Origin of the sequence: Oceanicaulis sp. MMSF_3324 (assembly GCF_030733545.1) — a bacterium.
Lineage (GTDB): Bacteria > Pseudomonadota > Alphaproteobacteria > Caulobacterales > Maricaulaceae > Oceanicaulis.
On record NZ_JASHIU010000004.1, the window covers coordinates 1 to 53,860 of the forward strand.

At 62.9% G+C, this 53,860-nt stretch carries 61 protein-coding genes (1 of these 61 cut by a window edge); 22 read left to right on the forward strand and 39 right to left on the reverse strand.

Annotated features, from left to right (window positions below; translation table 11 throughout):
• Positions 1-504: 504 nt before the first annotated feature.
• The 3 genes from RBA95_RS05650 to panD all read left to right on the forward strand — a co-directional run bounded on the left by RBA95_RS05650 (position 505) and on the right by panD (position 4,294).
• A complete protein-coding gene (locus RBA95_RS05650; protein ID WP_306015851.1) occupies positions 505-2,232 on the forward strand; it encodes an ATP-dependent endonuclease in 1,728 nt (575 codons plus the stop codon).
• Positions 2,225-3,640 (forward strand): UvrD-helicase domain-containing protein, encoded by a 1,416-nt coding sequence (locus tag RBA95_RS05655; RefSeq protein WP_306015852.1) that lies wholly within the window; start codon positions 2,225-2,227, stop codon positions 3,638-3,640. The genes RBA95_RS05650 and RBA95_RS05655 overlap by 8 nt, the downstream gene beginning before the upstream one ends.
• Positions 3,641-3,907: 267 nt before the next feature.
• Positions 3,908-4,294: an aspartate 1-decarboxylase gene (panD, locus tag RBA95_RS05660; RefSeq protein ID WP_306015853.1), complete on the forward strand. Its 387-nt coding sequence runs from the start codon at positions 3,908-3,910 to the stop codon at positions 4,292-4,294.
• Between the two features lie 233 nt (positions 4,295-4,527).
• Here the strand turns inward: panD and RBA95_RS05665 are convergent, their stop codons facing one another.
• On the reverse strand, positions 4,528-5,196 hold the full coding sequence (locus tag RBA95_RS05665) for a protein phosphatase CheZ (RefSeq protein ID WP_306015854.1): 669 nt from the start codon (positions 5,194-5,196) through the stop codon (positions 4,528-4,530).
• 94 nt (positions 5,197-5,290) lie between these two features.
• Positions 5,291-5,677, reverse strand: a complete 387-nt coding sequence (locus RBA95_RS05670) for a response regulator (RefSeq protein ID WP_306015855.1) — start codon at positions 5,675-5,677, stop codon at positions 5,291-5,293.
• Between the two features lie 137 nt (positions 5,678-5,814).
• On the opposite strand from RBA95_RS05670, the gene RBA95_RS05675 reads away from it, so the two are divergent.
• Together RBA95_RS05675 and RBA95_RS05680 are read left to right on the forward strand one after the other, a co-directional pair.
• Entirely contained in the window at positions 5,815-6,255 is a 441-nt protein-coding gene (locus RBA95_RS05675; protein WP_306015856.1) for a MaoC family dehydratase, read from the forward strand.
• Positions 6,256-6,258: 3 nt separating this feature from the next.
• Entirely contained in the window at positions 6,259-7,191 is a 933-nt protein-coding gene (locus tag RBA95_RS05680; RefSeq protein ID WP_306015857.1) for a bifunctional riboflavin kinase/FAD synthetase, read from the forward strand.
• Positions 7,192-7,345: 154 nt separating this feature from the next.
• Here the strand turns inward: RBA95_RS05680 and rsmD are convergent, their stop codons facing one another.
• Positions 7,346-7,909, reverse strand: coding sequence for a 16S rRNA (guanine(966)-N(2))-methyltransferase RsmD (gene rsmD, locus RBA95_RS05685; RefSeq protein WP_306015858.1), 564 nt, complete (start codon positions 7,907-7,909; stop codon positions 7,346-7,348).
• Complete coding sequence (locus RBA95_RS05690; protein ID WP_306015860.1) at positions 7,884-8,945, reverse strand: pseudouridine synthase; 1,062 nt, start codon at positions 8,943-8,945, stop codon at positions 7,884-7,886. The genes rsmD and RBA95_RS05690 overlap by 26 nt, the downstream gene beginning before the upstream one ends.
• 86 nt (positions 8,946-9,031) lie before the next feature.
• On the opposite strand from RBA95_RS05690, the gene tadA reads away from it, so the two are divergent.
• Positions 9,032-9,499, forward strand: coding sequence for a tRNA adenosine(34) deaminase TadA (gene tadA, locus RBA95_RS05695; protein WP_371933594.1), 468 nt, complete (start codon positions 9,032-9,034; stop codon positions 9,497-9,499).
• On the opposite strand, the gene RBA95_RS05700 is transcribed toward tadA, so the two are convergent.
• From RBA95_RS05700 to RBA95_RS05715, 4 genes are all read right to left on the reverse strand, one after another.
• Positions 9,474-9,668, reverse strand: a complete 195-nt coding sequence (locus tag RBA95_RS05700; protein ID WP_306015862.1) for a hypothetical protein — start codon at positions 9,666-9,668, stop codon at positions 9,474-9,476. The genes tadA and RBA95_RS05700 overlap by 26 nt on opposite strands.
• 61 nt (positions 9,669-9,729) lie before the next feature.
• Complete coding sequence (locus RBA95_RS05705) at positions 9,730-10,407, reverse strand: hypothetical protein (protein ID WP_306015864.1); 678 nt, start codon at positions 10,405-10,407, stop codon at positions 9,730-9,732.
• Positions 10,408-10,459: 52 nt separating this feature from the next.
• Positions 10,460-11,041 carry a GNAT family N-acetyltransferase gene (locus RBA95_RS05710; RefSeq protein ID WP_306015866.1) on the reverse strand — a complete coding sequence of 194 codons (582 nt, stop codon included), beginning with the start codon at positions 11,039-11,041 and terminating at the stop codon, positions 10,460-10,462.
• Positions 11,031-11,513: a GNAT family N-acetyltransferase gene (locus tag RBA95_RS05715; RefSeq protein WP_306015867.1), complete on the reverse strand. Its 483-nt coding sequence runs from the start codon at positions 11,511-11,513 to the stop codon at positions 11,031-11,033. Before RBA95_RS05715 ends, RBA95_RS05710 begins: the two co-directional genes overlap by 11 nt.
• 177 nt (positions 11,514-11,690) lie before the next feature.
• On the opposite strand from RBA95_RS05715, the gene RBA95_RS05720 reads away from it, so the two are divergent.
• The 4 genes from RBA95_RS05720 to RBA95_RS05735 all read left to right on the forward strand — a co-directional run bounded on the left by RBA95_RS05720 (position 11,691) and on the right by RBA95_RS05735 (position 14,490).
• A complete protein-coding gene (locus RBA95_RS05720) occupies positions 11,691-12,905 on the forward strand; it encodes an acyl-CoA dehydrogenase family protein (protein WP_306015869.1) in 1,215 nt (404 codons plus the stop codon).
• 151 nt (positions 12,906-13,056) lie between these two features.
• A complete protein-coding gene (locus RBA95_RS05725) occupies positions 13,057-13,425 on the forward strand; it encodes a hypothetical protein (RefSeq protein ID WP_306015870.1) in 369 nt (122 codons plus the stop codon).
• The gene (locus RBA95_RS05730) at positions 13,413-14,000 is read left to right on the forward strand and encodes a TetR/AcrR family transcriptional regulator (protein ID WP_306015871.1); all 588 of its coding nucleotides are present in this window, start codon (positions 13,413-13,415) and stop codon (positions 13,998-14,000) included. Before RBA95_RS05725 ends, RBA95_RS05730 begins: the two co-directional genes overlap by 13 nt.
• Before the next feature lie 67 nt (positions 14,001-14,067).
• Positions 14,068-14,490 carry a hypothetical protein gene (locus RBA95_RS05735; RefSeq protein ID WP_306015872.1) on the forward strand — a complete coding sequence of 141 codons (423 nt, stop codon included), beginning with the start codon at positions 14,068-14,070 and terminating at the stop codon, positions 14,488-14,490.
• Positions 14,491-14,492: 2 nt separating this feature from the next.
• On the opposite strand, the gene RBA95_RS05740 is transcribed toward RBA95_RS05735, so the two are convergent.
• Positions 14,493-15,065, reverse strand: a complete 573-nt coding sequence (locus RBA95_RS05740; protein ID WP_306015873.1) for a TetR/AcrR family transcriptional regulator — start codon at positions 15,063-15,065, stop codon at positions 14,493-14,495.
• Positions 15,066-15,166: 101 nt separating this feature from the next.
• On the opposite strand from RBA95_RS05740, the gene RBA95_RS05745 reads away from it, so the two are divergent.
• Positions 15,167-15,667 carry a DoxX family protein gene (locus tag RBA95_RS05745; protein WP_306015874.1) on the forward strand — a complete coding sequence of 167 codons (501 nt, stop codon included), beginning with the start codon at positions 15,167-15,169 and terminating at the stop codon, positions 15,665-15,667.
• 129 nt (positions 15,668-15,796) lie between these two features.
• Here the strand turns inward: RBA95_RS05745 and RBA95_RS05750 are convergent, their stop codons facing one another.
• The 6 genes from RBA95_RS05750 to mutL all read right to left on the reverse strand — a co-directional run bounded on the left by RBA95_RS05750 (position 15,797) and on the right by mutL (position 22,082).
• Complete coding sequence (locus tag RBA95_RS05750; RefSeq protein ID WP_306015875.1) at positions 15,797-16,855, reverse strand: phosphotransferase; 1,059 nt, start codon at positions 16,853-16,855, stop codon at positions 15,797-15,799.
• On the reverse strand, positions 16,842-17,258 hold the full coding sequence (locus tag RBA95_RS05755) for a hypothetical protein (RefSeq protein WP_306015877.1): 417 nt from the start codon (positions 17,256-17,258) through the stop codon (positions 16,842-16,844). The genes RBA95_RS05750 and RBA95_RS05755 overlap by 14 nt, the downstream gene beginning before the upstream one ends.
• Complete coding sequence (locus tag RBA95_RS05760; protein WP_306015878.1) at positions 17,258-18,553, reverse strand: amidohydrolase family protein; 1,296 nt, start codon at positions 18,551-18,553, stop codon at positions 17,258-17,260. Before RBA95_RS05760 ends, RBA95_RS05755 begins: the two co-directional genes overlap by 1 nt.
• A gap of 153 nt (positions 18,554-18,706) precedes the next feature.
• Positions 18,707-19,243, reverse strand: coding sequence for a DUF3035 domain-containing protein (locus tag RBA95_RS05765; RefSeq protein ID WP_306015880.1), 537 nt, complete (start codon positions 19,241-19,243; stop codon positions 18,707-18,709).
• Between the two features lie 90 nt (positions 19,244-19,333).
• Positions 19,334-19,843 carry a signal peptidase II gene (gene lspA, locus RBA95_RS05770; RefSeq protein WP_306015881.1) on the reverse strand — a complete coding sequence of 170 codons (510 nt, stop codon included), beginning with the start codon at positions 19,841-19,843 and terminating at the stop codon, positions 19,334-19,336.
• Between the two features lie 322 nt (positions 19,844-20,165).
• The gene (gene mutL, locus RBA95_RS05775) at positions 20,166-22,082 is read right to left on the reverse strand and encodes a DNA mismatch repair endonuclease MutL (RefSeq protein ID WP_306015882.1); all 1,917 of its coding nucleotides are present in this window, start codon (positions 22,080-22,082) and stop codon (positions 20,166-20,168) included.
• Positions 22,083-22,174: 92 nt separating this feature from the next.
• Between mutL and RBA95_RS05780 the strand changes: the two genes are divergently transcribed.
• Together RBA95_RS05780 and RBA95_RS05785 are read left to right on the forward strand one after the other, a co-directional pair.
• Positions 22,175-22,435 (forward strand): DUF2093 domain-containing protein, encoded by a 261-nt coding sequence (locus RBA95_RS05780; RefSeq protein WP_306015884.1) that lies wholly within the window; start codon positions 22,175-22,177, stop codon positions 22,433-22,435.
• A gap of 10 nt (positions 22,436-22,445) precedes the next feature.
• Entirely contained in the window at positions 22,446-23,312 is an 867-nt protein-coding gene (locus tag RBA95_RS05785) for a M23 family metallopeptidase (protein ID WP_306015885.1), read from the forward strand.
• A 257-nt stretch (positions 23,313-23,569) separates the two neighbouring features.
• On the opposite strand, the gene RBA95_RS05790 is transcribed toward RBA95_RS05785, so the two are convergent.
• Genes RBA95_RS05790 through RBA95_RS05805 form a run of 4 tightly spaced genes read right to left on the reverse strand, consistent with a single transcriptional unit; the run spans position 23,570 to position 27,530 of the window.
• A complete protein-coding gene (locus RBA95_RS05790; protein WP_306015887.1) occupies positions 23,570-24,499 on the reverse strand; it encodes a lysophospholipid acyltransferase family protein in 930 nt (309 codons plus the stop codon).
• A gap of 9 nt (positions 24,500-24,508) precedes the next feature.
• Positions 24,509-25,522 (reverse strand): tetraacyldisaccharide 4'-kinase, encoded by a 1,014-nt coding sequence (gene lpxK / locus RBA95_RS05795; RefSeq protein ID WP_371933595.1) that lies wholly within the window; start codon positions 25,520-25,522, stop codon positions 24,509-24,511.
• Positions 25,519-26,793 carry a 3-deoxy-D-manno-octulosonic acid transferase gene (locus tag RBA95_RS05800; protein WP_306015890.1) on the reverse strand — a complete coding sequence of 425 codons (1,275 nt, stop codon included), beginning with the start codon at positions 26,791-26,793 and terminating at the stop codon, positions 25,519-25,521. The genes lpxK and RBA95_RS05800 overlap by 4 nt, the downstream gene beginning before the upstream one ends.
• Complete coding sequence (locus RBA95_RS05805; RefSeq protein WP_306015892.1) at positions 26,790-27,530, reverse strand: lysophospholipid acyltransferase family protein; 741 nt, start codon at positions 27,528-27,530, stop codon at positions 26,790-26,792. Before RBA95_RS05805 ends, RBA95_RS05800 begins: the two co-directional genes overlap by 4 nt.
• Positions 27,531-27,640: 110 nt before the next feature.
• Here RBA95_RS05805 and RBA95_RS05810 point away from each other — a divergent pair, with 110 nt between their 5' ends.
• Together RBA95_RS05810 and RBA95_RS05815 are read left to right on the forward strand one after the other, a co-directional pair.
• On the forward strand, positions 27,641-28,303 hold the full coding sequence (locus RBA95_RS05810) for a hypothetical protein (protein WP_306015893.1): 663 nt from the start codon (positions 27,641-27,643) through the stop codon (positions 28,301-28,303).
• 52 nt (positions 28,304-28,355) lie between these two features.
• Positions 28,356-29,135 (forward strand): FkbM family methyltransferase, encoded by a 780-nt coding sequence (locus RBA95_RS05815; protein ID WP_306015894.1) that lies wholly within the window; start codon positions 28,356-28,358, stop codon positions 29,133-29,135.
• Here the strand turns inward: RBA95_RS05815 and RBA95_RS05820 are convergent.
• The 9 genes from RBA95_RS05820 to RBA95_RS05860 form a co-directional block, all read right to left on the reverse strand.
• Entirely contained in the window at positions 29,132-29,833 is a 702-nt protein-coding gene (locus RBA95_RS05820; protein ID WP_306015895.1) for a hypothetical protein, read from the reverse strand. The genes RBA95_RS05815 and RBA95_RS05820 overlap by 4 nt on opposite strands.
• Positions 29,834-30,207: 374 nt before the next feature.
• Complete coding sequence (locus RBA95_RS05825; RefSeq protein WP_306015896.1) at positions 30,208-31,863, reverse strand: ABC transporter ATP-binding protein; 1,656 nt, start codon at positions 31,861-31,863, stop codon at positions 30,208-30,210.
• 140 nt (positions 31,864-32,003) lie between these two features.
• A complete protein-coding gene (locus RBA95_RS05830; RefSeq protein ID WP_306015897.1) occupies positions 32,004-32,246 on the reverse strand; it encodes a DUF4170 domain-containing protein in 243 nt (80 codons plus the stop codon).
• 22 nt (positions 32,247-32,268) lie between these two features.
• On the reverse strand, positions 32,269-33,042 hold the full coding sequence (locus RBA95_RS05835) for a 3'(2'),5'-bisphosphate nucleotidase CysQ (protein WP_306015898.1): 774 nt from the start codon (positions 33,040-33,042) through the stop codon (positions 32,269-32,271).
• Positions 33,043-34,422, reverse strand: coding sequence for a TldD/PmbA family protein (locus RBA95_RS05840; protein WP_306015899.1), 1,380 nt, complete (start codon positions 34,420-34,422; stop codon positions 33,043-33,045).
• 57 nt (positions 34,423-34,479) lie between these two features.
• Positions 34,480-34,875: an MAPEG family protein gene (locus RBA95_RS05845; protein WP_306015900.1), complete on the reverse strand. Its 396-nt coding sequence runs from the start codon at positions 34,873-34,875 to the stop codon at positions 34,480-34,482.
• A gap of 26 nt (positions 34,876-34,901) precedes the next feature.
• Positions 34,902-35,567, reverse strand: a complete 666-nt coding sequence (locus tag RBA95_RS05850) for a DsbA family oxidoreductase (protein ID WP_306015901.1) — start codon at positions 35,565-35,567, stop codon at positions 34,902-34,904.
• A gap of 37 nt (positions 35,568-35,604) precedes the next feature.
• Positions 35,605-36,573, reverse strand: coding sequence for a diguanylate cyclase (locus RBA95_RS05855; RefSeq protein WP_306015902.1), 969 nt, complete (start codon positions 36,571-36,573; stop codon positions 35,605-35,607).
• Positions 36,574-37,055: 482 nt separating this feature from the next.
• Positions 37,056-38,558, reverse strand: coding sequence for a UbiD family decarboxylase (locus tag RBA95_RS05860; RefSeq protein ID WP_306015903.1), 1,503 nt, complete (start codon positions 38,556-38,558; stop codon positions 37,056-37,058).
• A gap of 219 nt (positions 38,559-38,777) precedes the next feature.
• Here RBA95_RS05860 and RBA95_RS05865 point away from each other — a divergent pair, with 219 nt between their 5' ends.
• Positions 38,778-39,920: a PepSY domain-containing protein gene (locus RBA95_RS05865; RefSeq protein WP_306015904.1), complete on the forward strand. Its 1,143-nt coding sequence runs from the start codon at positions 38,778-38,780 to the stop codon at positions 39,918-39,920.
• Positions 39,921-39,972: 52 nt separating this feature from the next.
• Positions 39,973-40,227 carry a hypothetical protein gene (locus tag RBA95_RS05870; RefSeq protein WP_306015905.1) on the forward strand — a complete coding sequence of 85 codons (255 nt, stop codon included), beginning with the start codon at positions 39,973-39,975 and terminating at the stop codon, positions 40,225-40,227.
• Here RBA95_RS05870 and RBA95_RS05875 read toward each other — a convergent pair.
• The 4 genes from RBA95_RS05875 to RBA95_RS05890 all read right to left on the reverse strand — a co-directional run bounded on the left by RBA95_RS05875 (position 40,220) and on the right by RBA95_RS05890 (position 44,065).
• On the reverse strand, positions 40,220-41,569 hold the full coding sequence (locus RBA95_RS05875) for a serine hydrolase (protein ID WP_306015906.1): 1,350 nt from the start codon (positions 41,567-41,569) through the stop codon (positions 40,220-40,222). The genes RBA95_RS05870 and RBA95_RS05875 overlap by 8 nt on opposite strands.
• Before the next feature lie 201 nt (positions 41,570-41,770).
• Positions 41,771-42,070 carry a GNAT family N-acetyltransferase gene (locus RBA95_RS05880; protein WP_306015907.1) on the reverse strand — a complete coding sequence of 100 codons (300 nt, stop codon included), beginning with the start codon at positions 42,068-42,070 and terminating at the stop codon, positions 41,771-41,773.
• Between the two features lie 133 nt (positions 42,071-42,203).
• Positions 42,204-42,980 (reverse strand): enoyl-CoA hydratase, encoded by a 777-nt coding sequence (locus RBA95_RS05885; RefSeq protein WP_306015908.1) that lies wholly within the window; start codon positions 42,978-42,980, stop codon positions 42,204-42,206.
• A gap of 23 nt (positions 42,981-43,003) precedes the next feature.
• Positions 43,004-44,065 carry a strictosidine synthase family protein gene (locus RBA95_RS05890; RefSeq protein ID WP_306015909.1) on the reverse strand — a complete coding sequence of 354 codons (1,062 nt, stop codon included), beginning with the start codon at positions 44,063-44,065 and terminating at the stop codon, positions 43,004-43,006.
• A 165-nt stretch (positions 44,066-44,230) separates the two neighbouring features.
• On the opposite strand from RBA95_RS05890, the gene RBA95_RS05895 reads away from it, so the two are divergent.
• Positions 44,231-45,178: a type IV pili methyl-accepting chemotaxis transducer N-terminal domain-containing protein gene (locus RBA95_RS05895; RefSeq protein ID WP_306015910.1), complete on the forward strand. Its 948-nt coding sequence runs from the start codon at positions 44,231-44,233 to the stop codon at positions 45,176-45,178.
• Here RBA95_RS05895 and RBA95_RS05900 read toward each other — a convergent pair.
• Positions 45,175-45,618 carry a MarR family winged helix-turn-helix transcriptional regulator gene (locus RBA95_RS05900; protein ID WP_306015911.1) on the reverse strand — a complete coding sequence of 148 codons (444 nt, stop codon included), beginning with the start codon at positions 45,616-45,618 and terminating at the stop codon, positions 45,175-45,177. The two genes, RBA95_RS05895 and RBA95_RS05900, sit on opposite strands and share 4 nt — an antisense overlap.
• Positions 45,619-45,766: 148 nt before the next feature.
• Between RBA95_RS05900 and RBA95_RS05905 the strand changes: the two genes are divergently transcribed.
• Positions 45,767-46,552: a glucose 1-dehydrogenase gene (locus RBA95_RS05905; RefSeq protein WP_306015912.1), complete on the forward strand. Its 786-nt coding sequence runs from the start codon at positions 45,767-45,769 to the stop codon at positions 46,550-46,552.
• Here the strand turns inward: RBA95_RS05905 and RBA95_RS05910 are convergent.
• From RBA95_RS05910 to ubiA, 3 genes are all read right to left on the reverse strand, one after another.
• A complete protein-coding gene (locus tag RBA95_RS05910; protein ID WP_306015913.1) occupies positions 46,549-47,229 on the reverse strand; it encodes a methyltransferase in 681 nt (226 codons plus the stop codon). The genes RBA95_RS05905 and RBA95_RS05910 overlap by 4 nt on opposite strands.
• A gap of 12 nt (positions 47,230-47,241) precedes the next feature.
• Positions 47,242-47,781, reverse strand: a complete 540-nt coding sequence (msrB, locus tag RBA95_RS05915; RefSeq protein WP_306015914.1) for a peptide-methionine (R)-S-oxide reductase MsrB — start codon at positions 47,779-47,781, stop codon at positions 47,242-47,244.
• Positions 47,782-47,868: 87 nt separating this feature from the next.
• Entirely contained in the window at positions 47,869-48,795 is a 927-nt protein-coding gene (ubiA, locus tag RBA95_RS05920; protein ID WP_306015915.1) for a 4-hydroxybenzoate octaprenyltransferase, read from the reverse strand.
• An 86-nt stretch (positions 48,796-48,881) separates the two neighbouring features.
• Here ubiA and RBA95_RS05925 point away from each other — a divergent pair, with 86 nt between their 5' ends.
• The gene (locus RBA95_RS05925) at positions 48,882-49,370 is read left to right on the forward strand and encodes a hypothetical protein (protein WP_306015916.1); all 489 of its coding nucleotides are present in this window, start codon (positions 48,882-48,884) and stop codon (positions 49,368-49,370) included.
• A 5-nt stretch (positions 49,371-49,375) separates the two neighbouring features.
• On the opposite strand, the gene RBA95_RS05930 is transcribed toward RBA95_RS05925, so the two are convergent.
• Positions 49,376-50,740, reverse strand: a complete 1,365-nt coding sequence (locus RBA95_RS05930) for an NAD-dependent succinate-semialdehyde dehydrogenase (RefSeq protein WP_306015917.1) — start codon at positions 50,738-50,740, stop codon at positions 49,376-49,378.
• Positions 50,741-50,843: 103 nt separating this feature from the next.
• Between RBA95_RS05930 and RBA95_RS05935 the strand changes: the two genes are divergently transcribed.
• Together RBA95_RS05935 and RBA95_RS05940 are read left to right on the forward strand one after the other, a co-directional pair.
• Positions 50,844-51,608 (forward strand): 16S rRNA (uracil(1498)-N(3))-methyltransferase, encoded by a 765-nt coding sequence (locus tag RBA95_RS05935; protein WP_306015918.1) that lies wholly within the window; start codon positions 50,844-50,846, stop codon positions 51,606-51,608.
• Between the two features lie 119 nt (positions 51,609-51,727).
• Positions 51,728-53,101 (forward strand): glutamate--cysteine ligase, encoded by a 1,374-nt coding sequence (locus RBA95_RS05940; RefSeq protein WP_306015919.1) that lies wholly within the window; start codon positions 51,728-51,730, stop codon positions 53,099-53,101.
• On the opposite strand, the gene RBA95_RS05945 is transcribed toward RBA95_RS05940, so the two are convergent.
• Both RBA95_RS05945 and RBA95_RS05950 read right to left on the reverse strand, forming a co-directional pair.
• Positions 53,098-53,496, reverse strand: a complete 399-nt coding sequence (locus RBA95_RS05945; protein ID WP_306015920.1) for a hypothetical protein — start codon at positions 53,494-53,496, stop codon at positions 53,098-53,100. The genes RBA95_RS05940 and RBA95_RS05945 overlap by 4 nt on opposite strands.
• A 203-nt stretch (positions 53,497-53,699) precedes the next feature.
• A protein-coding gene (locus tag RBA95_RS05950; RefSeq protein WP_306015921.1) for an endonuclease domain-containing protein crosses the window boundary here: on the reverse strand, positions 53,700-53,860 show its final stretch. Its footprint extends 217 nt past the window's final position; the window shows 161 of its 378 coding nt (coding positions 218-378); its start codon lies beyond the right edge, outside the window — the gene reads right to left on this strand; it ends in the stop codon at positions 53,700-53,702.

Consider the following 53,860-nt stretch of genomic DNA (forward strand, 5'->3'; position numbering starts at 1 on the left):
CCCCCCCGCCTCGCCCACGCCTTAAAACCCTGAGAAAGAACCGCGCGGAGTCTAGGCGCGGTTGCGGGGAGGGGGATTAGGGGCGGGTTGAGGCGCTCGCCGCTTCCAGTTTGTGCCTCTTTCCCCGCGAAGGCGGGGACCCAGAGATCATCCAGCGCCGCGCACCCGGCTCTGGACCCCGGACGGAGTTTACCCTCAACTCGATTGGGGGCCGGGGAAGAGAAGAATACCTCGGTCCTCGGACTTGCCTGCCCCGGACTCGATCAGGGGATCCGGGGACCCATGCCCAGCCGAGCCGCCGCATGGGCCTCCGGGTCTAGCCCGAAGGCCGAGAGGCTGGGTGCACTCTTACCAACGTTATACCCGGCATCCCGGCATTGAGCAGGGATGATGTTTGAGGTCTCACGGTTCCTGCGGCAGATCCCGTGGTATAAAAAATCTCTAGGTTGTAGTGATGCTGTCGTCGTAGCTTAATTGCTAAAACCCCAAATGTAAAAGCGTGCGATGGAAATGGCGAAAATTCGATATTTAAAAATCCAAAATTTTCGATCAATTCAGAGATTTGAGTGGTGGCCAAACCCAGGGATCAATTGCCTAATTGGACCGGGCGATAGCGGCAAATCCACGGTAATAGATGCTATCGATCTATGTCTTGGTCCTCGTCGCACAAAAGAATTTTCAGATAGCGATTTTTTCAAACTGAATACTCAGGATCCCATTGTAATTGAAATAACAATTAGTGAATTAGAAGACACTCTAAAAAACTTTGACAAGTATGATCATTTTCTTCGTGGCGTGAGTCCTGAAGATAAAATAATAGAAGATGAAGTTGGATCAGGGCTGGAATCTGCGCTTACAGTTGTATTGAGGGTGGATTCCGACTTGGATCCTCAGTGGTCCCTCTATTCTGATCGCGCCTCTGCTGCTGGAGTTGAGAAGTCTTTGGCTTGGGGTGATCGGATCTTGCTAGCAGGCACTAGAATTGATGCCGCTAATCAATTTCATCTGTCTTGGAGGAAGGGCTCGGTTTTGGAGCGTCTATCAGACAAAAAGCCGGACACTGCAGCCAAAATAGCTGACGCCAAGCGGGCCGCTCGAGAAGCATTTAGCGATATAGCCGATGACCAATTAGACGAAACATTAGAACAAGTTGAGATTATAGCTGAAACACTAGGTGTGGATCTTGAAGTTGAGTTGCAGGCTCTCCTGAACGCACAGTCAATCTCTCTCAGTGGTGGAACGATTGCAGTGCATGATGCAGATGGCATTCCATTAGCGCGTTTAGGCCTTGGCTCCACTCGATTGCTGGTCGCAGGCTTGCTCAATGCGGCACAAAATGGCTCTGATTTGGTTCTAGTTGATGAGTTGGAGCACGGACTTGAGCCTCACCGAATTATACGTTTTCTAGGTGCTCTGGGCGCAAAGGACGGAAATAGTCCTAAGCAAGCGTTTTTTACATCGCATTCACCTGTCGTGTTGCGCGAATTGAATGCTGACCAACTATTCGTTTTAAGGAGAAGCGAAGATAGGCACCGAGCTTTATGCGCATCGATAGACGATCACTCGCAAGGCTCCGTTCGCTCTCAGCCTGAAGCCTTCCTCGCCAAACGGGTTTTGATTTGTGAGGGTGCTTCGGAAGTGGGCATGATCCGTGGCATCGAGCTTTATCGATCAGAACAAGGCGAAAAGTCACTCTTCGGTGCAGGGCTCAATCTTATTAATGCAGGCGGTTGTTCGCGATTGTACGAGCGGTCTCCTACTCTTCAATCGCTTGGCTATGCGTGCGCTAGTTTTCGCGATGATGATGTTGAGCCGGACTTAGTCCAGGAAACAATGTTCGAGGCAAATGGTGGCGCTGTTTTCAAGTGGCAGGCTGGACAAAAAATAGAGGCTGCGATCGTTCATGGGCTTCCAGCTTCTCAGCTTCTCCAATTTATAGATTGCGCAGTCGAGCTCCATGGCGAGGACCTTATCGACCAACATCTGAACGGAGCGTCAGGCGGCGATCTGTCTGTCGCTTTTTTCCGCTCTGCTATAGACGGTTCAGCAATTACCTTTGACCAGCGCGACCAGCTAATAAATGCTTGTAGCGGAAAGAAAAACCCTTGGTTTAAAAACGTTGGGGCAATGCAAGAACTGACAAAGAGGGTTATCGCTCCCCACTTTGATGAGTGTGAGGTTGCCTTCAGAAGTGTGATCAACAATATCCAAATTTGGGCGCTCGATGGCTGACGTTGCCACGATACTTTCCGCAACAAGGGGCTCAATTACTGCTCCGGCTGGGTGTGGAAAAACTCACCTATTAGTCGAGACGGTTGCTGCATATGACGGCCTATTACCTGTATTGATTTTGACCCATACTAATGCTGGTGTGGCTGCACTTAGAAATCGATTTGCAAAATTGGGCGTGGCTCCATCGAAATTCCGACTCTCAACATTGGATGGCTGGGGGCTTCGTATGCTTCACGCCTTTCCAATGCGCTCAGGAATAGACTCAAGACATCTTCTTTTGAAGTCTCCCAAGTATGATTATCCAGCAATGCGTGAGGGGGTATTGAATATTCTCCGAGGGCAGCACTTGAATGATTTGCTTAATTCAAACTATTCAATGCTAATAGTAGATGAATACCAAGATTGTTCGCCCGCGCAGCATGAAACGGTCGTTCTTCTTGCTGAACAATTAAAAACCGTTGTCCTAGGGGATCCACTTCAAGCAATTTTCGATTTCACGCCCGAAGGTGTGGTCGATTGGGAGCATGATGTATCCGAGGCATTTCCAGAGATCGGGACGTTAGATCGGCCTTGGAGGTGGGTCTTGGCAGGCAATGAGGAACTAGGTGCTTGGCTGCTTGAAGTCAGACGAGAGTTGCTCAAAGGTAATAAGATTGATCTGAGAAACTCTCCTGATTGCGTCGAGTGGGTACAGCTATGTGGTGACTCTGAAGATAGAGAGAGACGACTCAGAGCTGCCAATACTCGCCCACAAACCAAAGGAGGCGGGAGTCTGATCATGGCAAAGTGGCCGCAAGACCAATCTCGGTTTGCTAGGGAAATTCCTGGTGCAACAAAAGTCGAAAATACTGACTTAAGTGATCTCGCCAATTTCGCTGAAAGCTTCAACCCGGCGGCCAAAGGTGCCGCAGGATCTCTTTTGGAATTAGCAACAACAATGATGACTGGTGTCGATCGAAGCGCGCTTGCGGCACGCATAAAATCAATAAGTGACAAGACCAATAGGAATCCGCCATCGGACCTTGAGCTTGCTATTATCGATTTTCTCAAAAGCCCTTCATACGGAAAAGGCGCGGGCATTCTTTCAGAATGCTCGCGACAAGGCGGAACACGTGTTTTTAGGCAGGAAATGCTAAGAGCTGCTATTGAAGTTCTAAACCGCGCTGAAATGTCAGGCGGGAAGGCCTTAAATGAATTATTCGTAGAGCTGCGTGATAAGGCACGAATACGTGGTCGAGCTATTCCTACCAAGGCCGTAGGAAGCACACTGTTATTCAAGGGGCTTGAGGCTGAGGTATCGATTATCTTGGAACCGGAGGCTATGGAGCATGAGCGCGACCTTTACGTCGCACTCACCCGAGGGTCAAAAAAGCTTGTCGTTTGTTCCAAAACACCATTACTTCCTTAATAGGGAAAAATTCTCAGCCCCCCCCCAGTTTGAGATTACATGCGCCCTGCCACACCCCTGAGCAGACCCTCAATACACTTCCTTCGCCCCCTCAAGGCTGGGCTTGAGCCAGTCTTGCAGTTCGGGGGATAGCAAGGGACAAACACCCCCTACCCAAACGTCCCCTTAAGCCCCATATGACAAATATGTCAGTGCGAGATGGGTGTTTTTTCTCTCGCGATAGAGTATACCGCACTGCAACAGACCCATTTTCATGTCGAGGGCGGAATGCAACTCACCATGATGAAGACCAAGCTTCACCGCGCCGCGGTGACGCAGGCGGACCTTCACTATGAAGGCTCCATCTCCATCGACCAGGACCTGCTGGATGCAGCCGGCATCCTGATCAATGAGCAGGTGGATGTCCTGAACATCAACAATGGCGAACGGTTCACCACCTACGCCATCTCGGCGCCGCGCGGCTCGAAAATGTTCGGCATCAACGGCGCCGCAGCACGCCTGGCCCAGCCCGGCGATCGCATCATCGTGGTGGCCTATGCGGGCATGGCGGCGGAAGAAGCGCGCCAGTTCACCCCGACGGTGGTCCTTCTGGACGAGAACAATGACGTGGTGAGCGTCGAGGAAGGCTCCGGCCGCAAGCTGGATGCAGCTTAGACGCTAACGCGCCTAAGCTTTTTGCTGGGCGCTTTTTCGAACCGTAAAACCGGTCCCCACTTTTACTGAAAAAGCGCCTGTGGGTTTTTCTGGTCGCGGTCTCGAACCGCAAAACCGGTTCCCACTTTTGCTGAGAACGCTCCGGCGTCAGATCAAACGTAAAACGCCCCGCCGGGATCCGGCGGGGCGTTTTGCATGCGCTCAGGGCGAACGCATGTATTCCTGAAAGTGGATTAGTCGAACAGGGCGTCGATGGCGTCCTGGTCCATCGCCAGCAGGTCGTCCACATTGGTCTGGTCCGTCTCCGGGCCGCCAATGGCGGGACCGTTGAGGTGGAGCTTGGCCTTGCGTTCTTCCTCGGCTTTCTCGTTGGCCGTGGCTTCGGCATCGTTCACGCCCATGGTCTGGGCGAAGCGGGCCACGCGCTCCTCGATATGCTTGAGGGAGCTGACCACCTTGGAGACGCGCTGACCGGTGAGGTCCTGGAAGGAGCACGCTTCGATGATCTTGGTCATCGCGTCGCTGACTTCCATTTTATAGGCGTCCAGATCGTCGGTTTCGCTGATCATGAGCGTTTCAGCCTCGCTCATGATGGTTTCTGTCGCCCGTTCGGTGTCCGCGATCAGCGCTTCCAGTTCGGCGCCCGCGCCCGGAAGCCGGGATTCGCGGATGTCGTTGGGGCGCAGATGCGCGATTTCATCACGGGTTTTCGCGATGTACTCGGCGATGGAGTTGAATTCCTGGTGGATCGACTTGTCCAGCGACCCGAAGAACATCTGCATCGTATCGGTGAGCTGCTGCGCCATGCGCAACACCTCGATCAGCTGCACGTTTTCGAGATCGGAAACTTTCACCGACTCCAGAGACTGGCGTACCCGTGCGGCGACTTCTGCTGCAGGCATGTCGGTTGTCCTTTCAATCCAGCCCTTTCGGGAGTTTCATCGGTCCGTCCCTAATGACGTGTTAGTCATAGGGGCGGGCGCGGCGTCCCGAGCCTTAGAAATCGCCGATAACGGCGGTCATTTTCGCTTTCAGCGTGCCGGCGTTGAACGGCTTCACGATGTAATTGTTCACACCGGCCTTTTTCGCCGCGATCACGTTCTCGGTCTTGGACTCGGCCGTGACCATGATGAAGGGGGTCGCCTTGGTCGATTCGTCTGCGCGGACTTTCTGCAACAGCTCGTAACCGGTCATCGGCTCCATGTTCCAGTCAGAGATGACCAGCCCATATTTCTTCTTCTTCATCTTCTCGAACGCTTCGGTCCCGTCCGAAGCCTCGTCCACATTCTCGAACCCGATCTGCTTGAGCAGGTTCTTGATAATGCGAACCATGGTTTTGTAATCGTCCACCACCAGGATCGGCATCGTCATTTCGACCGCCATGACCCTTCCTCCATCCAATTAACGACCCAAAAGACCCCTAAAAGCTCCACTTTAAGGGCCCCGTACGAACGAGACTGTAGACAAGCGCGGTCAAAATTCGGTTAAACACGCGCCGCAAGAGGAAAGGCGATTACACCATGAGTGAATTTGAAGGCTTCGCCATCAACGAACTGGAAGTGGGCCAGAGCGCCGAGATCACCCGGCTGGTGGACGACAATACCGTGCGCCAGTTCGCGGAAGTCTCCGGCGACTTCAACCCGCTGCATATGGACGAAGCCTATGCGGCGCGCTCGCCCTTCCGGGGCCGGATCGCCCATGGCGCGCTGGTGGCGAGCTTCATTTCCTGCGTTCTGGGCAATCATCTGCCCGGGCCGGGGGCGGTGTTCGCGGGCATGACTATGCGCTTTGAACGCCCTGTCCGGATCGGCGACACGGTCATTGCGCGCGCCACTGTCACAGACGTTGACGTGAAGGCGCGCCGGGTGAAACTCGCCTGCGTGTGTGAGGTGGAGGGTCAGACCTGCATGGAAGCGGACGCGGAAGTCATCGTGCGCAAGCGCCGCAAGAGCACGGCGTAAGGCGTGGCGGTTTATCACGGCTATTCCGACCTGCCCGAGCTGTCGCGCGGCTGTGTGGCGGCTCTGGGCAATTTTGACGGCGTGCATCGCGGCCACCGGGCCGTGATCGAGACCGCCTGCGCCTTCGCCCGGACGCTGGACGCGCCGTGCGCCGGAGCCGTGTTCAGCCCGCATCCGCGCCAGGTGTTCGCGCCCGATGCGCCGCCCTTCCTGTTGATGAGCGACACTCAGCGTGTGCGCGCCCTGAAGGCGGCGGGCGCACAAGCGGTGTTTCACATCCCGTTCTCCAAGGCCATGGCGGCGATGACGCCGGAGGTCTTTGTCCGCGACGTGCTGGCGAACGGGCTGGGGCTGAAGGGCGTGGTGACGGGCGCGGATTTCTGTTTCGGCAAGGACCGGGCGGGGGATGCGGCCGCGCTCAAGACGCTGGGCGAGACCCATGGCGTGGCGGTGAAGATCGCCGAGGCGGTCAATCTCGATGACGCGTCGGGCAAGATCTCCTCGACCAATGTCCGCAATGCGCTGCGCGAGGGTGATGCGAAGACCGCAGCAGCGCTGCTCGACCGTCCCTTCGCCATTGAGGGCGAGGTGTCCAAGGGCGATCAGCGCGGGCGCCTCCTCGGCTTTCCGACGGCGAATATCGCGCTTGGCGATTATCTGCGGCCGAAGTTCGGCGTCTACGCCGTGCGCGCGCACCTGCCCTTTGGGCAGATCGTGCCCGGCGTCGCCAATCTGGGCTCGCGGCCCACGGTGGAGGGGACCGAAGCGCGGCTGGAAGCGCACCTGTTTGACTTTAGCGGTGATCTTTACGGCCAGGTGCTGGAAGTCGAGCTGATCGACTTCATCCGTCCCGAGCAGAAGTTTGACGGCCTCGACGCGCTGAAAGCGCAGATCGCCGCCGACAGCGCCACGGCGCGGGAGATGCTGGGGGTTTAGGGAAAGAGCCAAGCCCATCCCTCTCCCCTCTCGGAGGGGAGAGGTTAGGTGAGGGGTGAGCGGCGCTTCGTCCTGCGTAGGCTTGGTAGGCTGAAACGCACCCCCTCACCCTGCCTCTCCCCCTTGTTCAAGGGGGAGAGGGGAAGCGCAGCTGTTACTCAGCCCGCTTGAAAAACCGCACCACCGTGTCGCCCGCTTCCAGCGTGTCCAGAAGCTCCCAGCCTGTCGCACTCACCTCCACGCCCTTGCGCTCTTCCAGCACGGCGATTGCGTCATCCTTCACCCAGGCGCCCTCCACAAGGCGGGCGAGGGCGGTGTCGCCCAGACCCTGCGCATAGGGCGGGTCGAGGAACACCAGATCAAAGGGCGTGCCCATATTGGCGGGCTTGGGGCCCAGATCGGTGGCGCTGCGACGGTGCAGCTTGGTGCAGCCGAACAGTTGAAGCGCGTCTACATTGGTGCGGATGGCGCCGCGGGCGGCGGGGTCGGTCTCCACAAACAGCGCAAAGCTGGCCCCACGACTGATCGCTTCCAGGCCGAGCGCGCCCGAGCCGGCGAACAGATCCATCACGCGCAGGCCGTCGAGCTCGATGCCCCAGGGGGCGTGGGTGAGCTTGTTGAAGACGCTTTCGCGCACGCGGTCGGTGGTGGGCCGGGTCTTGTCGCCCTTGGGGGCGGTGATGGCGCGGCCCTTATGAGCGCCGGCGACGATCCGCATCTTTTCTGCCTTCAGCCTTCTTGCCGCCTGACGGCTTGCCGTCAGCGCGCTTGTTGGATTTGGGTTTCTCGTTGGCCTTGGGTTTGGCCTTCGCCCAGCCCTTGCCCGATTTCGATTTGCCGCCGGCGGGCATGATGGAGTCTGCGTCCGGGCCGGACTTGGCCTTGCCGCCGGATTTCTGATGCGGGCGGTTCGCCTTGGGCTTGGCTTTCGCCGTGCCGGTGCGGGTGTCGGGCTTGGCGGTCTCGCCGGGTTTGAGCGGCTGGCCGTCGGTGTCGAGCGGGTAGAGCTTGCCCAGCTGGTCACGCAGCACGCTGAGCTTGCTTTCAGAGATGTCCCCGCGCTTGAGCGAGCCGAGCTGGAAGGGGCCATAGGCGACCCGCATCAGCCGGTTCACGGTCAGCCCGACGCTTTGCAGCACCTTCCTGACCTCGCGGTTCTTGCCTTCCTTGATGCCCACGGTCAGCCAGACATTGGCGCCCGTGCGGCGATCCACGGTCACTTCCACCGGGCCATAGACCACGCCATCCACCACCGTGCCGTTCTCGAGCTCGGCCAGCGCCTTGTCGGACGCATTGCCATAGGCGCGCACGCGATAGCGCCGCGTCCAGCCGGTGGAGGGCAGTTCGAGCACCCGCGCCAGCTCGCCATCATTGGTCAGCAACAGCAGCCCCTCGGAATTGAGATCGAGCCGCCCGACCGAGATCACCCGGCCCATATCCTGGGGCAGGGTCTGGAATACGGTTTCGCGGCCCTGAGGATCGCTGTGCGTAGTCAGAAGGCCGACGGGCTTGTGGTAACGCCAGACGCGCGTGGGCGGGCGCTGGCCGATGCTCTCGCCGTCCACACGCACATCGTCATCGGGCATGACCTTGAAAGCGGGGGTGCGCAGGATCTCGCCATTGACGCTGACCCGGCCCTTTTCGATCAGCCGTTCGGCCTCGCGCCGCGAGGCGATCCCGGCATGGGCCAGAACCTTGGCGATGCGTTCGCCGCTGTCGTCAGGCGTATCGGGGGTAGACGGGGTGTCGGTCAAAACTTGCCAGCGCTCCAGGCCAGAGGTAAGGCCCGCTCATGACGACGATTGAACCATCGCCCGAGCAGGATCGTGAAACAGGCTTTATGCGGCGAGCATTGGGTCTTGCGCAAGCCGCGGCTGCGGCGGGCGAGACGCCTGTGGGCGCTCTGATTGTTGATCCGCAGACGGATGAGGTGATCGCCGAGGCGGGCAACGCCCCCATTTCAGACTGTGATCCCACCGGCCATGCCGAGATCCGCGCCCTGCGTCTCGCCGCGCAAAAGCTGGGCAATTACCGCCTGACCGGGCTGGAGCTCTACGTCACGCTGGAGCCCTGCGCCATGTGCGCGGGCGCAATCAGCCATGCGCGCATCGGGCGGGTGGTCTATGGCGCGTCCGACCCCAAGGGCGGCGCGGTTGATCATGGCCCGCGCTTTTTTACCCAACCCACCTGCCATTGGCGGCCTGAGGTGTTGGGCGGCGTGCTGGCGGAGGAGGCGAGCGCAATGCTGAAAGCTTTCTTCCGGGCGCGGCGCAAGGCAAAGGTTAGGCCCAGCCGAACCACATCATGATGCCGCGGATCGCGCCCAGCGGGGCGAGGACCAGGTCGAAGATCAGCCACAGCCATTTGACCATCATGGCGTCGCGCACCACGGCGGTGATCCAGCCCGCCAGGGCGACCACGCCGAAACACCCGCTGCCGAAACAGCCGCCGCGTTCGCGGACCTGAATAATCATCATGGCGTCATGCTCCTCTCCCCCGACCGGCCTTCACGCCATGTCGGGGCGCCGGGCGAGCGGTTCAAGACTTGGACTTGGGCGGCTGGGGTTGAGCGGGCGTTTGTTCCGCTTCGTCTTGCTCCATGTCGAACGCTTCCACCGTGGCGTAGACCTCCGAGATGTCGGTGAAGACATAGGGGTCGCGATTGTCGCATTCGTATCCGGGCGCGAATGTGTCCGCGAGGATGCGGGCGGCGTCATTGGCGTCCGTGATCTGGCTGGCGTCCACCACATAGAGCGGGCAGGCGACCGTCTCGTAATCGTCCGGGGTGAGCGCGGTGATGACCAGCAGGTCCTGGCGCTGCATGGGCGGTTCTTCATCGGGCGCGTTGGGATCCACATCCATGGCCGGGCCTTCGCTGATATAGCGATGGATGATGGCGAAGGCGCCCTCAGAAGTGACGCGCCATTCCATGGTGTTGTGGAAATTGCCGAACAGAAGCTGGGCCGGCGGGCGATAGAATTCGGTCCGCTCGCTGCCATTGAAGGCGTAGGCAATGCCGCTGCCATGTTCGCTGGCGCGGAAGAACACGCTCCAGTTCTCATGGCCGGGACAGGCGCTTTCCCAGACTGGCTCGCCCTCCAGCTGATAGCTGGGGCAGCTGTCGATCTGCACATAGGCGCTGGACGGCTCGCTCTGGGCGAGGGCGGCGGTCGAGAAAGCGCTGGCCGCGCCAATCGCCAGAAATGTGCGAAGCATGATGTCGTCCCCTGAAAACTGCGCTCTCATAGTCATGGCTTGGGCGGGAAACTCAAGCGTTTGTCAGGCGCAACTCCAGCCCGGCCTGAACGCCGGGCCATTCTTCGGGCAGGATCGAGAAGAAGACGGTGTCGCGCCGATCCCCCCGCCAGGTGCGCGTATGACTGCGCAGCGTGCCTTCGCGGATGGCGCCCAGCTTGAGCATGGCGGCCTGGCTGCGCTCATTGAGATGGTGGGTTTTCAGCTCCACCCGTTCTGCGCCGCAGCCAAAGGCGTGTTCCAGCAAGAGCGCCTTGCAGGCCGGATTGGTCACGCCCCCGCGATAGGCCGCGCCATACCAGGTCCAGCCGATCTCCACGCGCTGATTGTCCCGATCAATCTGCAAGAACGCCGTATGGCCGGCATAGGCGCCCGTGGCCTTGGACCAGACGGCATGACTGATCTGGGTTCCGCCAGCCTGGCCTTGCAGCATCCCATCGAACCAGGGATCGAAATAGACGCCATCGCCGCGTTTGGTGGTCAGCGACCACAGCTCTTCTTCCTGGGCGAGCGGGCGCAGGGCTTCGCGGTGCGTGTCGCTGAGCGGTTCAAGGCGCACATGCGCGTTTTCAAGGGTTTGTGGATCAAGCTGCATGAGACGCGGTCAGGTCCAGGGTCATGAAGACATTGAAATCGGTCTCCTGATAACAGCCAAAGGCGGGGCAGCGTTGAAAGCCGAGCCTTTCATAAAGGGCGAGCGCCGCGTGGAAGCCGGGGGTGTTGCCCGTTTCGAGCCAGAGCGAGGCATAGCCGCGCCCGCGCGCCTCATCCAGCAAATGCTCCATCAGCGCGCGTCCGGCGCCCTTGCCGCGGGCGGCCTGGGCCACATGCATGGATTTGACCTCACCGGAGCGCGCATCCAGCGCCTTGAGGGCGACCACGCCAAGCAGGACCTCGTTCTCCCGCGCGCTCCAGAACGTGATGTCGGGCGCCTTGAGCGCGGTCACGTCGAGAAAATGGCAGGTGTCAGGCGGGGATTCCTTCAACGCGAAGTCAGCATGGGTTTGCAACAGGGCGGTCACATCGGCGCTGGCGGGATCATCCGGAGCAATCAGAAGCGAGGACATGGCGTGGCCTTTCACCCTTGAAATTGCTGCGCATGCTAGCACGCCCTGTGACGGGCGCCATTGTGACGCAGGGTTTTAAGGCTGGATTTCTGCGCGCACATGTCCATAATTAGATAAGCTCTTAAGAACTGATCGTCGGTCCCGTTCCGGATCGCCGCCAAGGGGAGGCCTGTCGCCATGAATTTTGAATACTCCGACCTGTGCAAAGACTATCTGGCGCGCGTCCGCGCCTTCATGGACGAACACATCTATCCGAACGAACCGGTCTATGCCGCCCAGATGGCCGCGTTCGGCACTGATCGCTGGCAGGTCCCGGCCATCATCGAGGAGTTGAAGGCAAAGGCCAAGAGCGCCGGTCTGTGGAATCTCTTCCTGCCTGACAGCGAAGAGGGCGCGGGCCTGTCCAATTCCGACTATGCGCCGCTGGCCGAGGAAATGGGCCGGGTGCCGTGGGCGAGCGAAGTGTTCAACTGCGCCGCGCCGGATACCGGCAATATGGAAGTCTTCGTTCGCTACGGCACTGAAGAGCACAAACAGAAATGGCTCAAGCCGCTGCTGGCGGGTGAAATCCGCTCGGCCTTCCTGATGACCGAACCGGCCGTGGCCAGCGCCGACGCCACCAATATCGAATGCCGGATCGAAAAGGATGGCGACGAGTACGTCATCAACGGCCGCAAATGGTGGAGCTCGGGCGCCGGGGATCCGCGCTGCAAGGTCTTCATCGTCATGGGCAAGACCAACCCGGACGCGGACACCCACTCCCAGCAATCCATGGTGGTCGTGCCGGCGGATGCTGAAGGCGTGACGATCGAGCGCTTCCTGCCGGTCTTCGGCTATGACGATGCGCCGCACGGCCATATGGAAATCAAGCTCGAGAATGTGCGCGTGCCGGCCTCGGCGATTTTGCTGGGCGAGGGCCGCGGCTTCGAGATCGCCCAGGGGCGGCTTGGCCCGGGCCGCATCCACCACTGCATGCGCACGATCGGCGCCGCCGAGCGGGCGCTCGAGCTGATGGTCAAGCGCCTGATGAGCCGGGAAGCCTTCGGCAAACCGATCATCAAGCATTCGGTCTGGGAAGGCCGGATCGCCCAGGCGCGCATCGAGATCGAGCAATGCCGCCTGCTGACGCTGAAAGCCGCCTGGATGATGGACACCGTGGGCAACAAGGTCGCCCGTGGCGAGATCGCCATGATCAAGGTGGCCGCGCCGCGCATGGCGCTGAAGGTGATCGACGACGCCATCCAGGCCCATGGCGGCTGTGGCGTCAGCAATGACACCCCGCTGGCCTATTCCTATGCCGGCATCCGCACCCTGCGCATGGCCGACGGCCCGGACGAGGTGCACGAGCGCACCATCTCCCGGCTGGAAGCCAAGAAATGGCTCAACGCCTGACCCCCTCTGAGACGCTTAAAGCCCCGGCCCTTGCGCCGGGGCTTTTTTGTTCAGCCGGCAAGGCGCCCTGTGCGCCCGTGCCGCACATGTCGGGCTGGCGCTTATGTCTCTTTTGGCATACCATAAGTTATGTTATGTTTTGGAGGGTGACATGAATACATGGCTGTTGGTCGCTGCGGTCTTGTCGGCGGGTATTTGCTGGCTTCATACATTCGTTGGGGGACGGCGCATTGCGCGCCCCCTGCTGACCGCGCCCCTGCCGAGCAAGCCCAAGCACACCAGTTATTTCTGCTGGCATATCGTGACCCTGGTGCTGGCGGCGCTGGGGATCATGTTCCTGTATGCCGCTGTGCAGCCTGAGGGCGTGGATGTGGCCTGGGTCGCGGTTGGACTGACCGCATCAATCGCAGTCTACGGAATCGTCATGCCGCCCAGCCTCCGGCTAAAATACACAGACCACCCGCAAGGCTGGCTCTTCGTGCCGGTGGCGATTGTGGGGGCCTGGGGGTGTCTGAGTTGAAACACGGCAAACGCTTTGGTCGAACCGACTGGCTTGACCTGGGACTGCGCCAGCTGACGCGACACGGGGCGGCGGGGCTGACGGTTGAGGCATTGTGTCAGGCGGCGGATCGCACGCGTGGCTCGCTGTATCATCACTTTACGGATCACAGCGCCTTCATCGACGCCATGATGCGGCACTGGCGCAAGCGCTATACCGAAGACATCGCTGCGCAGTCTGCGGCTCAGCCCCCGGCCGAGCAGCGCCAGGCCCTGACCGATCTGGCCGTCGCAATTGATCCGGAACTGGAAATCGCAATCCGGCGCTTCGCCCCGTCCCATCCCAACGCGTCCGACATCGTCGCGTCGGTGGACCGGATGCGTTTGGACTTCGTGATCGAGCTTTACCGGTCTTCGGGGCTCGAGGACGCGATAGCCAGGCAGATCGGCAAGATTGAATACGCCGCCTATATCGGAGCGATGACGCTCTGGCCTGAGATGACGGCGGCAGAGCGCAAGGCGCTCGATCAACGGTTCAATGAGGTGCTGGAACAGGCAGGTCTGATCCGGACCGAAACGCACGAGGATCCTTTATGACTGCACATAAAGTGATCTGTATTGCGTCGCCGCGCGTAAAGGCGAACAAGCAATCACAGAGATGAGCATGCCTGATTATCCCGCGCCCTGGATTTTCGCCGGTCTCGCCGCTCTAGTCGGTTTTGGCATGGGCCTGGCCGCCCTGATCATGCCGCGCTGGGGGCAAAGCGTGGTGCGCCTCATGCCCGATCCGCGCTGGAAAGGCGGCTGGGCGGAGTTCCGCGCCAGCTATGGCGGCGCGCTCTGCCTGCTGCATGGCGCGGTGCTGTTGACCCTCATCATGAGTTTCCAGGCCGGCGCCGGCGCGGTGATGGGCGCCAGCTTCGCCGCCAGCCTGTATTGGCTGGGCATGGTCATCGGACGCATCTGGTCCATGCTGGCGGACGCCCGGCAGGAGACGCGCACCTCCTACAACCTCATGGGCGTGGGCTTCGAGCTCGTCATGGCGGTTGCGCTGGGCGCGCCCTTCCTCAGCCATCTGGGCGGCTAGGCTCAGACCCGCGACAGGCCTTCGGCCAGCGCGCGCATGGACCAGTGCGCCGTATCGGCGCGGCTGACGGCGTCGGTGGGGCGCCTCAACGGTAATTGCGCCAGACCATGGACCAGGGACCAAGCGGCGAGGGCGGCTTTCTGACCGGTCTCGCTCTGGGGCTCCGCGTGCGCACAGCGACTGGCGGCGAGGCTCAGGCGTTCGAAACAGGCGGCGCTGGCGTCCTGATAACGTGGCAGCGTCCGGTCCAGATCGGCGTCATCACTGAACATCAGGGCGTAGAGCGCCGGTTCGGCCTCGGCGAAATCGAGATAGGCCCGGCCCATGGCGCACAGGGTGTCGATGGCGTCGGGCTCATTCGCGCTGGCGGCCAGGCGGATGTTGAGCGTTTCGAATCCCAGCGTGGCCACATGCGCCATCAGCTCGGACTTTCCCTTGAACCAGGTATAGGGGGCCGCTTCGCTGACACCGGCCTTGCGGGCGACGGCCCGCAGGCTGAGAGAGCCGCGCTCACCACTGCGGATCATGGCGTGGGCGGCGGCGATCAGCCGTGATTTCAGATCTGGTGCGCTCATCATCACTCCCTTCAGTCCCGCCCTCTTAGCACAGGCTTGCACCGGCTGGCTAACAGTGTTAGCTTGCGCCTTAACAGTGTTAGGTCGCTCGGGAGTGCGTCATGAAATTCCTGTTCCTGATGAGCCTGATTGCGGCCATCGCCTATATCCCGCAATGGATCTGGGAGGATCGCCGGAACTGGCGGCTGGCCCTGCGCCGGGGCATGGGCGCGGCCTTTGTCTATACCGGGATTGATCATTTCGTGAACGGCGCGGAGCGCTATCAGCCGATGATCCCGGACTATCTCGCGCCTTATGACTTCCACCTTGTGGAGATCACGGGCGGGCTCGAATTGATGGCGGGGATCGCGCTGCTTCTGCCGGCGCTTGCTTACCGGCGCCTGGGCCTTCCTGACCTGCGTCCGCTGGCGGGCGTCGGGCTGGCGATGATGCTAAGCGTGATGGTGATCGCGAACGCCCATGTGGCCGAAACCGGCGGAGCGGTCGCGGGGCTGGGCGGGGATGCGGCCTATTACGCGCTCAGACCGCTCTTCCAGCCCTTGATCGTGCTCTGGGCGCTGGTGGCGTCCGAAGCGGTCTGGCCGCGTGCGCAAGCGAGGTGAGGCTCTCCTATTGCTGTCATCCCCCGCGTCATGCGGGGGATCCATGCCGGTCGGCCCGATCACAGGTCACGGCATGGATTCACCAGATAAACCGGTGAATGACAGTATGAGAGGGCGGGGGGAAGGAAGTTAAGCCCCTTCGGCGATACTCCAGGCATACTCCGCCATGGGCTTGACGAGCGCGCCCATCTCCTTGGCCTTTTCGTTGGAGGCATTGCCCTGCAGCGACCGGGCGTAGACGCCCTGCACGATGCTGGTCAGGCGGAAGATATTGTAGGCGAAATAGAAGTCGAGCTTGGGGATGCCGTCCCGGCCCGTACGCTCGCAATAGGCTTTGACGTATTCCTCTTCGGTGGGAATGCCCATCGCCTTGAGATCCTGGCCCAGAAAGCCGTTGCGGATATCCTTGGGCGTGCGCCACTGCATGAGCTGGTAGGTGAAGTCCGCCAGCGGATCGCCCAGCGTGGACAGCTCCCAGTCGAGCACCGCGATGACCTTGGGCTCGGTGGGATGGAAGATCATGTTGTCCAGGCGATAATCGCCATGCACCACGCTCGTGCGCTCCTGGGCGGGGGCGTGTTCGGGCAGCCATTCGATCAGCTTGTCCATGGCAGCCACGGTTTCGGTCTCCGCCGCCTTGTACTGCTTGGACCAGCGGCCGATGGAGCGCTCGAAATAATTGCCCGGCTTGCCGTAATCGCCGAGGCCCGCAGCCTCATGGTCGATGGAGTGCAATTGGGCGAGGGTGGCGTTGGACGCGTCATAGATCGCGCCGCGCTCATCGGGGCTGAGATCGGGCAGATACGGATCCCAGAAGATCCGGCCCTCGACGAAATCCATGATGTAGAAGGCGGTGCCGATGACGCTGTCATCCTCGCACAGGCCGAACATGTGCGGGGCGGGGAAGCCCTGCTCGCCCAAGGCCTTCATCACCCGGTATTCGCGATCGACCGCGTGGGCGGAGGGAAGCAGCTTGCCCGGCGGCTTGCGGCGCAGCACATATTGCGCGCCCGGGGTGGAGAGCTTGTAGGTGGGGTTCGATTGCCCGCCCTTGAACTGCTCGATGGTCAGCGGCCCCTTAAAGCCCTCCACATGCTCGGCCATCCAGCGCTCGAGCGCAGACTGGTCAAACTTCAGCGCGTCCGCGACCGGCTTGGTGCCGGAGAAGGTATCGTCAAGTTGGGACATGGGTACTCCAGAGGGTGAATAGCGCTTCAATGCCAATGAGCGCAGCTATCACAATTATCAGAAGGACAATGGGGCCGAGGGCGAAGCCCGCAACCGAACGCCAATTCGTGCGGCTGCCTGGCTGAGCCGCGTAGGGTGAATAGATGGCGCCGCCTTGGACCTTGCCGAAGGGCGAAGGCTTCGTGGCTATGTAGAGCCCTATGCTTGAGCCAACCGCAAACAAGGCCAGGAGTCCTACAAAGAGAATGGTGTAGGCAATTGAATCGTCACCAATTTTGAACATGGTCATGATCGCGACTGCGATTAACAATAAAACGCCTAGCCCCACATGAACAGCGAAGGCGAGACCTAAGCCAAAGAGGAATGGCCGTCTCGCCGCGAATGCGTTTGCACGCTCAAACATTACTCTTCGTTCTTGCGCACCACGCCGCGGGCCATGACGAAGTCGATATCCATCAGTTCTTCGATGTTCTCGAGCGGATCGCCATTGGTCGCCACGATGTCGGCGGCGAAGCCCGGCGCGATGCGGCCGATCGTGTCCTCCAGCTGCACATGGCGTGCGCCGATGGTGGTGGCGGTGGCGAGCGCCTCCATCTCGGTCATGCCGGCTTGCGTGTAGAGCAGGAATTCGCGCGCATTGTCGCCATGGGCGGAGACGCCCGAATCGGTGCCAAAGGCGATGGTGACGCCGCCCTCATGGGCGCGGCGGACCATGTCGATCATTTGCGGGCCGACCACGCGGGCCTTGGCGGCCTGGAAGGGCGTCATCCAGCCGGCATCGGCCTGGTTGGCCACCCATTCGCCCGCCATCACGGTGGGCACCAGAACTGCGCCATTGTCGCGGAACAGGCGGATCGATTCGCGATCGAGATAGGTGCCGTGCTCGATGGAGTCGCCCCCGGCGCGCAGGAAGGCGTTGATGCCGGTCACGCCATGGGCGTGGGCGGTCACACGGCGGCCCATCATGTGCGCGGCCTCGACAATGGCTTCGAGCTCTTCCTGGAAGAATTGCTGTTCGACGCCGGCGCCGGTGGAGGACAGAACCCCGCCCGTGGCGGTGATCTTGATCACGTCCGCGCCTTCCTGGACCAGCTGGCGGGTGGCGCGCGCACAATCGGCCGCGCCGTTACAGGCATAGGGGCTGCCGCTTTCGCGGAGCACCTGAACGCTCCAGCCATTGGCGTCGCCATGTCCGCCTGTGGGCGTCACCGCGCCGCCGGCGATGCGCAGGCGCGGCCCGACAATGTCGCCCGCTTCCACGCCATCACGCAGGGCGCGGACCGCTTCGATATCGCCGCCCACATCCTGAACCGTGGTGAACCCCGCCATCAGGGTGCGCTGGCCATACATCACGCCATCAATGGTGCGGTCCGCCGTGCCTTCGGTGAAGGCGGAGATGCGGCGGCCGGCGCCTTGCTGGTTGGTGATGTGCACATGGGCGTCGATGAAGCCGGGCATCACCCAGGCGTTCGACAGGTCGACAAGCTCTGCGCCCTCGGGGCTGACAAAGCCGTCTTCAATGGCTTCGATCTCATCCCCGCGGACCAGAATCGACACCTCTTCGCGAACCCGTTCTTCTCCCGGTGCGGCAATCAGATGGCCGGCATGGATGACGGTCAGCGGCTCGGCGTCCTGCGCCAGAGCGCTGGCGGGCGCGAGCGCGGCGACCGCGCCGAGCGCAGCAATCGTGCGGATCATAAGTCTTCTCCCCTTTTGCTCTTCAGAGCTTAACCGCAAAAGTGTCCGGCAAAGGGGCGAGTGTCAAACCTCAAACGTCATCAAGGACGGTGTGCGCCATGCAAAACGCCCGGCGCGAGGGCCGGGCGTTTCAGTCTTGAATGTCCGCGTGGATCAAAGGCCGGGCAGCTTGCGGCGCGTATTACGCCGACGCTCGATCTCGACATCGCCGCCGCCGGTGACGGTTTCAATGGCGGCGGTTTCCTCTTCCGGGTCGATGGGCTGGCCGCCCTGGCGGATGATGCGCTCATTGTCGCGCCAGAACAGGATGCGGTTGGCGAAGCTCTCATCCTTGCGGATCAGCGCCGCGCTCTCGCCATCGATGATGGCGCGCACATTGGGGTTGGCGTCAGCCGCGCCAGCGCGTGAGGCGAACAGGATTTCCGCATCGGTGGCGTTCGACGAGCTCAGATCGCCGAACAGGGCGCGGCGCGCCTGCTGGTCCTGGAACATGTCTTCGGCGCGCAGCTCACCCGGACGCGGCGGGGTGAGGTTGTATTCGGGCGGCACCGACAGCGGCGCAATCGTTACGACGCGGAACTCGTCCGGCGTGGTCTTGTCCACGCCAAGCGCCTGACGGACGCCGGAATTGCAGCCGGTCAACGCAATCAGGGCGGTGGCGGAAAGGATCAGGGCGGTGCGCATACGCATGGTCGAAAGCTCGCTTTCAGAGGCGGTTCTCACCGCTTGTATCAGACTGGCGCACGCTCTGGCCAGAGGCCGGGCGCCGCGCGAAACGGTTTAGCGGTCCCCGTTTAGAACCAGATCGAGGACCATGGCCGCGACGCCCACGCAGATGCCGGCGTCCGCCACGTTGAACACATAGGGAAAATACAGCCCCGAGAAGTCGAAAAAGTCCACGACCGCGCCGTAGATGAAGCGGTCGATGACATTGCCGATGGCGCCCCCGATGATCAGGCCGAAGGCCAGCGCCTGCAGACGCCGGGTGGTCTGGAACATCCACACCACCAAGAGCCCGGCGATGGCCAGCGACACGGCGGCCAGGATATAGCGCTGGATGTCGCTATTGGCCTGGAAAAGCCCGAAGCTGACCCCGTAATTCCATACCATGGTCAGGTTGAACCAGGGATCGAGAACCTGGACCTGTTGCGGCGTGCGGCCATCGAGATCAAGCCCGTACAGGATCCAGTATTTGCTGGCCTGATCGGCGATCAGCACGAACACGGCGATGATAAAGCCGAAAATCGTGAACGATCCGGCGGGGCGCCGTCGCGCGAACATTCGCTGCATGATCAAGTCCCTGCATTCCCTCTTCGAAAAGGCTTAGCAGGGCCCGCCCCGCCCGGTCCAGTGAAAGCGCCGCAATCTGGCTGCGACAGAGTGTGGGGCAATTGTATTCCCGGGCGAGCATCGCGAAGACCCGGGACCTCTTTGCGCTATAAGCGCCTTATTCTGATGGAGGCCCAGGCTCTGCGCTCCGCTTGGCCGGGGGTTCGGCTTCTAGAACTGTCATTCACCGGTTTATCCGGTGAGACCATGCCGTGACCTGTGATCAGAGCAACCGGAATGGATCTCCCGCATGAAGCAGGAGATGACAGGGTAGAGGGCCCTCCTATCGCCGCCCGAACAACCGTTCTATGTCCGCCAGTTTCAACTCCACATAGGTGGGGCGGCCGTGATTGCATTGCCCCGAATGGGGGGTGGCTTCCATCTCGCGCAACAGGGCGTTCATTTCATCGCCGGTCAGGCGTCGGCCCGCGCGCACCGAGCCGTGGCACGCCATGGTGCCGACTACCTCCTCGAGCTTTTCCTTCAGCGACAGCGCTTCGTCATATTCGGCGATCTCGTCGGCGAGATCCCGGATCAGGCCCTGCACATCGAGACGTTTGAGAAGGGCGGGCGTTTCTCTGACCGCCAGCGCGCCGGGCCCGAAGGGTTCGATCACAAGGCCCAGCTCGGCCAGCTGGTCGGCGCGGTCGAGCACGCGGCGCGCCTCGGCTTCATCGAGCTCGACAATTTCGGGCACGAGCAGCGCCTGCTTGGCGACGCCGCTGGCGGCGAGCTGTTTCTTCATGCGCTCGTAAACGAGGCGCTCATGGGCGGCGTGCTGGTCCACGATGATGAGCCCGTCCTCGGTCTGGGCGATCACATAGGTGGCGTGCACCTGCGCCCGCGCCACACCCAGCGGGTAGTCAGGCGTCGGGGCCTCCGCCTCTGGCGCGCCCTGGGTGGGTTCGCCGCCATAGGAGGGCTCGGTGCGCGCGGACATGCCCGGCGCCAGATCGCTGCGCTCATATTGGGACGGCTCGGATTGGGACTCCCCATAGCCATAGCCGGACATGTCGTGATGTTCGCTGAGCTGGTTTTCCCAGGCGGGGGAGGGGCGGTTCGCCCAACCGCTGGAGATCGAGCTGCCGCGGGTCAGGGGCAGGGCCTGGCTGGGCGCGCCTTCGGGGCGGGCGCGGCCGAGCGCATATCCGGCGACAGTGGTGGAGGCGCGATGGCCGGCCCCCGCCAGCGCATGGCGCAAGGCGCCGACGATCAGGCCGCGCACCAGAGCGGAATCGCGAAAGCGCACCTCGGCCTTGGCCGGGTGGACGTTCACATCCACATGGTCGGACGGCAGGTCCACATAGAGCGCCACCACCGGGTGCCGATCGCGCGCGAGAAAGTCCTGATAGGCGCCGCGCACCGCGCCGACGATCAACTTGTCCTTGACCGGGCGGCCATTGACGAACAGGAACTGGTGCTGGTTCGAACCGCGATTATAGGTGGGCAGGCTGGCGAGCCCGGTCAGGTGCACGCCCTCGCGCTCCTGATCGATGACCAGCGCGTTCTCGCCAAAGTCGGCCCCCAGGATCGAGGACAGGCGCCCGCGCCGCGCCTCATCGCGATCATCGGTCGTCTCGGCGGGGGCGGAGACGCGCGAGCGGCCATCCACGGACAGGAAGAATCCCACATCGGGACGCGCCAGGGCGAGACGCTTGATCACATCGGCCACGGCGGTGCTTTCCGCGCGCTCGGATTTTAGAAATTTCAGGCGCGCCGGCGTGGCGTAAAACAGATCGCACACCTCCACCCGCGTGCCGCGCCGGCCCAACGAGGGCGCCGGACGGGGCCCGGCCTTCACGCCGCCCTCGACCGAAAGCTCCCAGGCTTCGCCCAGCTCCTGGTTCTGGGTGCAGATCGTCAGCCGCGCGACCGAGCCGATGGAGGGCAGGGCCTCGCCGCGAAAGCCCATGGAATGGATGTTCAGAAGATCGTCCTGACCATCCTCGCCCACGGGCAGTTTGGAGGTGGCGTGCCGTTCGATCGCGGTTTCCAGCCCTTCGGCATCCATGCCCGAGCCGTCATCCTCGATGACGATGCGGGTCAGCCCGCCGCCCTCAATGCGGATGTCGATCCGGCGCGCGCCGGCGTCCAGTGCGTTCTCCACCAGCTCCTTGACGGCGCTGGCGGGGCGCTCGACCACTTCGCCGGCGGCGATGCGGTTGACGGTTTCGGGGGACAGGCGACGAATGAGGGTCATGAAACCAAACTCGCGAGCGGGTGTGAGTCGGTCAAGCCGCACCGCTGTTTGCCGGGTTCCGCTGGGCGCTGGAGACGTGGTAGGAAAGCGTCATGACCGATACAGATCTTTCCTCCTTTGACCGTGATTTCAGCGGGGAAGCCGAACTTGAGTACGGCGATGCTGACTTCATGATCCTCAAGCCCGGCGCGTTCGTGAAATGCGCGGTGACGGGCGAGAGCATTGCGCTCAACAATCTGCGTTACTGGTCCGCCGAGCTTCAGGAAGCGTATCTGGACGCCAACGCCGCCACCCAACGCTGGCGCGAGGTCTATCAGGGCCCCGGCGCCGCCAAGCAGCAAAAACCTCGTTAGGACAGCTCCCATGGTTCTGATCGCCGCGCTCGCCCTTGTCCAAGCCGTCGCTGCTGCGCCGGAGGGCGCGGCTGATCCCATGGCGGCCCTGATCGCAGAGACGGCGCCCGCCGCCGCCCCGATCAACTGCGCCGGAACCCATCGCCAGGGCGCGATGATCGTTTGCCGCACGCGGCCGGGCGCTGAGGTGACGCTGGGCGATATCAGTGTCGAGGCGGATGACGAGGGCTGGGTCGTGCTGGGCCATGACCGGGATGCCGAGGCGCAGACCATGCTCGCCGTGGCGCTGCCCGATGGCCGCTATGAAGAGACGGTCAGCGTCCAGCAGCGCGAATACGACATCCAGCGCATCGAGGGCGTGCCCCAGGAATATGTCACCCCGCCGGAAGAGGTGCTCGAGCGCATCCGCGCCGAAGGCCGGGTCAAGCGCAACGCCTATACCTCCCGCTGGACGGGGGATGGCTTCGCCAGCGCCTTCATCATGCCGGTCGAAGGTCGCCTGACCGGCGTTTACGGCAGCCAGCGCTATTACAATGGCGAACCGCGCCGGCCTCACTATGGCATCGATATCGCAGCGCCCGGCGGCACGCGGGTGATCGCGCCCGCCGCCGGCGTGGTCACGCTGGCCGATCCCGACATGTATTATGAAGGCGGGCTGGTCTTCATCGATCACGGCCAGGGCCTGACCAGCGCTTTTCTGCATCTGGGCGCTGTGAACGTGGAAGTCGGTCAGGAAGTCGCGCAAGGCGAGGTGATCGGTGAGGTCGGCTCAGGCGGTCGCTCCACCGGCGCACACCTTGATTGGCGCATCAAATGGCACAATCGCTATATCGACCCCGCCGAAGCGCTCGCGGTGGATCCGAGCGGCTTGCGGTAGGGTTTTATCTCTTTCCCGGCGTTCGCCGGGATGACGATCTCTAATCTCTCACATTTGTCATCCCCCGCGTAATGCGAGGGATCCATGACGGTCGCTTGGATCGTAAATCACGGCATGGATTCACCGGATAAACCGGTGAATGACATTTTGAGAGAGTGAAACCCCGGCCAAGCGCAGCGCTGAGCCGGGGCCTCCATCAGGATTAAGCGCTATTTGCGGAGACAGGTCCCGGGTCTTGGCGTTGCTCGCCCGGGACTTCAGCTTCTTGGGGCTTTCGCCTCCGGCTTCGCCTTTTTGTAGAGCGGCTTTTCAAAGCGGCGGTGCACCCAGAACCATTGGCTGGGGGCTTCCTTGATACGGTCTTCCATGAAGCGATTGATCGTCGTGACGACCTCAAGGATCGCGTCCGCATCCTTGCCCTCGGGACGCGGCAGCGGTTCGTGGATGGTCACCTTGAAGCGCGCGCCATCCTTGCGCCGGATCGACATGGGCACGAGCGGGCAGTCATAGCGCAGGGCCATGCGCGCGGGGCCGGGGGCGGTCATCGCCATGCGGCCAAAGAAGGGCGCGGCGATGCCGTCATTCATCTTCTGATCGTTCATCAGCGCCACGGACGCGCCCGATTTGAGCGCCTGCATCAATTCCTTGGCGCCATGCCCGCCCTTGGGGGCGAGGATGTTGATGCCATAGGCCTTGCGCTGGTCGATGATGCGCTGGTCGATCAGCGGATTGTTGGCGTGACGATAGGTGATCCGGCAATCTTTCATCTGCCGCACGATCACCGCCGCCATCAATTCCCAGTTCGCAAAATGCCCGCCGATCAGCACCGCGGGCCGTCCCTGACGATCAAGCTCGGCCAGGATGTCCGCGCCTTCGACCTCGATCTGATCGCTATCGGGGCTGAAATCAAAACGGTGGGTGTTGGGGAACTCGCCAACGAGCCGCCCGAAATTGTCCCACATGGCGTCCAGCAGCCCATCCAGCTCGCGCTCGGACGCTTCGGGGAAGGCGATCTGCATGTTCACGCGCGCCACGTGATGCACCGAGACTTTCGGACCCAGCGTGCGCAGGAGCTTGGCGCCGTAATCGGAGGCGCGCTCGAGCCCCATGGAGCGGAACAGGCCCTGATAGGCGTCCCAGCCAAGCGCTTCGGCCCGGAAGCCGATGGATTTCATGAGATCGGACATGGGTCTGGCTTAATGGCTGGCGGCGAAGGAATCCATGGCCCTGTCCAGAAGCGCGTCGAGCCGGGCTTCCTCGCGGAAGACGGCGCGCACCGGCCAGGCAGTGACCGAGCCCTTCACCCCGCCGGGCAGGCGCACATGGTCCTTCTCGGTGGTGATCAGGGTGGCGTCATGGCTTTCCGCGAGATCGGCCAGCGTCTCGATTTCGGCGCGGGTGAAGGCATGGTGATCGGGAAAGCTCGCCGTATCGGCCAGGGCGCCGCCCGCCGCTTCCAGCGCGTCATAGAATTTCTGAGGGCGGCCAATACCGGCGAAGGCCAGAAGCGGCCCCGACGGCGGCGCGGCTTCCGGCGCCAGCCAGGCGGTGAGCACCGGGATTTCTAGATCGGCGAGCTGGAGCTTTTGAAAATCGGGCGTGAACTCGGCGTCCGGGCACATGACGATCACGGCGTCGGCGCGGGCGAGCCCGTCCTTGACCGGTTCGCGCAAGGGGCCCGCGGGGAAGATCGTGCCGGGCCCCCAGCCTGTCACGGCGTCCACCACGACGATGGAGAGCGTCTTTTCAAGACTGGGATTCTGGTGTCCGTCATCCATGATGATGACGTCCGCGCCTTCATCGGCGGCCAGTTGTGCGCCGTCGGGGCGATGGCGGGCGACATAGACCGGCGCAAGGCGCGACAGCAGCAAGGGTTCATCGCCCACATCGGCGACGGAATGAAGCTTGGCGTCGACCTTTACCGGGCCACAGAGCTTGCCGCCCCAGCCCCGGCTGAGCCCGGCGGCCTTGAGCCCCTTCTGGTGTGCGGCGCGCATCAGGGCGGCGGTGACGGGTGTCTTGCCCACCCCGCCCACGGTGAGATTGCCCACGCAAATGACGGGCGCGGGCGCGGGCGCGGGCGTTGTCGTGCGGATGCGGCGCGCTCCGGCCCAGGCGTAAAGCGCGCCCAGCGGTGATAGCAGGGCGCGGGTCAGGGCGGCCGAGCTGCGCGGCGCTGTATCATCCCAGAAAGGCGGGGCTCGCATCAGGGCCGTCCTTGGTCGAGAAGCCGGTTGAGGTGAGACAGGGTGAGCGGCAAGGCCCCGTTCGGCAAGGCGTTTAACGCGTCGAGCGCGGCGTCCGGCTTCAGACGGCCTTCCTGCCAGCAGCCCAGCACATGGTCTGCGATCTCGGTGGCGGTCTGTGCGATCAGGCGCGCCTCATGGGCGTCATAAACGCCATAGACATCGGAAAAGCTGTCCACATGGGGGCCGGTGACGACCAGCGCGCCTGCGCGGCTCGCCTCGATCGGATTGTGCCCGCCAATGCCGGGCTTGAAGCTGCCCGCGATCACCGCCACCGGGCACAGCGCATACCAGAGCGCCATCTCGCCCAGCGTATCGGCCAGCCAGACCGGTTGGCCCTCCGGCGTCTCGCCTTTGGAGCGTTGCGCAAAACCGAGCGCATGATCGGTCAGCACCTTCGACACATCCTCGGCCCGTTCGGGATGGCGCGGCGCCAGGATCATCAGGGCGTCAGGCCGGGGTTTCAGGATTTCGGCATGGGCCGCTGCGATCAGGGCTTCCTCGCCCTCATGGGTGCTGGCGGCCACAAACACCGGACGGTCGCCGATGACAGACCGCGCAGCCTCAAGAGCCACCGGATCGGGTGCAGGCAGGCCGCATTCGAGCTTGAGATTGCCGATGGTCTCCACCGGATGACCGGTCAGCGTGGACAAGCCCTCCGCCGTGCGCTGGTCCGCCGCGCCGATCCAGTCAAACGCGCCCAGAAGGGTCCTCGCACTGGAGGGCCAGCGCGCCCAGCCGTTGAGCGATTTGCGGTTCATCCGCGCATTCATCAGCGCCAGCGGCACGCCCCGCTCCTTCGCGGCGAGGATCAGGTTCGGCCACAGCTCGCTTTCGGTGAACACCGCCAGATCGGGGGTCCAGTGATCGAGAAAGGCGCTCACCCAGTCCGGCGCATCCACGGGGGGAAACTGATGGATCAGGCGCGCCAGCCCGCGCCGGGCAATCAGGCGGGCCGAGGTGAGGGTGCCAGAGGTGATCAGCACATGGGCGTCGTCATGCTGGTTCAGGATCGCCTCGGCGACGGTCAGCGCCATCTGGCTCTCCCCGACGCTAGCGGCATGGATCCAGATCAGACGGCCCTCGGGGCGCGGGGTCTGCGCCTCGCCCTGACGTTCGTGCAGGCGGGCCGGGTCTTCCTTGCCGTCCCGCGCGCGCTTGTCGAGCAGCCAGCGCGCCGCCGGTTTCAGCGCCTTCGCGGCGAAACGGTAGAGCGAGAGGCCCGGCGCACTCATGCGGCATCCTTGTCGCGGCCGGGTTTGGGGGCGGCGGTGACCGCTTCGCCCCGGCAGGCGAGGTCGGCTTCCATGTTCGCGGCGATCAGGCGTGCTTCCAGGGTGGCGCGGGCCGTTTCCAGCGCATCTTTGTCCGCATCCGCGCCGATCTCGACGGGCTCGGCCCAGACAATCACGCCTTTTCCAAAGGGAAGCGGCAGCACGAACCGATCCCAGCTCTTGAAGATGATGGCGTTCGAGGTGGACCAGCCCAGACCCAGAAGCGGGGCGCCCGTGGCGCGCGCCAGCTTGACCGCGCCCAGGCCTGCGCGCATGCGCGGGCCACGCGGCCCATCCGGGGTCAGCGCCATGGCGCCGCCGCCCTCGACCCAGCGGACCATTTCACGAAAGGCGCTCAGCCCGCCCTTTTCCTTGGTCTTCTTCTTGTTGCGCGATGAGCCGCGAATGACTTCCACCTTGTGATGGGAGGCGACCTTGGTGACCACATCGCCCTCGCGCGAGCGTGAAATCAGGATGGCCGGCGGCTGGACGTTTTTCGGCCAGGCCGCAATCGTCATCAGGATGCGGCCATGCCAGACGCCGCAGATCACCCCGTCGCCGGATGTCCAGGCCGATTGCGCATGCTCCAGCCCGCGCACCTCCCAGCGGGTGGTGGCTTTGACAAGGCTCATATAACCCGCCAGCAGCGCGGCGATAAGCGCCTGAACCGGAGGCGAGGAGACGATGGACTTCAACATGGTATGCGCTGGATCGCCGCCCCGGGGCCATCCGTCAAGCATTCCGTGCGCGTCAATCGCACGCGCTGGGTTGTTGCAAGCCGCGTTCAAGCGCCTTACTTCAGCGCGCCATGAGTTATGATCTGAACGACCCGGTCGATTACAAGCGCGCGATGAAAGGCCTCATGTGGGGCGATCATGGCGTGCTGCGCCAGCGCTTTCACAACATGCATCGCGTGGGCGGAGAGATGTGGCGGGGCAATCAGCCCAGCCCCAAGCGCCTGCAAGAACTCAAGGATATGGGGTTCAAGACGATCCTCAATCTGCGCGGCACACAGCCGGGGCGTCATTACTATGATCTCGAGCATTACACCTGCGAGCAGATCGGCCTTGATATTGTCGACCTGCCCTGGGGCTCGCGCGAGGCGCCCTATGTGGAGCGCATCGAGCATCTGATCAAAGTGTTCGACGAGATCGCCTATCCCGCCTTCATGCACTGCAAGTCCGGCGCGGACCGGGCGGGCATCGTGGCGGTGATGTACAAGCTGTTGCACGAAAAGGCCCCGTTCGAGGAGTCCGTCCAGCAACTCTCGTTCAAATACGGTCATATCAAGCAGGGCAAGACCGGCATGCTCGATCATTTCTTTGACCTGTATCGTCAGAGAAATGCGGCTGAGCCGATCGATTTTCTGGACTGGGTGCGCACTGAATATGACCGCCAAGCGTGCCATGACGGCTTCATGGCCAGCTGGTGGGGCTCGGCCCTGACCGAGAAAATCCTGCGCCGCGAATAGCTTGGGGTTGCTGGCTTGGCGCTTGCATCCTTGGGGTGCAGGAGAGAGCCCCATGCTGATCGAGACCCATATCCGCGCCTGGCAAAGCCGGTTCCCTGCGTTTGTGGACGCCAAGGCCGGCTTGCAACGTTTCATGCGCCGGACTTTGCGGCGCCCGTTCGAGCCTGAATTCTGCCTGTTGTCACGTTGGCGACCCGATCCGGGCGAGGTCTTTATCGATGTGGGCGCCCATCGCGGCCAGAGTGTGGACGCGATCCGGCTCTACCAGCCCGATGCGCCGATCTACGCCTTTGAACCCAATGTGCATCTGGCGACCGGGCTCGCGACCCTGTTTGACGATGACCCGGCGCTGGCGGTCTATGCCTGCGGTTTGGGCGACAAGGATGAGGCGCGGCGGCTTTATGTGCCGGTCTATCGCGGTTTCGTCTATGACGGGCTCGCCTCGTTTGATTTCGATCAATCGCGGACCTGGCTCAGCGATGAGACCGTGGCCGGGTTCGATCCGGACCGGTTCGAGATGATGGCGGGCGAGGCGCGCACGTTCACCCTCGACATGCTCGATCTTGATCCCGGCTTCATCAAGATCGACGCGCCGGGCTGGTTCGAGGCCGTGGTGCGCGGCGCGAAGGATACGCTCAAACGCTGCCGCCCGCTGATCCTGATGCAATCCAATCCCGACGCCGATCAGGTGCTGACCTCAGAGCTGGGCTATACCCGCGCCGCCTATGACGGCGTCCGCCTGCGCCCGGGGCGGCAGGGCCGCGAGAACACCGTCTACGCGCCAGCCGAACGCATGGACGACCTCAGACGCTGCGGATTGTGGGCGGGTTAGAGAGTCTGAAACAACGTGTTTGCACCGGTGACCAGAACGAGCACGCCAAACAGGATCAATATGAATTTGATCATGAATTGACGCAGGCCGCGTCGGGAGTAGGCGCTGAGCGCGTCAAGGTTGAGCACTTGTTGTGGTTTGATGTCTCCGCGTCCGATGGCCCTGAGAAGTTCATGCTTGTTCGCGGTTTCGAGCTTTTTCCAGTCCTTGACGTAAGCGCCTCGGAACAAATGCTCTCTGAATGACTTGGGCCAAGGCAGGCCAAGAATGACGCAATAAGCGAGTAGGGAAACTCCGAGCCCCAATAATAGGCTGGTGAGCTGGGGCGGTGGATCTATAGGGGTGGTATTGGAAACTTGAGACGCTATTTCCGGAAACAGGAATATTGAAATTCCAACTAAAACAATCGCTGGTGCGATTCCAAACGAGAGAAAAATAATCTGTGAAAGCGTGTCGTTTCGACCAGACCCAATGTAAATTCTTGCAAACTCTTTGGCCTTTAGCCTGATCCAGCGCCTGTCCTCCGAAGAGAGGGCTATGAAGGTCTCGAAGCGTTTATTGATGCTACGATCGAGAAGCGCCAGGTAAGCTACCGATAAGGCCAGGCCTGTCAGGACGATGACCATTGCTGCGCCAAGCATCACGACAATACGCATCGGCGTCTCTAGTGATGCAAACCAGTTCTGAATATCGGTCATGGCGCGGCTCCTCTAAGTCACGGACTTAAAGGTGCTTTGCGCGACAGTTCAACGTTCAGGGGTATGGGGCCTGAACGCTGGGGGATATGGGCGGGGTAACCGTTCTTCCTCTCTTTCCCGCATGCCCTGGGAAGAGGGATTTACAGAACACTCCACAGTGTCATCCCCCGCTTCATGCGGGGGACCCATGCCGGTGGGTTGGATCACAGGTCACGGCATGGGTTCGCCAGATAAACCGGCGAATGACATGGAAAAAGGCTGAAGCTGAAACCCCGGCCAAGCGCAGCGCAGAGCCGGGGCCTCCATCAGAATTTTGCGCTAGAGGTGGCAAGGGGTCCCGGGGCTTCGCGATGCTCGCCCGGGAATTCACCACACTACCCGTCCGCAAACTGCAGCGCGCTTAATTGCGCGTAGAGGCCGTTTTGCCCGATCAGGCTGTCATGGTCGCCGCTTTCCACGATCTCGCCCGCTTTCATGACATAGATGCGGTCGGCCTTGCGCACGGTGGCGAGACGGTGGGCGATGACGATGGTGGTGCGGCCCTTGCTCAGCTCGTCGAGCGCTTCTTGCACCCGCGCTTCGGAATTGGCGTCGAGCGCGCTCGTGGCTTCGTCGAGCAAGAGGACCGGTGCGTCCTTGAGGATGGCGCGGGCGATGGCGACGCGCTGGCGCTGACCACCCGACAGGTTTGAGCCTTTGGGGCCAGCCTGCGTGTCATATCCGCTTGAGAGACCCAGAATGAAGTCGTGGGCGTCGGCGGCTTTGGCGGCCGCGATGATCTCGTCTTCAGAGGCGCCGAGTTTTCCAAGCGCGATATTGTTGCGGATCGTGTCGTCAAAGAGGGTCACCTCCTGGCTGACGAGCGCGAGCTTTGTGCGCAGCGAGGCGAGGGTGACCGATCTGATGTCCTGCCCGTCAATCAGGACCTCGCCTTCAACCGGGTCATAGAGTCGGGCGATGAGGTTCAGCAGCGTGGTCTTGCCCGAGCCTGACGGGCCGACGAGCGCGATGGTTTCGCCCGGTCTGGCGTCGAGGGTGATCTGATGCAGGGCGTCCACGCCCGCCTCGTACTGAAAGCGCACATCGCGCACCTGAACATGACCGTTTTCAAAGGCCAGCGGTCGGGCGTCGGGCGCTTCGGTGAGGTTGGGTTCTTCGTCCAGCAGGGCGAAGACGCGATCAAGCACCGCGAAGCCTTCCTGCAGCACGCCCGAGAGCGAGGCGAGGGCGCGGATGGGCGAGCTCATCACCCCGAAGGCGACGATGAAGCCCAGAAGGTCTGACAATTCGGTCGCGCCATTGAGCGCGCGCCAGCCGGCAAAGCCGAAGATCACCGCCAGCGCCACGCCCGCGGCGACCTCCATGATGGGTTCGATCCGGGCGCGCTGGGCGACCATGGCGAGCAAGAGCTCGAACCGGCTCTGGAAACGTCCTCGAGCGCGGTCCCGGGACCAGTCTTCGAGTGAGAAGGTCTTGATCATCCGCGCGCCGGAAAAGCCTTCCTCGAGAAAACTCGACACATCGCCCATCTGGTCCTGGATATCGCCTGCGCGCTTGCGGATCGCCTTGCCGATGACGGTGATCGGATGCCCCGCGATCAGCAGCACCACCAGCACGACGAGGGTCAGCGCCCAGTCGAGCCAGAACAGCACCACGAGACACCCCACCACGGTGAGAAAGTCGCGCGTGAGATTGTTCGCCGCGCGGATCAGGCCCTCGCGCAGCATGGTGATGTCATTGGTGAAGCGCGAGATGATCGCGCCGACGGGTTCGCGTTCGAGGCGCTGGAAGTCGGCGGTGATCAAGCGGTCGAACATGGCGATCTGCAAATCGCGCATGATCGCCAGCGCCAGCCGATTGGTGGCGAGGTTCTGCAGAAAGAGGCTGACCGAGCGCACGATGACCGCGCCCAGAATGAGCACGGGCGCCAGCCAGAGCACGCTGGGCTCGCGGTTTTCCAACAAGCCGGAGGCCTGCTGCACCACGACGCCATAGCCCGACGCCGCGCCCGCCGTGATGGCGGCGAGCAAGGTCGCCCAGGCCAGAAGGCCCTTGTGCTTTGTGATCTGCTCGCGCCAGAGCCGTTTCGCCAGCGCAAAGGAGCGCGCGCTCTGGGGCTTGGGCGCGCCGGGAGGCGCGCCATGCGGGTCAGGCGTCTCAGACAGGGCGCTTAGTCCTTTTTGGACGGATCCAGGAGCTTGTGCGCGTGGATCACGAAATAGCGCATATGCGCATTGTCCACGGTGCGCTGAGCCGCTGATTTCCAGGCGTCGCGCGCGGCTTCATAGCTGGGGAAGGCGCCGACGAAATCGACCTGGCTGAGGTCTTTGAACTCGGGCGCGCCCGGGCCGATATCCTTCAGCTCGCCGCCGATCACCAGGTGGAGCAGTTGCTGTGAAGACGTGTCGCTCATGGGGAGTCTCCCTGAAAGGGCGTTATCTGGTCTGTTTAAGGCGGTCTAATAGCAAGGCATGCAGCACCGGACCAGCCGCCAGAGGCGGATCCTGAACAGCACTTGTCCGGTTATAATACACCGGCTCGCCTTTCGACGAGGTGAAGACCCCGCCCGCCTCTTCCACCAATAGATGACCGGCGGCGAGATCCCAGTCCCACTTAGGTCGCACGGCGACCACGGCGTCGGCTTCTCCGGCGGCCAGAAGGCACAGGCGCAGGGCGGCGGAATTGACCGTATGCGCATCCGCGCCCAGAGCGCGCAGATCGGCCAGGCGTCCCGGATCGCCGATCAGGCGCGCGCCGGGAAGGGCGTCATGGCGGCTGATCGACAGGGAGACCCCATCCTTGCGCGCGCCCTGATTGAGCGCGGCGTCATACATGACGTCGGCGCTGGGATCATAGATGGCGGCGGCGACCGGCAGACCCGCTTCCACCACCGCGCAGGAAATGACGAATTCGGGCTTGTTCTTGAGAAAGGCGCGGGTGCCGTCGATGGGATCGATGACGAAGCTGCGCTTGCGTTCCAGCCGGGACTGGTCGTCGGCGGTTTCTTCGGACAGCCAGCCATAATCGGGGCGGACGGCCTGTAGCCGTTCCTTCAGCAGCGCGTCCGAGGCGAGATCGGCTTCGCTGACCGGGTCGCCCGGATTCTTCTCCCAGTCGCGCATGCCGCGGGCGCGAAAGGCGAGGACGAGTTGGCCGGCGGCGCGCGCAGCGTCGGCGAGAAGGTCCCGGTCTGCGCGCGCGTCGGTCATCTAGCGACCGCCAATCGACAAATTGTCCACCAGAACGCTGGGCGCGTTGATGGCGCTGTCGAACTCGAGGTCGGAGCCGGGGATCATGCGGGCGAAGATATCCAGCAGATTGCCCGCCACGGTGATCTCGCTGACCGGGCCGGCGAGTTGGCCGCCCTTGATGGCGTAACCGGCGACGCCCACGGACCAGTCGCCCGTATTGGCGTTCAGGGAGGGGCCGAACATCTCGCTGACGAGCACGCCCTCTCCGGCGTCCTTGATCAGGCCGTCCCGATCCAGTTCGCCCGCCGCCAGATGGACATTGGAGGCGCCCACGCCCGGCGCGCCGCCCAGATTGCGGGCGGCGTGGCCGGTGAGCTCCAGGCCCAGCTGGCGCGCGCTCGACGCGTTCAGCAGCCAGGTGGTCAGAACGCCGTCCTCGATCAGCGCGCGCGGTTTGCAGGCGACGCCTTCAGCGTCCACCGCCCGGGCGCCGAAGCTCCAGTCGCGCAGCGGGTCTTCAATGATGTCCACGCCCTCGCTGAACAGGCGTTCGCCCATCTTGTCGCGCAGGAAGGAGGTGCCGCGCGCAATGGCGGGACCGGAGATCGCGCCCAGCAGGGAAGAGAGGAAGGTGGTGGAGACGCGCTTGTCGAAGACGACCGGCATCTTGCCGGTGGCGAGTTTCTCGGCGCCCACCCGGCTGACGGCGCGTTCGCCTGCGCTCAGACCGATTTCCTGCGCGGTTTTCAGATCTGACCGGCGCCGTGCGGCGTGGGTGTCGTAATCGCGTTCCATCGCGCCGGCTTCATCCTTGGCGATGGCGGCGACGCCCAGCCCGCAGCGTGACCCCAGGCGGGCGCGCTCAAAGCCGGTGGAGGTGACAAAGGCCGATCCGGCCACGCCCGCGCTGGCGCCGCAGCCGGAGGTCATGGCGACGCCTTTGACCGACAGGGCGGCGGCTTCCATTTCGAGCGCGGCGGCTTCGAGCTGTTCGGGCGTGAAGTCCGACGCTTCATAGGTGGCGATGTCGGGCAGGTTGCGCGCGAGCTGTTCCGGCTCGAGCAGGCCGCAATAGGGATCCTCGGGCGCGGCCATGGCCATGGCGACGGCGCGCTCCACCGCCAGGCTGATGCCGTCCTCAGACAGGTCGGAGAACGCCACGCCAGCCTGTTTCTTGCCGATCAGGACGCGCAGGCCCGCATCGCGGGTTTCGCTGCGCTCGACGGTTTCCAGCTTGCCTTCGCGCGCGCCGGCTTCGATGGCGCGCGATTCAGACAGGACGGCTTCGGCTTCCTGTGCGCCGGCCCGCTTGGCGCGGTTGACCAGCTCGTGAGCCAGAGCGAGGAGGGATTTGGTGTCGGGCGCGCCCAGGCCGGCGCTGGCGTTTTGATCGGTCATACCGATCCCATAACGTCAACACGGCCTTGAGCGCAACGCGTCACATCGGCTGAAGACTCAGCCCGTCACCGCGTGAAGCACCAGTCCGACGCCCAGAACCGCATAAATGATGAGGGTGAACAGGGCGCCCAGAAAGCGTCCGATATTGGGGCCGTCCTGGGTGGCGACGCCATAACCATGAATGCCCCGCGCCACGGTCAGGCTGACGCCCAGGGCGTGCAGGGCCATCACCGGCGCGCCCAGCATGGCCATCAACACCAGCGCGATCAGCGCGCCCGGCGTCCATTCCGCGCCATTGGCGTGGGCGCGGCAGGCGCGTTCCAGCGCCGGATCCGTACCCATGCCCAGGCTCGTCTTGGTGCGGAGCCGGAAACGGATGACATTGGCGCCCAGGATCAGAAGGATCACCAGGTTAAGGCCCACATAAAGGCTGGCTACTTGAAGCGCTGTCATGAAAATCCCCCTGTCAGGCGCGCCGTTTACCCGGCGTCGTCATCGTCCTGGGGCAGGCTTGCGGCCTGCCGGATGGCGTCAGCCAGCACCTCGGGCGCTTCCGCGCCGGAGACGGCGAACTGACCGTTGAAGATGAAGCATGGCACGCCCTGAACGCCCAGGCGACGGAAGAATTGCTCTTCCTCCAGAACTTCCTGGCGGTCCCGGTCCGTCGCAAGGAGATTGCTGACAATCTCGGCGTCCAGACCGACCTCGCCGGCGAGCCGGGCCAGAACCGCGGCGTCGCCGATATCGAGATGTTCGTCAAAGAAGGCCTTGTGCAGGCGTTCGGACGCGGCTTCGCCCAGCTCCTGGCCTTGCGCCCATCGGATGACGCGGTGGGCGTCCAGCGTATTGGGGCGCACCGGAATGCCGGAAAAGCGGAACTGGATCCCGGCTTCGGGGCCGGCGGCTTCAAGATGCTCGCGCATCATCTTGAACCGGTCGTCGGGACCGTCGCCGAATTTCTTTTTCATATAGTCCGAATAGGGCACGCCCTCGCGCGGCACGGCGCCGTCGAGCTGGAAGGGGCGATACACGGTTTCGGTCTGGATTTCGGGAACCAGCGCGCGGGCCTGATCCCAGTAGCGCAGGCCCAGCCAGCACCACGGGCACACAATGTCAGAGACGATATCAACGGAAACTTGGGTCATGGGCGGACCCTAGAGCGATCGGCGCAGCAGGAAAAGCTCAGGCCATGCACACTTGATTGCGTCCGCCTTCCTTGGCCTTGTACAGCCCGGCATCGGCCTGGCTGAGCATGGTCTCGCCATTGGACTCCAGATCACCGGCATGCAGCGTGGCCAGGCCCATGGAGGCGGTGACCGGGATCGGCTCGCCCTCATCATTGTCCACGCGCATGGCCTGAATGGCGAGGCGCAGCTTGTCGGCGGTCTGCCGCGCATCGGTCTCGTCCTGACCGGGCAACAGCACGGCGAATTCCTCCCCGCCCAGGCGGCCGAACATGGCGGGCGGGCGCAGCAGGGTCTTGGCGGTGCGAACGGTCTCGATCAGCACGCGGTCGCCACTGGCATGGCCGTGGGTGTCGTTGATCTTCTTGAAGAAATCCAGATCGACCATGAGCACGCTGAAAGCCCGCGCCTGATCAAGCGCCTTCTTGTGTTCGCGGTCGAGCGTGCGCATGAAGACCCGGCGGTTGAACGCGCCGGTCAGCGCATCGGTTTCCGCTTCCGCCCGCATGCGCTGGCTCAGGCGCACAATGCGCGAGGCGGCGCGCATCCGCGCCTTGAGCTCGTTCTTGTCGACCGGCTTGACCAGAAAGTCGTCTGCGCCCGAATCCAGCGACTCCGCGAGCTTGTCCTCCTGCCCGGAGGCGGAGAGCACCATGGTGTGGATATGCTCGGTCTCGGGATTGGCCTTGACCCGCCAACAGGTTTCCAGACCGGAGAAATCGGGCAGTTCGATTGCGGTCAGAAAGATGTCGGGCGGATCCTGCCGAAGATGGTCCAGGCTGTCCTGGGCATGGCCCGAAGCGCTGCAGATGAAGCCCGCCTCGGTCAGCATGCGCACCAGAATGGCGCGCTGCACCCGGCTGGTCTCGCAGATGTGGATGTGCAGACGCTCTTCCTCGGCCCCGTCTGCGACCTCAGACAGGTTGGGAAAACTTTCCGCGAGCGAGAGCGATTCAGACACGGCCATGCGCGCACGCTAGGCCAGAAGACTTAACGCTGTCCTGATGACGCGCATGATTTTTAGAAGGGGAGATGCGGGTTTAGGCCTTGGTGTCCAGCAAGTTGCCCAGCATCTCATCGGCGGAGCGAATGATGGATGTGGCGGCGGACGCCTGGGCCTCGGCCTTGATCATGTCGACCATGGCCGTGACGTAATCCTCATCGAAAGAAGAAACGCGCCCGCCGGGACCGGCGGGTGGTGGGGGGGCGTCGGATCGCCCGGCAGGCGCGTCAGGAGCTGAAGCGCTTTGGGTAAGCGCGGCAGGGATGGTCGATGGGCGAACGCGGTTGACCGCTCCTGCCGCAGCGTCCAGCCGCGCTGTGGCGGCTTGGAAGGCTTGTACGCCGGATGCGAAAACCGAGTTCATGACGCTAGCTATGCGCCTAAATACCCGAGATTGCACGCGGAACTGGTAATGTGAGTTACCGGGGCGTTAAAGCCGTGTGGCGCTAGTCCAGCCCCAGCTCGTCCCACATCGCGTCGACCCGGTCGATCACGTCCTGCTCCATATAGAGCTTCTCGCCCCATTCGCGGTTGGTTTCGCCGGGCCACTTATTCGTGGCGTCCATGCCGATCTTTGACCCCAGGCCCGAGACGGGGGAGGCGAAGTCGAGATAATCGATGGGCGTGTTCTCGATGGGCGTGATGTCGCGGGCCGGGTCCATGCGGGTGGAAATCGCCCACATCACATCCTTCCAGTCGCGCGCATTGATGTCGTCATCCACGACGATCACCCATTTGGTGTACATGAACTGGCGCAGATAGGACCACGCGCCCATCATCACGCGCTTGGCGTGACCGGCATAGGCCTTCTTCATCGAGATCACGGCGATGCGATAGCTGCAGCCTTCGGGCGGCAGCCAGAAATCGACGATCTCGGGAAACTGCTGACGCACCAGCGGGATGAACACCTCGTTCAGCGCTTCGCCCAGCACTGACGGCTCATCCGGCGGACGGCCGGTGAAGGTGGTCAGATAGATCGGGTCCTTGCGCATGGTGATGGCGCTGATCTTGAAGACCGGGAAGGTCTCGACCGAATTGTAATAGCCGGTGTGATCGCCATACGGACCTTCCTCGGCGTACTCGTCGAGCATGACATGGCCTTCAAGCACGATCTCGGCTTCAGCGGGGACCTTCAGCGGCACGGTCTTGCAGTCCACGAGCTCCGCTTTCTGACCACGCAAGAGGCCCGCGAACTGGTATTCGCTCAGCGTGTCGGGCACCGGGGTGACGGCGGCCAGAATGGTGCCCGGGTCCGCGCCCAGCACGCAGGCGACGGGCAGGGGTTCGGGCTTTTCATTCTTCCAGCGCTGATAATGCTGGGCGCCGCCGCGATGCTTGAGCCAGCGCATGATGGCCTTGTCCTTGCCCAGCTTCTGCATCCGGTAAATGCCCAGATTGAAGTCGTCCTGCTTGTCCTCGGACGGGCCTTTGGTCACCACAAGCGGCCAGGTGATCAGCGGGGCCGGCTCGCCCGGCCAGCAGCCCTGGATCGGTAACCGGTCGAGATCGATGTCATCGCCTTTCAGAACCACTTCCTGGCAGGGCGCCTTGCGCACATTGGTCGGCCGCATGCTCATCACGGTCTTGGCCAGCGGCAGCATGCCGAGCGCATCCTTGAAGCCGCGCGGCGGTTCGGGCTGACGCAGGAAGGCCAGAAGTTCGCCGACTTCGCGCAGGTCCGACGCGTTCTTGCGTGGTTCGCCGCCCAGGGTCACGGCGCGGGCGACACGGTCCACCGTGCCGAACAGGTTCGCCAGAGCGGGCATTTCCGCCGGGCGGCCATCTTCATGCACCGGATTTTCAAACAGCACCGCAGGCCCGCCGGTCTTGAGCAGGCGGGTCTGGATCTCGGTCATTTCCAGATGGGTGGAGACCGGACGGGAGACGCGCTTGAGCTCGCCTTCGGATTCCAGCAAAGCGATGAAGTCGCGCAGAGATTTATACGCCATCCGGCCCTCCTGTCAGATGAGACGCAAACTAGGCCCGCCCGGCAGGCGGGCCAAGCGCGAAGCTGCGTTGGGCGCGCAGGCATGAGAGATAACTTGCGCAACTGCAATTCATTCTTATAAGCACCTCCGGTCAGGGCTTCGCACGCGGCGGACTGACGCAGCCCGACGGGCCGGGCTCGCCCTCGGCGTAACAGGCTCAGCGACACACGGGGGACGAGCATGAAAATCCGGGACCTTATCTTCTGGCTCCATCTGATCATCGGGATGACGCTGGGCGTTTTCATTCTGCTGATGTCGGTCACCGGCGTGCTTCTGACCTATGAGCGCCAGATGATCCGCATGGCCCAGAACAGCGCGATCAGCGCCCCGTCGGATGCGGCTCCCCTGAGCTATCAGGGGCTTGCGGATGCGGCGATTGAGGCGGGCGGGGTGCCGGGCCATGTGATGACGGTTCCGACCGGGCGCGAGGGGGCTGTGAGCGTGTCTGCGGGCCGCCGCAACAGCTTTCTGATGAACCCCTATACCGGTGAGCGGCTGGAGGCGGCGGGCGAAGGAACCCGCGCCTTCTTCCGCCGGGTGATGTTCATTCACCGCTGGCTGGCCTTTACCGGCGGGCGCAATGAGGTCGGCGCCCAGATCAACGGCGTCTCCAATCTGCTGTTCACTCTCTTGTGCCTGACCGGGATCTATCTGTGGCTGCCCAGGGTCTGGCGCTGGGCGTTCGTGAAACCGCGCGTGACGCTGCTCGCCAACCATCCCAACGCCAAGGCGCGCCACTTCAACTGGCACCACGCGCTGGGCCTGTGGTTCGCCGTGCCGCTGGTCTTCATCACCCTGACGGGGGCGGTGTTTTCCTATCGCTGGGCGGGTGAGTTCGTCAGCTGGGTCTTTGGCGGGTCGCAAGGCGTGGCCGTCGAGCAGACAGAGGTCGTCGCTGAACCGCCGCGCCTCGAGGGTGAGATCGTCAGTCTGGACCTGCTGGTCGAGCAGGCGCGGGCCCAGTCCCGCCGCGATGGTCGCCGGGTGCAGATCACCTTGCCCGAAGCGGACGCTGCGACCACGCGCGTGGCGCTTGATTTTGGCAATGGCGTCGAGCCGGGCGCGATCCACACCTATGACATCAGGCGCGACGGACAGGCCATTCAGCGCCTGGATCCGCGGGCGGACATGCCGCTGGCGCGCAAGGCGCGCATCTTCATTCGCTTCCTGCATACGGGCGAGGTGTTCGGCCTGATCGGCCAGACCCTTGCGGGGATCGCCTCCGCCGTTGCGGTGCTGCTGGTCTATACCGGTCTGTGCCTGGGCAGCGCGCGGCTCTGGATGCTGTATCAGAAACGGCGGCGCAGGCGCGCCCTGGGCTGATCATGGGGTTAAGACCCGTGCAACCAATCGCCGCCATGCGCATTGGGATGGCATGAGGTTCGTATATCAAACACTGGGTTTCCTGCTGATCGCGGTCGGCCTGCCGCTGTTCTGGACGCCATTGCCGTTCGGGCTGGTCCTGATCGCGATCGGGACGGCGCTGGTCCTGTCCAATTCCGACAGTGCGCGCGAATGGGTGCGCGGCAAGCGCCAGCATCATCCCAAGTTCAATGACATCATGATCAAGGCCGAACGGGTGACCCCGCACCCGTTCGACCGGATCCTCCAACGCACCGATATCAATTAGCGGGCGTGGTCTCTTGCTTCGCCGCGATGACGGCCCGGGCGAAGTCCGGCGCCCCGCCATCCCCGTTCAGCGTCGCGCCCATGCGCAGGACGATCAGATCCTCGGACGGAATCACGAACGTCCATTGCTGCTGGAAGCCGCGCATGACCACCGTATCTGACGGCAGTCCGGGAATGTTCAGCCAGAACCCGGCGCCATACTGGCCGTCGGAGGTGGCGGTGGGCGTGCCCACATAGGTCAGCCAGTTGGGCGGGATGATCTGCGCATCCCCGACCCGGCCGTCATTGAGATAGAGCTCGCCCATGCGCGCCCAGTCGCGGGCGCTGGCGTACATGTAGCTCGACCATTGCAAAGTGCCGGACTGGTCGGGCTCGAACACGGAATGGTTCATCCCCAGAGGGGTGAACAGCCAGTCGCGCAGCGTGCTGACTTCATCGACAATGGTGTCGCCCATCACCGTTTCCATGGCGGAACCGGCCAGAATGGTGTTGCCGCTCTGATAGCTCCATTGCTCGCCGGGCTCATGGATCACATTCCGGTTGGCGGCATAGGTCGCCATGTCCGACTGGGTGAAGAGCATCTCAGAGTTGGGATCAGTGCCGTCATTGATCTCGAACCCGTCCAGCCCGCCGCTCATGCGCAGCATGTCATCAATGGTGATCCCGGGCCGGCCTGCCTCGACGAGCGCGGGGATCTGTCCTTCGGCGCTGATGTCGATCAGCCCGCGCTGGACAAGAACCCCGGCGAAGGTGGCGGCGGTGGATTTGGTCATGGACCAGCCATGCAGCGGCGTCGTTTCGGTCACGCCCTCGGCATAGCGCTCGGCGACCAGATGGCCGTCATGGATCACGAGGGCGGCGAGGGTGTTGCGGCCATCCTCGGTGAACACCTCATCCAGCGCGGCGTTCAGGGCCTCGACGTCGAAATGCGCATCACGCCAGCCCGTATCCAGCGTCATCGGGTCCGGCCCGTTCACGATGGGCAGGCTTGCGCTGGCGTCGAAGGCGTCGCTGTCATGCACGAGCGTGCAGCCCAGGCCCTCGCGGTAAACGGCGGTTTGCTTGAAGAGGAAGCCAAGCACGGCGCTGCTGACGCGCTGATTGTCAGGATCAATATCGACGGAGATCAACGCATTCGCGCCGCCCAGCAAGGGCGTGATGTAGAGCGCCTGGGCGCGGTCGGGCTCAAGGCCGGACACAAAGGTCAAAGAGCAGGTCTGTTTGGCGGTCAGCCCGGTGCCGGATGGCAGATAGATGCGTCCGGTCGTGGACTGCATGAGATAGATCCAGCCGCCCAGCATGAGCGCGGCGATCACGGCGATCACCCAGAACAAACGGCGCATGATTTTCCTCCCCGAATTTTCAGACGAGGGTTCGCCCGTGCGCAGGCGAGGTCAAGCGCGATGTGAGAAAATGTATTCGCTGAAGCAGTTCACTTACTAAATTTAAATAGATGGCCTGCATAGTGTGATCATTATCTCCCCTGTGAGCGCAAAACTGGAGAAGGGCGGACAGTCTTGTCCGCCCGTTTTTCTGTGCGCGCCTCACTGAGCGGGGTTGAGCACGTCCTGCCAGTCAGGCGTCTTCTCGATCTGCGCCTTGGCGAAGGGGCAGAGCGGCACGATCTGGATCTTGCGCGCCCGCGCATCCTCGACCGCCCGCTGGACCAGCGCCTTGCCCACGCCCTGGCCCCGCCAATCATCGGGCACGCCGGTATGATCAATGATGATCAGATGCGCACTGGCGATGGAATAGGTCAGTTCCGCATCCGGCTTCCCCGGCGCGCTGGCGATATAGCGGCCTTTGCTGTCGGTGCGCTCTTCAGTGATCGTGAACTCGGCCATGAAAGCCTCCATGCTGGACTTCAGGCAGACTAGACGCGCGCCGCGCTCACGTCTTGGCCCTGGCCTGGAAACATGGCGTTTGGGCGCTGGATACAATTCGGGCTCCGGAATGATCCGGAGCCCGATCTATGACCTAGTCAAATTTGGAGAAGTCGGGCGCGCGTCGCTCCATGAAGGCGCTCGCCGCCTCCTTGAACTCATCGGTGCGCAATTGTTCGGCAAACAGCCCGCCTTCGCGCACGATCCGCTCCTTGATGTCTTCGGGCGGCAGGTTGATCAGCATTTTCGCCGTTTTCACCGCGCCCGGGGCGAGCTGGGCGATTTGCTGGGCGATCTCCTGAACGGCGGCTTCAAACCCGTCCGGCGGCAGCACCGCATTGATCAGGTTTTTCGCTTCCGCCCGTTTCGCATCCCATTTGGCGCCCAGGAGCAGCATCTCGCTGGCGACAGCCCGGCCGACAATGCCGGGCAGGATCTGGGACGAGCCGAATTCGGGCGCCAGCGCCAGATTGACGAAGGGCGTGGTGAACATGGCGCGGTTGGTGGCGTAGACGAGGTCGCAATGGAGCAACAGCGTGGTGCCGATGCCGACCGCCAGCCCGTCCACGGCCGCGATCACGGGTTTCTCACACCCCATCAGGGCGACCATGAAGCGTTCCACCGCAGGGGTTTCGCCCCCGCCGATATGAGGCGGCGCTTCCATGAAATCCATCATGTCATTGCCAGCCGAGAAGCAGCCTTCGCCGCCTGCGATGACGACGACGCGGATGTCGGACCGTGTATTGGCCTCTTCCAGTCCGTCGGCCATGGCGGCGTACATGGCGCGCGTGATGGCGTTCTTCTTGTCCAGTCGGTTGAAACGCAGGGTGCGCACGCCGTCTGCGTCATTCACCGTAATCAGATCTGTCATCACACTGTCCTCAGGCCTTCAAATCATGGATCGGCGGTATAGGGGCAGACCAGCACATGGGAATCAAACACCGCACCCAGCAGAAGCTGATCGCCGATCCGAGTCGCAACGGACGGGGAATCTATCGCTTCGCCGGAATCTGCAAAGACGGTGTTCCAGTCGCCGGTTTCCGGATCGATGCGGATGGCGTGGGACGGCGCCCGGGCCTCGGGGTCGCCTTGATGGGCCAGGAAGTCGAAGACATTCACATTGCCGGCGATGTAGAGCGCGCCATCCGTACCGACCTCGATATTATCAAGACCCAGCGGCGCATCATGCCGGGCGGTGCGGGTCAGCTCACCGGTTGCCGGCACGCGGTCAAAGACATGAAGCGTGCGCCCGATAAAGCCCGTGGCGTAAAGCTCGGTCCCGTCCGGGCTGAGATTGACGCCATTGGCGTAGGCGAAGCCGCCAGCGACGATGCGGCCGTCCTCGCCGTCATAATAGCTGATCGATCCCAGCGGCAGGCCCAGAAAGGCTTCCAGATACCCCATGGTCGTATCGCCGAAATAGACGTCATTAGTGGCGTAGAACTGGTCCGGTCCCACGCCGACAATGTCATTGGGCGAGCGCAATGCGTCATAGCTGACGGTTTCAAGGTGCGAGAGCGCGCCATCTCCGGCCACGTCGTAGACCAGCACCTGATGGCCCGAATAGGGGTGGCTGATGACAAACAGGCGGGCAAGGGATTCGCCGGTCTCGGTGTCGCCGCGCCACAGGCTTATGCCATGCGGGCGGAAATCAGCCGGCGCATCAATGGAGACCAGGCGCACGCTGTCCGGCGCGGCGGGGTCGAAAACATAGATGCCGTTTCGGGGGTGCATGTCACCGGACCGGCGCTCGGCGGCGGAGACGAAGACCAGACCGCTGAGCGGGTCATAGGCGAGGTCTTCCGTGCCGGGTGCGATCTCGATCGGCGTGCATGCGCTATTGTCGGTGTATTCGGGCTGGCTGAAGGTTCCGCTCGCGCGGCTGACAACATACCCCACTCGTATGATTACCAGCGCCAGTGCGATTGCCAGCACCAGCAGTATTAATCTGATCATGATCCCGCGCCCTCCCAGCCGCTTTTAACAAGAGCGTAAGAACAGTTCCCACCGTCGTCCAGAAATCGATTAAAGGCGGGCGCTGTTTTGACAGGCCAATGTTTCATACAATTTTAGCCCTATTGCCTAAAATGACATTAGCTGTCGCCACTTTGGATATCGGTCATGACGCTCCCCTCCCTCAGACGTCGCTACGTCATCAGCTATGTCTTAGCGATTGGCCTGATCGTGGTCGTTTCTGTGCTGGCGCATCTGGCCACGCTGAGCGTCATCAACAATGAGCGGGGCTCGGCTGAAATCGTCAATATCAGCGGCAAGCAGCGCATGCTGAGTCAACGTCTTCTGGCGCTTGTGGAAATCCAGACCGGAGACCGGGCTGATGCTGAGAATCTCGCGTTGATCGAGTCCACGGCGGATGAACTGCAAAGCGCCAATCGCCGACTTCAGGCCCATGCGCGCGGGCTGCCGGAGGGTGAGATCAAGGCCGAACTCCTGCCCCTCTTCAACGCGCCGGAAAACGGCATCACGGCGCTGATCGCGGAATATACGCGGCTGGCGAGCAGCGCCGGTCTGGCTACGATGGCGCAGCGTGAGCGCATGGAAACACTGGCGCTGGGCGAGTTGTTCAACAAGCTCAACCGCTCCGTCGCCCTGTTCGAAGCGCAGGCGGAGCAGGGGCTGAGTCGCATCAGCCGGATTCACACCTTTCAGGTCGGTCTGATCCTGCTCATCCTGGCGGGGGAAGCGCTGTTTTTGTTCCGCCCCTTGCTCAAACAGACCCTGGCCGCGCTTGAGACCGAGCAGCAAGCGCGTCAGGTCGCCGAAGATGCGCTGATCTTCCAGACCGAAACGCTGGCCTCGAAAAGCCGGTTCATGACGCAGATGAAGACAATGTTCTTCAAGCCACTGGCCGAGGCGCAGGAGAAACTGGACGACGCTGCGGAAGCGGATCCGGAGATGACCCAGGCGCTGATCCGCGAGTCCCGGGACTCGTTGAATGTCGCCGCCAAGCGCGCCATCGCACTGACGCGTGACTATGAAAACACGTCTCACACCATGGACTTGGGATCATACTGGTCGCGCTTTTCCGTAGATGACCAGGCCAGCGCCTAGGTTACGGGGTCGGCATCCGTCGCCAGGCGGGTGAGGGCCTCGTACACGATCGCGGCGTCGGTCTCGCCCAGCTTGTCATCCAGCTCTGCGTTAAAGCCCCGCAGAACCTGATCGGCGCGTTCGGCCGCGCGGCGTCCCGCCTCGGTCAGGTCTACCAGCGCGCCGCGCTTGTCGCTGGAATCCTTGCGCTTGATCACAAGGCCTGCCGTCTCCATCCGGTTCACCAGCCCGGTCACGGCCGGCGCGCCGAGCGCCAGGACCTCGCCGATGGAGCCCAGACGGCGTTCGCCACGCCTGAGAAGCAGGAACAACACCGCCGACTGGCTGGCGGTGACATTGGCTTCGGCGCGCAGTCGGGAATCCGCTTCCCGGCTCAAACGCCGGGCCGCAATTTCGATCAGAAGGAAGAGTCGCCGGTCTACGGCGCGAACGCGTGCCATAAGGTGAAAGTGGCGCGATTCATTCGGGTGTGAAAGAGATCGGCGGTCTTGGAGCCTGTGCGACGCTGTGAAGTTTTTCTCCACCGCCTCTTTTCAGACAGCCGGTTTGCTGGTTGCTTAAGCGCTTACTCAATAGCGAGGCGAACACATGTCTGTTTCCGAACTCTTTGATCTGTCCGGCAAGACGGCTGTCGTGACAGGCGGCACACGCGGCATTGGCGAAATGATCGCCACCGGACTTCTCAAACAGGGCGCACGGGTTTTCATCACCTCGCGCAAGCCTGACGCGGTGAAAGCCGCGCAGGAGCGCCTGTCCGAGTTTGGCGAAGTGCACGCCGTCCCGTCCGACCTGTCCACCAATGAGGGCGCCCAGGCGTTCGCGGACTGGCTGGCCGATCAGACCGACGCCATCGACATTCTCGTGAACAACGCCGGCGCGACCTGGGGCGCGGCGCTGGAAGAGTTTCCCGAAGACGGCTGGGACCGGGTGATGGATCTGAACGTCAAATCCATCTTCTTCCTCACTCAGAAGCTGCTGCCGCAATTGCAGGCGGCGTCCAAGGCGTCTGGTCGGGGCCGCGTCATCAATATCGGTTCGATCGAGGGGCTCGCCGTGCCGATGATGGAGGACAGCTATGCCTATCCGGCCAGCAAGGCGGCGGTGCATCACCTGACGCGGGTCATGGCGCGGCGACTGGCGCGGGACAAGATCACGGTGAACGCCATTGCTCCGGGCCCGTTCGAAAGCAAGATGACTGCGTTCGTGCTGAGCCAGCAGGAGGGCCGGGACGCCGTCGCGGCCAATATTCCGCTGGGACGGATCGGGGCGCCGGACGACATGATCGGCCTGTCCGCCTTTCTCGCATCACCCGCGTCCGATTATGTGACGGGACAGATCATCGCGCTGGATGGCGGTTACGCCAATCTGCGCTAATCCTTCAGTTCGGGCAGGCCGCGGGGCGGCGCGCTGAAGCGCCAGACCCGGGCCGCGCCCACATCCTGGTCTTCAAGATCGCCCGCCCGGGGCGCGTCGAACCGGGCGGCGACGCTGAGTTTGTCCTTGGGCAGGTAGGCGCGTCCGGGATCGCCGATCAGCACCATTGCGCCGCGATCATGCAGGCTTTCCAGCCAGGCGGTGATCGCGTCCCCGGCCTCGGTCTCATAAAAAACATCGCCAGCCAGAACCACGTCCCAGCCATCATCCGCGCCCACCAGATCCGCCTCCATCACCTGCAGCGCGACATCATTGAGGCGGGCATTGGCGCGGGCGGCATGAACGGCGAAGGCGTCGATCTCCGTGCCCAGCACCAGATCGGCCCCGGCCTTGGCTGCGGCGATGCCGGCAATACCGCAACCGCAGGCGAAGTCGAGCACGCGCTTGTCCCTGACATAGTCAGGCTGGTCGAGCACAAGACGCGCCAGCGCCTGCCCGCCGCCCCAGGCGAACGCCCAGAACGGAGACGGCAGGCCCTGAGCCATCAGCGCCTCTTCCTCCTGTCGCCACAGATCACTCTGTGGGTCCGCCAGATGAAAGCGCAATTCCGGCGTCAGGGGCGCCGGGGCGATCCGGGTATGGTGGCGGAGGATGGTGTCCGGGGTCAGAGCGGTCATGCCGCTCCGATACTATGCTTCTGATCGCGGAATAAAGCTCAGAGCCACGCCGTTATTGCACCAGCGCTGACGCGTGGGGCGCGGACCATCGTCAAAGACATGGCCCTGATGGCCGCCGCAGCGCGCGCAATGATATTCGGTGCGAGGCGTCCAGATGCGGTAATCGGTCTTGGTGCCGAGCGCGCCGCGAATGGGCGTCCAGAAGCTGGGCCAGCCGGTCCCGCTCTCGTATTTGGCTTCCGACGAGAAGAGCGGCAGGGCGCAGCCGGCGCAGACGAACAGCCCGTCGCGGTGTTCGTCATTGAGCGGGCTGGTTCCGGGACGCTCGGTGCCTTCCTCGCGCAGGACACGGAATTGCTCGGCGTTCAGACGCTCACGCCATTGCGCGCGCGTCAGGCTGGCAAAGTCGATTTGGGCTTCGCCCCAGGGCGTGATGCCGGGATGGTCAAAGAGCTCGACCTCCATGCCGTCCACATCGCTTTGCCCGAAAGCCGGGCTCGCAAGGGCGGCCATGCCGGTGGCGAGAAACAGGCGGCGGCTGAGCGCAGTCATGATGAGGCCTCCTCTTGGCGTTGGAACAAGAGTTATGGCGAATGCGCGTCTTGGCCAGTCACATGCCAGTGAGGGCAGGGTGAGCGGCTATAGCGCGCCCAGCAGGAACGCGCCTGTGAGCAGGAGGCCGGTGATCTTGTTGGCCTTGAACCGGCGCAGGCATTCAGGCCCGTCCGCCGGATCGAGCTTGCGCGCCTGCAGCAGCAGATGCGCGGCGAAAATCGCAAAGGCCGGCGCGAACATCAGGCCGGCGCCCGAGACCAGCCCGGCCAGCGCGGCCAATGCCGCAGACACCATGTAGAAGGTCAGAACGCCGAGCGGGATAGTCCCGCCCAGGGCGCGGGCGGAGGATTTCACGCCGACCAGTGCATCATCCTCCATGTCCTGACAGGCGTAGATCGTGTCATAGCCTAGCGTCCAGAACAGGTTCGCCACATATAACGCCACGATTTCCGGCGCGAACGGCGTACCAAGCGCGGCGGCGCCCGCCACCGGAACGCCCCAGTTGAATGTCAGGCCCAGCCAGGCCTGGGGCCACCAGGTGATGCGCTTCATGAAGGGATAGCCCGCCACCAGCGCCAGCGCGCCCAGCCCGGTGAGAATCGCCGGCCAGGGGAGCTGGATCAGCACCAGAAGGCCCACAAGGCATTGCGCGACCAGGAAGGCCCAGGCCTGTTTCAGGCTGACCGTGCCAGCGGCCAGAGGCCGGTCGGCGGTGCGGGCGACCTTGGCGTCGATATCGCGGTCGACAATGTCGTTATAGGTGCAGCCCGCACCGCGCATGGCGATTGCGCCGATACCGAAGAGGATCGCCCAGTACAGGTCCAGCCAGTCGAGCCCGGAGCTGACGCTGGCGAGCGCCAAACCCTGCCAGCACGGGATTGCCAGCAGCCAGAACCCGACGGGCCGGTCATAGCGCGCCAGTCGCAGATAGGGCCGAATGGCGGGCGGCGCCCGGTCCACCCAGCTGGTGGGCACGGAGTCAGCGACGCGGCGATCAGGGGCGATGGTCATGAAGCGTTTGGCCTGCGAACCGAGCGAGGAAGAAACTGTTACACGCGCAGTCTATGCCATGAGGGGGAGTGTTACGGGAGTCCGCGATGAAGCCGCTGCATCTGATCCTGGGGATAGGCTTGGCTCTGCTGGCCACCGCCGCTCAAGCGCAAAGCGTGTCCGGCGCCCTGAATGCGGACCTGGCTGTCGAGCAGTCCATCGCCAATCCGGACGCCGTACTGGAGATGGGCTGGATCTGGATGGATGTGTGCGGCAGCGGTTCGGATGACGGTCGCGGCTTTCTCAACTCCTATGCTGATTACCGCGACCGGCGCTCCTTGAATGTGCGTCTGGATCCCACGGTGCGCATCGTGCTGGCGGGTCGGTTGGGCGAGGACCCGGTCGAGGCCCTGCGGGGCCAGCGCATCCGGGTGCGCGGCCCCCTCATGCAGGCCAGGATCAATCTTTATCGCGATGGCGTTCAGACGGGGCATTATTTCCAGACCCATCTGGTGCTACAGACCGCCTCCGACCTTGAAGTCCTGGAGCGCGCAGAGGGCGATCCGCCCTCGCGCTGCAGCGTCGTCATTTCCTAGACCGGTCAATCGAGCCCAGTGACCGCGATGGTCTTGGGATTGGTGAAGGCCAGCAGGCCTTCGCGCGCCAGCTCCCGCCCGAAGCCGGACTTCTTCACCCCGCCGAAGGGCAGACGCGGGTCGGACGCCACCATCTGGTTCACATAGGTGGAGCCGGCGTCCAGATCCGTGCAGGCGGTTTCGATCTCGGCCTTGTCCCTGGACCAGAATGACGAGCCGAGGCCATAGGGATGGTTGTTCGCAATCGCGATGGCGTGATCCACGTCCTCGGCTTTGAACATCAGGGCGACGGGCGCGAAGATCTCGGAATCATGGCCTGGCGTGCCGCGAGGAATGTCGGCCAGCACGCCCGGCGTCAGGAAGGCGTGGTCCTTGCGTTCGGGCTCGAACAGCACCGTCGCGCCGCCCTTGATGGTGTCCTCGACCAGCTGATGGACCTCGTCGGCCGCGCCCTTGCTGGAAAGCGGGCCGATATCGGTGTTCTCATCCATCGGGTCGCCCACACGCAGCTCTTTCATCGAGTGGACGAATTTGGCGGTGAAGGCGTCATAGACATCCTTGTGGATGATGAAGCGCTTGGCGGCGATGCAGGACTGGCCATTGTTCTGGGTGCGCGCGGTGACGGCGGTTTCCACCGCCTTGTCGATATCCGCGCTGGGCATGACGATGAAGGCGTCAGAGCCTCCCAGCTCCATGACCGAAGGCTTGATCGCCTTGCCCGCCAAGGACGCGACGGCGGAGCCCGCACCTTCTGAGCCGGTCAGGGTGACGCCGCGAATGCGGTCATCGGTGATGATGGTCTCGGTCTTGTCCGACCCGATCAGCAAGGTCTGGAACGCGCCTTCGGGGAAGCCGGCCTTTTCCAGCACTTCAGCGATCTTGAGCGCGCTGCCCGGCACGGCGGAGGCGTGCTTGAGCAGGCCCGGATTGCCCACGGCGAGATTGGGCGCGGCGAAACGGAAGACCTGCCAGAAGGGGAAATTCCAGGGCATGACCGCAAACACCGGCCCGATGGGCAGGTGATAGAGGCTGCACTCACCCTTCTCCGGCGCGTCAATGGGCGTGGGCTTGAGCATGTCCGGCGCCTCGTCCGCATAATAGCGGCACACCCAGGCGCATTTCTCGACCTCGGCTTTGGCCTGCTTGATCGGCTTGCCCATTTCGCGGGTCATCAGCTCGGCGATCGCGTCGCGCTCGTCATCGAGAACGTCCGCCGCCTTGCGCAAGCCGTCGAGCCGGGCCTGCATCCCCATCGCCTTGAGCTTCTGCACCGCGCTGACCGCGCGGGTCAGGGCCGCTTCAATGGCGGCCTGTCCATGCGTCTCCGCTTCAAAAACGGTGTCACCGGTGTAGGGATTGACGGACTTCATGGCGGGCTCCTTTGGCCGTTGCGGTTACAGGTGCGGTCATCGGCTGACTGTGCGGCGACAGTGAAGGCTTGAACGTGGGCGCCGTCCAGCTAGAACGCAATTCATGAGTGTCGAACCGCGTCTTTATGTCGAGGCGCCGCTAGAGGCGGACGCCGTGCTGGATCTGGATCGGGACCAGGCCCACTATCTCGTCAATGTCATGCGCCGCAAGGCAGGCGACGGCGTCCGGCTGTTCAATGGCCGGGACGGCGAATGGCGCGCCGAAGTGGCGAGCGCGGACAGAAAACGCGCCAGCCTTCAAATTGTTCAGCAGCGCCGCAGCCAGAGCGCGGCGCCGGACATGGCGCTCTATTTCGCGCCGGTGAAGAAGGCGCGCACCGATTTCATCGTCGAGAAGGCGACCGAGCTGGGCGTCGCCTCGATCACGCCGGTGATCACCCAACGCACCCAGTCTGATCGCGTGCGCACCGATCGCATGCAGGCGCTGACCCGCGAAGCGTCCGAACAGACCGAGCGTCTGGACCTGCCGGTGATCCATGAACCGGTGAGCCTGACCCAGATGATCAAGGCCTGGGATGCTGCGCGCACGCTGATGTTCGCCGATGAAAGCGGGGACAGCCAGACCGAGCCCTGGGGCGGGGAGCATGGCCGCGCCCGCCCGATCGCTGAAGCGCTGGCGGGGCGTGAGCGGGACGGCAAATGGGCGATGCTGGTCGGGCCCGAAGGCGGGTTCTCGGTCGAGGAGCGCACGCTGTTGCACGCTCAGACTTTCGTTCTGCCCGTCAGCCTGGGGCCGCGCATCCTGCGCGCCGACACAGCCGCCGCCGCGGCCTTGTCTGTCTGGCAATCCATGCTCGGCGACTGGTGAGCCGTCACGCTTTGTCTCACACCCTTGTGACCGAAAACCTGTTTCCCTGCTTGCCGTAGGGGATATGGGCGCCTAACTGTGCGGCCACACTGATTTGCCTGGCGGGGAGACCATCACCCATGAGCGGCACCTATAATGCAGGGGGCGAAGGCGCCCCGATCGAAAGCAAGGCCCAGCTCATCGGCCATATCGCCGCGGGCGAGAAACCCTCAGATCAATGGCGCATCGGCACCGAGCACGAGAAGTTCGGCTTTGCGCTGAAAGATCATTCCCCGCTGCCCTACGAGGCGGACGGCCCCAGCGTGCGCAAGCTGCTCGAAGGCCTGACGCGCTTTGGCTGGCAGGCGATCGAGGAGAACGGCAAGCCGGTGGCTCTCAAGCGAGAGGGCGGGTCGATCACCCTCGAGCCCGGCGGTCAGTTCGAATTGTCCGGCGCGCCGCTGGAAAACCTGCATGAGACCTGCCGCGAGGTGAACTCTCACCTGCGCGAAGTGCGTGAGGTCGCCGACGAGGTGGGCGCGGGCTTCCTGGGGCTCGGCTTCTCGCCGAAATGGTCTCTGCAAGAGACCCCGATGATGCCCAAGGACCGCTACAACATCATGAAGGCCTATATGCCCAAGGTGGGCACGCTGGGCCATCAGATGATGTTCCGCTCCTGCACCGTGCAGACCAATCTCGATTTCGCGTCCGAAGCGGACATGGTCAAGAAGATGCGCGTCTCGCTGGCGCTGCAGCCGATCGCCACGGCGCTGTTCGCCAACTCGCCCTTCGCGGACGGAAAACCCAACGGCTATCTCAGCTATCGCGCCCATGTGTGGACCGACACCGACAATAACCGCACCGGCATGCTCCACTTCGCCTTCGATGAAGGCTTTGGCTATGAGCAGTATGTGGACTGGGCGCTCGATGCGCCGATGTATTTCGTCAAGCGCAATGCGATCTTCCAGGATGCGACGGGGCTGAGCTTCCGCGACTTCCTGAAGGGCGAGCTGCCGCTGCTGCCCGGTGAGTTGCCGGTGCTGTCAGACTGGGAAGACCATCTGTCGACGCTCTTCCCCGAAGTGCGGCTGAAGACCTTCCTTGAACAGCGCGGCGCCGATGGCGGCCCATGGAACCGGCTGTGTGCGCTGCCGGCTTTCTGGGTGGGGCTTCTGTACGATCAGACCGCGCTCGACGCGGCCTGGGATCTCGTGAAGGACTGGACCGCCGAAGAACGCGACGCCATGCGCGCGGGTGCTGCGAAGACCGCGCTCAAGACCCCGTTCCGCAACACGACCTTGCAGGATATCGCCCAGCAGGCGCTCGCCATTGCTCGCTCCGGCCTGAAAGCGCGCCAGCGCCTGAACGCCCATGGCGAGAACGAAGCGCTGTTCCTCGATGATCTCGACGAGATCGCCAAGACGGGCGTCAGCCCCGCCGAACGCCTTCTCGAGCGCTATCACGGCGCCTGGAACGAAAGCGTCGAACCGATCTTTGAAGAGGCGGCGTATTAGGGGCGAATGTGTTGGTTGCCTAACACCGGTCCGACTTCGATCACGTCGCCCAGTTCATAGCTCACTGACAGCTGCGTGCCTGACAGGCTGATCCGCAGGCCATCAAGTTCGACATTCAATCTGTCTTTGTCAGTCCAGAGGTTCGGAGAGCCAAGGATGAGTTCGCCATCCTTGTCGCAAAAGGGGTTCGCGTGACCCGTCAATTCGACCTGCTCTATGCCTGAGATAATGATCTGGCCAGAAAGCCATATACGCCGACCTTCTGTTTCAAGGCGGTTATGGTCCACCCATTCGCCGTTCAAAGACAGCTGTTTGGCGTCAAGGCTCAGCCCGGTCACGAAGCTATCCTCAAGCCATAGATCGTGGTTCAGGTGTGCAAGTTGAGCGTCAATCATGAACTCAGCATAGGCAATTCTGCGCGCAGTCAAATATGTCTCTGATTGTCTTTTCCGCTTCTTCATCCTCACTTAAGCGAGCCGCCAGCCCCATCCCTCTCCCCTCTCTGAGGGGAGAGGTTAGGTGAGGGGTGAGCGGCGCTTCATCCTTCTTATGCCTTACATGTTGAAGCGCACCCCCTCACCCTGCCTCTCCCCCTTGGTCAAGGGGGAGAGGGGTTGTGTCGGCGGTGTTTCAGGCTGCGCGCAGAGTTCAGGATCTGATCGCCCAGAATGTCGGGCGCTTCAAAGACCTGCGTGTTCCAGAATCTGAGGACGTGCCAGCCCTGGCGCTCTAGCTGTTCCGTGCGGCTTTGATCGCGGC

Coding starts and splice junctions, on each gene's coding strand:
- RBA95_RS05650 (WP_306015851.1), top strand. CDS start 505: ATGGAAATGGCGAAAATTCGATATTTAAAAATCCAAAATTTTCGATCA.
- RBA95_RS05655 (WP_306015852.1), top strand. CDS start 2,225: ATGGCTGACGTTGCCACGATACTTTCCGCAACAAGGGGCTCAATTACT.
- panD (WP_306015853.1), top strand. CDS start 3,908: ATGCAACTCACCATGATGAAGACCAAGCTTCACCGCGCCGCGGTGACG.
- RBA95_RS05665 (WP_306015854.1), bottom strand. CDS start 5,196: ATGCCTGCAGCAGAAGTCGCCGCACGGGTACGCCAGTCTCTGGAGTCG.
- RBA95_RS05670 (WP_306015855.1), bottom strand. CDS start 5,677: ATGGCGGTCGAAATGACGATGCCGATCCTGGTGGTGGACGATTACAAA.
- RBA95_RS05675 (WP_306015856.1), top strand. CDS start 5,815: ATGAGTGAATTTGAAGGCTTCGCCATCAACGAACTGGAAGTGGGCCAG.
- rsmD (WP_306015858.1), bottom strand. CDS start 7,909: ATGCGGATCGTCGCCGGCGCTCATAAGGGCCGCGCCATCACCGCCCCC.
- tadA (WP_371933594.1), top strand. CDS start 9,032: ATGCGGCGAGCATTGGGTCTTGCGCAAGCCGCGGCTGCGGCGGGCGAG.
- RBA95_RS05700 (WP_306015862.1), bottom strand. CDS start 9,668: ATGATGATTATTCAGGTCCGCGAACGCGGCGGCTGTTTCGGCAGCGGG.
- RBA95_RS05705 (WP_306015864.1), bottom strand. CDS start 10,407: ATGCTTCGCACATTTCTGGCGATTGGCGCGGCCAGCGCTTTCTCGACC.
- RBA95_RS05710 (WP_306015866.1), bottom strand. CDS start 11,041: ATGCAGCTTGATCCACAAACCCTTGAAAACGCGCATGTGCGCCTTGAA.
- RBA95_RS05715 (WP_306015867.1), bottom strand. CDS start 11,513: ATGTCCTCGCTTCTGATTGCTCCGGATGATCCCGCCAGCGCCGATGTG.
- RBA95_RS05720 (WP_306015869.1), top strand. CDS start 11,691: ATGAATTTTGAATACTCCGACCTGTGCAAAGACTATCTGGCGCGCGTC.
- RBA95_RS05725 (WP_306015870.1), top strand. CDS start 13,057: ATGAATACATGGCTGTTGGTCGCTGCGGTCTTGTCGGCGGGTATTTGC.
- RBA95_RS05735 (WP_306015872.1), top strand. CDS start 14,068: ATGCCTGATTATCCCGCGCCCTGGATTTTCGCCGGTCTCGCCGCTCTA.
- RBA95_RS05740 (WP_306015873.1), bottom strand. CDS start 15,065: ATGAGCGCACCAGATCTGAAATCACGGCTGATCGCCGCCGCCCACGCC.
- RBA95_RS05745 (WP_306015874.1), top strand. CDS start 15,167: ATGAAATTCCTGTTCCTGATGAGCCTGATTGCGGCCATCGCCTATATC.
- RBA95_RS05750 (WP_306015875.1), bottom strand. CDS start 16,855: ATGTCCCAACTTGACGATACCTTCTCCGGCACCAAGCCGGTCGCGGAC.
- RBA95_RS05755 (WP_306015877.1), bottom strand. CDS start 17,258: ATGTTTGAGCGTGCAAACGCATTCGCGGCGAGACGGCCATTCCTCTTT.
- RBA95_RS05760 (WP_306015878.1), bottom strand. CDS start 18,553: ATGATCCGCACGATTGCTGCGCTCGGCGCGGTCGCCGCGCTCGCGCCC.
- RBA95_RS05765 (WP_306015880.1), bottom strand. CDS start 19,243: ATGCGTATGCGCACCGCCCTGATCCTTTCCGCCACCGCCCTGATTGCG.
- lspA (WP_306015881.1), bottom strand. CDS start 19,843: ATGCAGCGAATGTTCGCGCGACGGCGCCCCGCCGGATCGTTCACGATT.
- mutL (WP_306015882.1), bottom strand. CDS start 22,082: ATGACCCTCATTCGTCGCCTGTCCCCCGAAACCGTCAACCGCATCGCC.
- RBA95_RS05780 (WP_306015884.1), top strand. CDS start 22,175: ATGACCGATACAGATCTTTCCTCCTTTGACCGTGATTTCAGCGGGGAA.
- RBA95_RS05785 (WP_306015885.1), top strand. CDS start 22,446: ATGGTTCTGATCGCCGCGCTCGCCCTTGTCCAAGCCGTCGCTGCTGCG.
- RBA95_RS05790 (WP_306015887.1), bottom strand. CDS start 24,499: ATGTCCGATCTCATGAAATCCATCGGCTTCCGGGCCGAAGCGCTTGGC.
- RBA95_RS05800 (WP_306015890.1), bottom strand. CDS start 26,793: ATGAGTGCGCCGGGCCTCTCGCTCTACCGTTTCGCCGCGAAGGCGCTG.
- RBA95_RS05805 (WP_306015892.1), bottom strand. CDS start 27,530: ATGTTGAAGTCCATCGTCTCCTCGCCTCCGGTTCAGGCGCTTATCGCC.
- RBA95_RS05810 (WP_306015893.1), top strand. CDS start 27,641: ATGAGTTATGATCTGAACGACCCGGTCGATTACAAGCGCGCGATGAAA.
- RBA95_RS05815 (WP_306015894.1), top strand. CDS start 28,356: ATGCTGATCGAGACCCATATCCGCGCCTGGCAAAGCCGGTTCCCTGCG.
- RBA95_RS05820 (WP_306015895.1), bottom strand. CDS start 29,833: ATGACCGATATTCAGAACTGGTTTGCATCACTAGAGACGCCGATGCGT.
- RBA95_RS05830 (WP_306015897.1), bottom strand. CDS start 32,246: ATGAGCGACACGTCTTCACAGCAACTGCTCCACCTGGTGATCGGCGGC.
- RBA95_RS05835 (WP_306015898.1), bottom strand. CDS start 33,042: ATGACCGACGCGCGCGCAGACCGGGACCTTCTCGCCGACGCTGCGCGC.
- RBA95_RS05840 (WP_306015899.1), bottom strand. CDS start 34,422: ATGACCGATCAAAACGCCAGCGCCGGCCTGGGCGCGCCCGACACCAAA.
- RBA95_RS05845 (WP_306015900.1), bottom strand. CDS start 34,875: ATGACAGCGCTTCAAGTAGCCAGCCTTTATGTGGGCCTTAACCTGGTG.
- RBA95_RS05850 (WP_306015901.1), bottom strand. CDS start 35,567: ATGACCCAAGTTTCCGTTGATATCGTCTCTGACATTGTGTGCCCGTGG.
- RBA95_RS05855 (WP_306015902.1), bottom strand. CDS start 36,573: ATGGCCGTGTCTGAATCGCTCTCGCTCGCGGAAAGTTTTCCCAACCTG.
- RBA95_RS05860 (WP_306015903.1), bottom strand. CDS start 38,558: ATGGCGTATAAATCTCTGCGCGACTTCATCGCTTTGCTGGAATCCGAA.
- RBA95_RS05865 (WP_306015904.1), top strand. CDS start 38,778: ATGAAAATCCGGGACCTTATCTTCTGGCTCCATCTGATCATCGGGATG.
- RBA95_RS05870 (WP_306015905.1), top strand. CDS start 39,973: ATGAGGTTCGTATATCAAACACTGGGTTTCCTGCTGATCGCGGTCGGC.
- RBA95_RS05875 (WP_306015906.1), bottom strand. CDS start 41,569: ATGCGCCGTTTGTTCTGGGTGATCGCCGTGATCGCCGCGCTCATGCTG.
- RBA95_RS05880 (WP_306015907.1), bottom strand. CDS start 42,070: ATGGCCGAGTTCACGATCACTGAAGAGCGCACCGACAGCAAAGGCCGC.
- RBA95_RS05885 (WP_306015908.1), bottom strand. CDS start 42,980: ATGACAGATCTGATTACGGTGAATGACGCAGACGGCGTGCGCACCCTG.
- RBA95_RS05890 (WP_306015909.1), bottom strand. CDS start 44,065: ATGATCAGATTAATACTGCTGGTGCTGGCAATCGCACTGGCGCTGGTA.
- RBA95_RS05895 (WP_306015910.1), top strand. CDS start 44,231: ATGACGCTCCCCTCCCTCAGACGTCGCTACGTCATCAGCTATGTCTTA.
- RBA95_RS05900 (WP_306015911.1), bottom strand. CDS start 45,618: ATGGCACGCGTTCGCGCCGTAGACCGGCGACTCTTCCTTCTGATCGAA.
- RBA95_RS05905 (WP_306015912.1), top strand. CDS start 45,767: ATGTCTGTTTCCGAACTCTTTGATCTGTCCGGCAAGACGGCTGTCGTG.
- RBA95_RS05910 (WP_306015913.1), bottom strand. CDS start 47,229: ATGACCGCTCTGACCCCGGACACCATCCTCCGCCACCATACCCGGATC.
- msrB (WP_306015914.1), bottom strand. CDS start 47,781: ATGACTGCGCTCAGCCGCCGCCTGTTTCTCGCCACCGGCATGGCCGCC.
- ubiA (WP_306015915.1), bottom strand. CDS start 48,795: ATGACCATCGCCCCTGATCGCCGCGTCGCTGACTCCGTGCCCACCAGC.
- RBA95_RS05925 (WP_306015916.1), top strand. CDS start 48,882: ATGAAGCCGCTGCATCTGATCCTGGGGATAGGCTTGGCTCTGCTGGCC.
- RBA95_RS05930 (WP_306015917.1), bottom strand. CDS start 50,740: ATGAAGTCCGTCAATCCCTACACCGGTGACACCGTTTTTGAAGCGGAG.
- RBA95_RS05935 (WP_306015918.1), top strand. CDS start 50,844: ATGAGTGTCGAACCGCGTCTTTATGTCGAGGCGCCGCTAGAGGCGGAC.
- RBA95_RS05940 (WP_306015919.1), top strand. CDS start 51,728: ATGAGCGGCACCTATAATGCAGGGGGCGAAGGCGCCCCGATCGAAAGC.
- RBA95_RS05945 (WP_306015920.1), bottom strand. CDS start 53,496: ATGATTGACGCTCAACTTGCACACCTGAACCACGATCTATGGCTTGAG.